Source organism: Streptomyces sp. NPDC048275, assembly GCF_040652275.1.
Taxonomy (GTDB): Bacteria; Actinomycetota; Actinomycetes; order Streptomycetales; family Streptomycetaceae; genus Streptomyces.
In genome coordinates, this window is record NZ_JBEZLR010000010.1 from 109,292 (window position 1) to 152,018 (window position 42,727).

The 42,727-nt window shown below is 70.7% G+C and carries 33 protein-coding genes and 2 pseudogenes (1 of these 35 only partly in view); 19 read left to right on the forward strand and 16 right to left on the reverse strand.

Annotated elements, in window-relative coordinates; all coding sequences use genetic code 11:
* The 6 genes from AB0D57_RS09340 to AB0D57_RS09365 all read right to left on the reverse strand — a co-directional run.
* Nucleotides 1-635, reverse strand: partial view of a Uma2 family endonuclease gene (locus tag AB0D57_RS09340; protein WP_362069245.1) — the 5' portion only. The gene continues 13 nt to the left of window position 1, outside the view; only the first 635 of its 648 coding nucleotides appear in the window; its start codon is at nt 633-635; the stop codon falls past the left edge of the window.
* Nucleotides 636-805: 170 nt separating this feature from the next.
* Nucleotides 806-1,456: a hypothetical protein gene (locus AB0D57_RS09345; RefSeq protein WP_362069248.1), complete on the reverse strand. Its 651-nt coding sequence runs from the start codon at nt 1,454-1,456 to the stop codon at nt 806-808.
* Nucleotides 1,457-1,584: 128 nt separating this feature from the next.
* On the reverse strand, nt 1,585-1,737 hold the full coding sequence (locus AB0D57_RS09350) for a PT domain-containing protein (protein WP_362069344.1): 153 nt from the start codon (nt 1,735-1,737) through the stop codon (nt 1,585-1,587).
* Nucleotides 1,718-4,180: a dolichyl-phosphate beta-glucosyltransferase gene (locus AB0D57_RS09355; protein ID WP_362069251.1), complete on the reverse strand. Its 2,463-nt coding sequence runs from the start codon at nt 4,178-4,180 to the stop codon at nt 1,718-1,720. Before AB0D57_RS09355 ends, AB0D57_RS09350 begins: the two co-directional genes overlap by 20 nt.
* Nucleotides 4,177-4,872 carry a GntR family transcriptional regulator gene (locus AB0D57_RS09360; RefSeq protein ID WP_362069347.1) on the reverse strand — a complete coding sequence of 232 codons (696 nt, stop codon included), beginning with the start codon at nt 4,870-4,872 and terminating at the stop codon, nt 4,177-4,179. The genes AB0D57_RS09355 and AB0D57_RS09360 overlap by 4 nt, the downstream gene beginning before the upstream one ends.
* Nucleotides 4,873-5,118: 246 nt before the next feature.
* Nucleotides 5,119-6,474 carry an aspartate aminotransferase family protein gene (locus tag AB0D57_RS09365; RefSeq protein ID WP_362069254.1) on the reverse strand — a complete coding sequence of 452 codons (1,356 nt, stop codon included), beginning with the start codon at nt 6,472-6,474 and terminating at the stop codon, nt 5,119-5,121.
* A gap of 290 nt (nt 6,475-6,764) precedes the next feature.
* Between AB0D57_RS09365 and AB0D57_RS09370 the strand changes: the two genes are divergently transcribed.
* Nucleotides 6,765-8,657, forward strand: coding sequence for a serine/threonine-protein kinase (locus AB0D57_RS09370; protein WP_362069257.1), 1,893 nt, complete (start codon nt 6,765-6,767; stop codon nt 8,655-8,657).
* A 182-nt stretch (nt 8,658-8,839) separates the two neighbouring features.
* Nucleotides 8,840-9,673, forward strand: a pseudogene (locus AB0D57_RS09375) (substrate-binding domain-containing protein); the annotation flags it as partial.
* 27 nt (nt 9,674-9,700) lie between these two features.
* Here AB0D57_RS09375 and AB0D57_RS09380 read toward each other — a convergent pair.
* Both AB0D57_RS09380 and AB0D57_RS09385 read right to left on the reverse strand, forming a co-directional pair.
* Nucleotides 9,701-12,385, reverse strand: coding sequence for an ABC transporter substrate-binding protein (locus tag AB0D57_RS09380; protein WP_362069260.1), 2,685 nt, complete (start codon nt 12,383-12,385; stop codon nt 9,701-9,703).
* A 166-nt stretch (nt 12,386-12,551) separates the two neighbouring features.
* Complete coding sequence (locus AB0D57_RS09385; protein ID WP_362069263.1) at nt 12,552-13,292, reverse strand: SLATT domain-containing protein; 741 nt, start codon at nt 13,290-13,292, stop codon at nt 12,552-12,554.
* Between the two features lie 326 nt (nt 13,293-13,618).
* Between AB0D57_RS09385 and AB0D57_RS09390 the strand changes: the two genes are divergently transcribed.
* The 5 genes from AB0D57_RS09390 to AB0D57_RS09410 all read left to right on the forward strand — a co-directional run bounded on the left by AB0D57_RS09390 (nt 13,619) and on the right by AB0D57_RS09410 (nt 16,704).
* Nucleotides 13,619-13,960: a YbaB/EbfC family nucleoid-associated protein gene (locus AB0D57_RS09390; protein ID WP_362069266.1), complete on the forward strand. Its 342-nt coding sequence runs from the start codon at nt 13,619-13,621 to the stop codon at nt 13,958-13,960.
* A gap of 103 nt (nt 13,961-14,063) precedes the next feature.
* Nucleotides 14,064-14,663, forward strand: coding sequence for a recombination mediator RecR (gene recR / locus AB0D57_RS09395; RefSeq protein WP_362069269.1), 600 nt, complete (start codon nt 14,064-14,066; stop codon nt 14,661-14,663).
* The gene (locus tag AB0D57_RS09400) at nt 14,656-15,315 is read left to right on the forward strand and encodes a DUF5063 domain-containing protein (protein ID WP_362069272.1); all 660 of its coding nucleotides are present in this window, start codon (nt 14,656-14,658) and stop codon (nt 15,313-15,315) included. The genes recR and AB0D57_RS09400 overlap by 8 nt, the downstream gene beginning before the upstream one ends.
* Before the next feature lie 45 nt (nt 15,316-15,360).
* Complete coding sequence (locus AB0D57_RS09405; protein WP_362069275.1) at nt 15,361-16,254, forward strand: GNAT family N-acetyltransferase; 894 nt, start codon at nt 15,361-15,363, stop codon at nt 16,252-16,254.
* Nucleotides 16,255-16,293: 39 nt separating this feature from the next.
* Nucleotides 16,294-16,704, forward strand: a complete 411-nt coding sequence (locus AB0D57_RS09410; RefSeq protein WP_362069278.1) for a Uma2 family endonuclease — start codon at nt 16,294-16,296, stop codon at nt 16,702-16,704.
* Nucleotides 16,705-16,714: 10 nt separating this feature from the next.
* Here the strand turns inward: AB0D57_RS09410 and AB0D57_RS09415 are convergent.
* From AB0D57_RS09415 to AB0D57_RS09425, 3 genes and pseudogenes are all read right to left on the reverse strand, one after another.
* Nucleotides 16,715-17,367, reverse strand: a pseudogene (locus AB0D57_RS09415) (sulfite exporter TauE/SafE family protein).
* A gap of 115 nt (nt 17,368-17,482) precedes the next feature.
* The gene (locus AB0D57_RS09420; protein WP_362069281.1) at nt 17,483-18,778 is read right to left on the reverse strand and encodes a HAMP domain-containing sensor histidine kinase; all 1,296 of its coding nucleotides are present in this window, start codon (nt 18,776-18,778) and stop codon (nt 17,483-17,485) included.
* Nucleotides 18,775-19,485 carry a response regulator transcription factor gene (locus AB0D57_RS09425; RefSeq protein ID WP_362069284.1) on the reverse strand — a complete coding sequence of 237 codons (711 nt, stop codon included), beginning with the start codon at nt 19,483-19,485 and terminating at the stop codon, nt 18,775-18,777. Before AB0D57_RS09425 ends, AB0D57_RS09420 begins: the two co-directional genes overlap by 4 nt.
* Before the next feature lie 458 nt (nt 19,486-19,943).
* On the opposite strand from AB0D57_RS09425, the gene AB0D57_RS09430 reads away from it, so the two are divergent.
* From AB0D57_RS09430 to AB0D57_RS09445, 4 genes are all read left to right on the forward strand, one after another.
* Complete coding sequence (locus AB0D57_RS09430) at nt 19,944-21,236, forward strand: aspartate kinase (RefSeq protein ID WP_362069287.1); 1,293 nt, start codon at nt 19,944-19,946, stop codon at nt 21,234-21,236.
* 5 nt (nt 21,237-21,241) lie between these two features.
* The gene (locus AB0D57_RS09435; protein ID WP_362069350.1) at nt 21,242-22,336 is read left to right on the forward strand and encodes an aspartate-semialdehyde dehydrogenase; all 1,095 of its coding nucleotides are present in this window, start codon (nt 21,242-21,244) and stop codon (nt 22,334-22,336) included.
* A gap of 600 nt (nt 22,337-22,936) precedes the next feature.
* Complete coding sequence (locus AB0D57_RS09440) at nt 22,937-23,512, forward strand: SigE family RNA polymerase sigma factor (protein WP_362069353.1); 576 nt, start codon at nt 22,937-22,939, stop codon at nt 23,510-23,512.
* The gene (locus tag AB0D57_RS09445) at nt 23,509-24,819 is read left to right on the forward strand and encodes a hypothetical protein (protein WP_362069290.1); all 1,311 of its coding nucleotides are present in this window, start codon (nt 23,509-23,511) and stop codon (nt 24,817-24,819) included. The genes AB0D57_RS09440 and AB0D57_RS09445 overlap by 4 nt, the downstream gene beginning before the upstream one ends.
* Before the next feature lie 40 nt (nt 24,820-24,859).
* On the opposite strand, the gene AB0D57_RS09450 is transcribed toward AB0D57_RS09445, so the two are convergent.
* Entirely contained in the window at nt 24,860-25,696 is an 837-nt protein-coding gene (locus AB0D57_RS09450; protein WP_362069293.1) for an SURF1 family protein, read from the reverse strand.
* Between the two features lie 160 nt (nt 25,697-25,856).
* On the opposite strand from AB0D57_RS09450, the gene AB0D57_RS09455 reads away from it, so the two are divergent.
* A complete protein-coding gene (locus AB0D57_RS09455; RefSeq protein ID WP_362069296.1) occupies nt 25,857-27,686 on the forward strand; it encodes a prolyl oligopeptidase family serine peptidase in 1,830 nt (609 codons plus the stop codon).
* A gap of 238 nt (nt 27,687-27,924) precedes the next feature.
* Here the strand turns inward: AB0D57_RS09455 and AB0D57_RS09460 are convergent, their stop codons facing one another.
* Nucleotides 27,925-29,895, reverse strand: coding sequence for an NAD-binding protein (locus AB0D57_RS09460; RefSeq protein ID WP_362069356.1), 1,971 nt, complete (start codon nt 29,893-29,895; stop codon nt 27,925-27,927).
* 161 nt (nt 29,896-30,056) lie between these two features.
* Complete coding sequence (locus AB0D57_RS09465) at nt 30,057-31,121, reverse strand: acyltransferase family protein (RefSeq protein WP_362069299.1); 1,065 nt, start codon at nt 31,119-31,121, stop codon at nt 30,057-30,059.
* Nucleotides 31,122-31,563: 442 nt separating this feature from the next.
* Between AB0D57_RS09465 and AB0D57_RS09470 the strand changes: the two genes are divergently transcribed.
* The 6 genes from AB0D57_RS09470 (at nt 31,564) to AB0D57_RS09495 (ending at nt 40,455) form a co-directional block, all read left to right on the forward strand.
* Nucleotides 31,564-32,649 (forward strand): LacI family DNA-binding transcriptional regulator, encoded by a 1,086-nt coding sequence (locus tag AB0D57_RS09470; protein ID WP_362069302.1) that lies wholly within the window; start codon nt 31,564-31,566, stop codon nt 32,647-32,649.
* 523 nt (nt 32,650-33,172) lie between these two features.
* Entirely contained in the window at nt 33,173-34,564 is a 1,392-nt protein-coding gene (locus tag AB0D57_RS09475) for an extracellular solute-binding protein (protein WP_362069305.1), read from the forward strand.
* Nucleotides 34,565-34,566: 2 nt separating this feature from the next.
* Nucleotides 34,567-35,487: a sugar ABC transporter permease gene (locus AB0D57_RS09480; protein ID WP_362069308.1), complete on the forward strand. Its 921-nt coding sequence runs from the start codon at nt 34,567-34,569 to the stop codon at nt 35,485-35,487.
* Nucleotides 35,484-36,461: a carbohydrate ABC transporter permease gene (locus AB0D57_RS09485; protein WP_362069311.1), complete on the forward strand. Its 978-nt coding sequence runs from the start codon at nt 35,484-35,486 to the stop codon at nt 36,459-36,461. Before AB0D57_RS09480 ends, AB0D57_RS09485 begins: the two co-directional genes overlap by 4 nt.
* A 38-nt stretch (nt 36,462-36,499) precedes the next feature.
* Nucleotides 36,500-38,647, forward strand: coding sequence for a beta-galactosidase (locus AB0D57_RS09490; protein WP_362069314.1), 2,148 nt, complete (start codon nt 36,500-36,502; stop codon nt 38,645-38,647).
* 56 nt (nt 38,648-38,703) lie between these two features.
* Complete coding sequence (locus AB0D57_RS09495; RefSeq protein WP_362069359.1) at nt 38,704-40,455, forward strand: RICIN domain-containing protein; 1,752 nt, start codon at nt 38,704-38,706, stop codon at nt 40,453-40,455.
* Nucleotides 40,456-40,470: 15 nt separating this feature from the next.
* Here the strand turns inward: AB0D57_RS09495 and AB0D57_RS09500 are convergent, their stop codons facing one another.
* Nucleotides 40,471-41,274: a sulfite exporter TauE/SafE family protein gene (locus tag AB0D57_RS09500; RefSeq protein ID WP_362069317.1), complete on the reverse strand. Its 804-nt coding sequence runs from the start codon at nt 41,272-41,274 to the stop codon at nt 40,471-40,473.
* Between the two features lie 85 nt (nt 41,275-41,359).
* On the opposite strand from AB0D57_RS09500, the gene AB0D57_RS09505 reads away from it, so the two are divergent.
* Complete coding sequence (locus AB0D57_RS09505; RefSeq protein ID WP_362069320.1) at nt 41,360-42,142, forward strand: helix-turn-helix transcriptional regulator; 783 nt, start codon at nt 41,360-41,362, stop codon at nt 42,140-42,142.
* Nucleotides 42,143-42,207: 65 nt separating this feature from the next.
* Here AB0D57_RS09505 and AB0D57_RS09510 read toward each other — a convergent pair.
* Nucleotides 42,208-42,727 (reverse strand): hypothetical protein (locus tag AB0D57_RS09510; protein WP_362069323.1); only part of this gene is annotated, 520 nt, incomplete at its 5' end.

Here is a 42,727-nt window from a genome sequence, read left to right on the forward strand (position 1 = left end):
GGCGTCTCGGTGCTCTCGTCGTCCGCCCAAGGCTCGCGCGGTGCCTGGAAGCCGCTGGTGTCGAGGGTGCAGTCGAACGGGGCGGGGATGTGGAGCTCCTCACCGAACGGCTTGGTGAAGCTGCCCTCGTATCCCTTGGGGGAAGGTCCCCACAGGACGGTGGCCTCCTCCTCCTGCATGTCGAGGATCAGGTACAGGGGGACGCCCGCCTTGCCGTAGGCGTCGACCTTGTCGGGCAGGTCGTCCTCGCGGGTGGGGGAGGAGGTCAGCTCGGCGACGAAGGAGAGGCCCGCGCCGTCCAGGAGGCTGGTGGTGGTCCGGCGGGTCTGCCGGGTCTGCCGGTGGGCGGAGTGGATGTCGGGGCCGTAAGCCCGCTCGACTCCGGGAAGCACGTACAACGCGGGCGATGAGCCGATGCGGTGCCCGTCCGGCAGGTGGGGGCGCAGCTGGTCGCAGACCAGGTCCATGACGTCCAGGTGGTACGCCTTCGACGACGGCGACACGACGATGTTCCCTCTGATGATCTCGGCCTTGTAGCCGTCCGGCACGCGCAGCTCGTCGAGGGCGTCGAGCAGGGCCTCGAAACTGTGGGGATCGGTGCCGCTTGTCGTCGACCGTTCCAGCATCAGTGACATCGTGCGTCCCCTTCATGGTCATGGTGCAGCACCGTCGGGAACGCATTGTAGTCGCACGCTTACTGAGGGGTATGTGGGTCTCGTCGGCGCCCGAACGAACCGCGAGGCGGACCCCGGCGGGCGGCGGCAGGGCTCCGTGCCGCCGCCCGCCGGGAGGGGACCGGCAGGTCCTAGCTGAAGATGATCATCGAGCCCTGGGCGAGGCTTCGGGTGGCCGCCGCGTGCAGGCCCAGCCAGACGTGGCGTTCGCGGGCGAAGGGGCTCGCGTCGTACGGGCCGGGGGCCGCCGGTTCCTCCAGGGAGGTGGGGGCGAGCGGGGCCTCCGGGGGCCCGGGCGGGTTCGCCGGGTCGATGCCGATCGACGGGGCCACGAACTCGAGTTCGCGCAGCAGCGTCTGGGAGGAGCCCAGGGGGCCGCCTCCCGCGAGGAGTTCGTCGTTGGCGAGCGGGTGCGGGAAGTCGACCGGCACGTACGCGCCCGCGTGGTCGTAGTGCCAGACGAGGTGCGACTGCTGGGCGTTCGTCTCGAACATCTCCAGCAGCTGCTCGTAGTCGCCGCCCAGTTCGTCCACCGGGGTCACCGCGAGGCCGCACATCTGGAGCAGATACGCGCGGCGCAGGAAGTGCAGCGCGTCGTAGTCGAAGCCCGCGACCGGGGCCACTTCGCCGGACAGTCCCGGCATGTACGCGTACACCGGGACCGGCGGGAGTCCGGCCTCGCCCAGCGCTTTGTCGTAGAGCGCCAGTTCCTCGGTGAAGGGGTTGTCGGGGGTGTGGCACAACACGTCGACGAGCGGGACCAGCCACAGATCACAGGCCAACAGACGGCTCCTCTAGCTCCTTGTGCGGCAGTGGCAGCGGCACCGGTACCGGCAGCGAGACCGGCACCGGCACGATGGTCAGGGAAGCGTAATGGGTGGGGGGCTCGCCCGGTCCCCCTCGGGTGTGTTCACTTCGGGTGCGATGTCGGGTGTGACGTCAGGTACGGCGTCGGGTGTGCGGTCGGGTACGGCGTCGGGTGTGCGGTCGGGTACGACGTCGGGTGTGATGCCGGGTAGGACGTGGGGCGCGATCCGGTGCGGTCACTTCCCGTCGTGCAGATCCCATACCCAGACCCCGTGCGTCCATTTGCCGGGCCGCCCCACCAGCTTGTCCACCGTCACCCGAAGCTCGTCCTGGTTGGTCCCCGGGGCCAGCACCAGCGCGCCCGCCTTCCAGAACGCGAAGTCCTTACGGGCCTGCGCCTGCCAGTTCTCGCCGATCACCGGGACGGTGCCCGAATACCGCACGTCGCGCAGAAGGTTGGAGGTGTGGCGGGGCGAGGCGCCGTAGATGCCGACGCGGTCCTCGCCGTACGGGCCGTTGAAGTAGCCCCCGGGGAGCTTGAAGGCCAGGTCCGCCGCGGTCTGCCAGTGCAGCGCCTCCGCGTTGCCCGGGTCCGGCAGCGGCACCGGCACGAGCGACTCGCCCTCGCCGACGTACGACTTCCACGTCCCGTCGGTGAAGAACGCGGGCACCGCGACGCGGTCCACCGTCTTCAGCGGGGCGGGGACGAGGGGGAGCAGCGCGGCGGCGACGGCCAGCGCGCCGAAGTACTGCGTGGCGGCGCCCCGTGCCCGCAGCAGCCGCTCGATGGCCAGCGCCACCAGCATTCCCAGCGCGGGCGCGCAGATCATCGCGACCCGCCCCTCGATGACGGACTCGAAGAGGGGCTTGTCGGACACCAGTGCCCAGGGCCCGGGCAGCACGGTGTCCGTCAGCGGGATACGGACCTTGGGGCCGAGGGAGAGGAGCGCCGCGGCCAGGACGGTGAACGCGAGCGCCTTCACCACGGCCCGCTCCCACAGCCGTATGACGACCGCGAAGATGAACGCGGCCAGCGGCCAGCCGTAGAAGGCGTTCTGCTCGGTGGGGTTCAGGGAGAGCGCGTTCGCGTTCTCCGCGTTCCCGGCGAGGAGTGAGCGCTCGGCGAAGGAGATCAGGGCCAGCGGACTGTTGCCGGCGTTGTCGCCGTGCAGGACGCTCTCGTAGCTCTGCGGCCCGGCGAACTGCCAGTACAGCGGAAAGGCGACGAGAGGCAGACACACGGCCCCCGCCACCGCCAGCCCCTTCAGCAGCGGACGCCGCGCCGCCTTCGCCACCTCGCGGCGTACGGCGGCGTAGCCGAGCGCGAACAGCACCATGCCCATCGCCGCGAGCAGCAGCGGTTCCTCGCCGAGGAAGATCTGGTACGTCGCCATCAGCCCGAGCACGATCCCGTCCCGGACGACCCGCGCGCCCGTGCACAGGCGCAGCGCACGGTCGATGATCAGCGGGACCATGAACAGGATCATGAAGTTCGGGTGCGCGTTGGCGTGGCTGATCATCGGGGGAGCGAAGGCGGCGAGTGCCGCGCCGACGAAGGCCGCGCCCCGGTGCCGTACGACGTGCTTGACGATCAGCCAGTACCAGGCGGCGCCGGTCGCGGCCAGGCCCAGGGTCATGACCAGGCTCAGGGCGATCGCCGGGCCGAAGAGCAGGGTGATCGGCGCAAAGGGGACGGACAGGCCCAGCATGACCGTGTTGGCCATGAGGTTCACGCCGTCCGGGAAGTTCTGGAAGGTGGTGAAGAGGGGGTTGTGGAGGTGGCGGACGTTGTCGGCCGTGACCGTGAAGAACCACTCCCACTGGTTCTGGTCCTGCAGTGAGTCCGGGAGGTAGCGGTTGTCCGGGTCCGCCCAGCGGCCGGAGTAGAGGACGACCGCCATGAGGAGGAAGAGGGTGGCCGCGAAGAGATCGGCGGGGCGTACGGCTCGCGCCTTCAGGAGGGTCAGTTCGGCGAGGACGCGGCCGTAGTCGAGGGGCCGTACCTTCGAGCCGGGCTGGTGGGACCAGCGGACCGGGACCTCGGCGACCGGCCAGCCGGACCGGCGGAAGTGCTGCAGTACCTCGACGTCGATGCCCCACCCATTGAGCCGGGACGCGCCGAACGCCTCGCGTGCCCGGTCCCCGTCGAACAGCTTGAAGCCGCACTGGGTGTCGCGTATGCCGGGCACCGCGACCCGGCGTATGAGGAAGTTGCCCGCGCGGCCGAGCAGCTCCCGCAGGAGGTGCTGATGCCTCTCGATCGTCGAGCCGGGCGTGGCGCGCGAGCCGATCGCGGCCGAGTGTCCCTCGCTGAGCGCCTTGTCGAGCTGCTCCAGCTCCTCGATCGGCGCGGCCAGGTCGGCGTCCGTGACCAGGATCCGGCGGCCGTACGAGGCGAGCACGCCCAGCCGCAGGGCGTGACCCTTGCCGCGGTTGCGGGGGCTGGTGACGAGCTGGACGCGGCGGTCGCGGGCGGTGACGGCGGCGACGACGTCCCTGGTCCCGTCCGTGGACCCGTCGTCCACGACGATGAGCTCCCACTCGCCGAGCCGGCTCTGGTTCTCGCTCAGGTGCGTGACGATCGCGTCGAGGGTCGGGGCGAGGCGGCGCTCTTCGTTGTACGCGGGTACGACGACCGTCAGGTCTATGGCAGTGGCCGACATGTCCTCTATGACGTCCGCGGCGTGGGTCGCGCTCATTCGGCGGCCAGGCGCTCGATGAGGGCTATGGAGTGGGCGTTGTACTCGGTGATGATCGCGTGCGCCGCGTCCGGATCGCGGCGCGCGAGCGCGTCCACGAACTCCGTGTGCCCCGACCACAGGCGGCCCTTCAGGTCGTCCACCCGGCTCAGGTGCTGCACCGTGCACACCCAGGACTGGACGCGCAGGCGGTGCAGGAAGTCGGTGAGGTAGGGGTTGCCGAAGAGGCCGCTGAGCTCACGCCAGAAGCGGAGGTCGTAGCCGATGAGGACGTTCAGGTCGCCGGCGCAGGCGGCGCGCCCTGCCTCCTCGCCGCGGCGGCGGACGGCCGCGAGGGCGGTGAGGGCGCCGGGATCGTCGAGCTGTTTCATTCCGGTGGCGGCGAGGCTGTGGAACATGGCGTCCGTGACCAGGCTGCGGGCCTCGATCATGTCGCGGTAGTCGGTCGACGAGTACTCGTGCACGCGGAAGCCGCGGTGCTGGTCCGCCTCCAGGAGGCCCTGCGCCGACAGGTCGACCAGTGCTTCCCTGACCGGGGTCGCGGAGACGCCGTACTGCTCGGCTATCTCCTTCACCGTGAACTCTTGCCCGGGCTGGAGGCGGCCGGCCAGCACCTCGTCGCGGAGGGCGTCCGCTATCTGCTGTCGCAGGGTGCTGCGGGTTACGGCGGCGTTGCCGCCGGGGCCGGGCATCGTCTCTTGCTCCCCATCCTTCGCGTACGGGTGCACGTGCGTGTGCTCCACCTATGAACACGTCACCTTACGGGGTGGGGTTCCCTCGGAGAGGTTTTCGCCCCCGCCGCCCCTACCCGTCCCATCCGTACCTGGGGGCTCCGCCCCCAGACCCCCGTTCGGCCTGAACGGCCTCGTCCTCAAACTCCCCCAAGCCGAGAGCTTGGGGGAGGGTAGGGGCGGCGGGGGCGAGAAACCCCCGTGGTGTCACACCGTGTGCTCGTCGGCCACCGTCAGCGCCACATCCAGGGCCGCGAGGCCCTCCTTCGCCTCGGCCTCGGTGACGTTGCACGGAGGCACGACATGGGTCCGGTTCATGTTGATGAACGGCCACAGACCGTTCGCCTTGGCGGCAGCCCCGAACGCGGCCATCGGCGCGTTCGCCTCCCCGGCAGCGTTGTAGGGCACGAGCGGCTCCCGCGTCGCCCGGTCCCTGACGAGCTCCAACGCCCAGAACACCCCCGTACCGCGGACCTCGCCCACGCTGGGATGCCGGGAGGCGAGCTCCCGCAGCCCGGGCCCGAGCACCGTCTCGCCGATACGGGCGGCCTGGTCGACGACGCCCTCCTCCTCCATCACGTTGATCGTGGCCACGGCGGCGGCACAGGCCAGCGGGTGCCCGGAGTAGGTGAGCCCACCGGGGTAGGGCCGGCGGGCGAAGGTCTCCGCGATCGCCGCCGAGATCGCCACGCCGCCCAGCGGCACGTAGCCGGAGTTCACGCCCTTCGCGAAGGTCATCAGGTCGGGCGTGACGTCGTAGTGGTCCGCCGCGAACCACTTGCCGGTGCGGCCGAACCCGGCCATGACCTCGTCCAGGACGAAGACGATCCCGTACCGGTCGCAGATCTCCCGCACCCCGGCGAGATAGCCGGGCGGCGGCGTCATGATGCCCGCCGTGCCCGGGATCGTCTCCAGGATCACCGCCGCGATCGTCCCCGGCCCCTCGAACACGATCGTGTCCTCGAGGTGCTGGAGGGCCCGCTCGGCCTCCTGTCGCTCACTGTCGGAGTGGAAGGGCGACCGGTACAGGAACGGCGCCCAGAAGTGGACGACACCGGCCGCGCCGCTGTCGCTGGGCCAGCGCCGCGGGTCACCGGTGAGGTTGATCGCGGCGGCGGTGGCACCGTGGTAGGAGCGGTACGCCGAAAGGACCTTCGGCCGGCCCGTGTGCAGCCGGGCCATCCGCGTGGCGTTCTCGACGGCCTCGGCCCCGCCGTTGGTGAAGAAGATCTTGTCCAGGTCGCCCGGGGTCCGCTCGGCGATCAACCGGGCCGCCTCCGACCGCGCCTCGATCGCGAAGGCGGGCGCGAACGTCGACAGGGTGGCCGCCTGCTCCTGGATCGCGGCGACGACCTTCGGGTGCTGGTAGCCGATGTTGGTGAAGACGAGCCCGCTGGTGAAGTCCAGATACCGGTTGCCTTCGTAGTCCCAGAAGTACGACCCCTCCGCGCCGGCGACGGCGAGCGGGTCGATGAGCTCCTGCGCGGACCAGGAGTGGAACACGTGCGCGCGGTCCGCGGCCTTCACGGCGGCGCCGACCTGGGGGTTGGGCTGAGGAGTCATGCGCCGAAGCGTAGGGGCGCGCGGGGCGGGCGCGACATCGGCGTCCTGTCTGCGGTCCGGGGCTTTCCACGACAGTGTGTCGGGCGTGGAGACGAGGAGAGCGACCATTGACAGGCGTCGCCGATGAGCCGGCCCGCCGCGCCGGACCGGCCGCCGCCTGCCCCACCAAAACGCCCACCGAAGCGGCGGCAACCACTGTTACGGAACCGTAGACACCGCTCAACCCGCCTCCCGATACGGCCGAACTATCCTCGGTCCGTTGCACACGTACGGGGGAGGGTGGCGCGGCGATGGAGAAGCTGGGGCCAGGGGATCCGCAGCGGATCGGGGCGTATCGGTTGCTCGCGCGCCTCGGCGCCGGCGGGATGGGGCACGTGTATCTCGCCCGGTCCGACCGGGGGCGTACGGTCGCCGTCAAACTGGTGCGGCGGCAGCTCGCCGAGCAGGAGGAGTTCCGGGCGCGCTTCCGGCAGGAGGTCGGGGCCGCGCGGCGGGTCGGCGGTCACTGGACCGCACCCGTGCTCGACGCGGACACGGAGGCCGAGATCCCGTGGCTGGCCACCGGCTACGTCGCCGGACCGTCGCTCCAGACCGTCGTCGGCCGCGACCACGGCGCGCTGCCCGAGCGCTCCGTCCGTATCCTCGCGGCCGGACTCGCCCACGCCCTCAAGGACATCCACGCCGCCGGGCTCATCCACCGCGACCTCAAGCCCTCCAACGTGCTGGTCACGATCGACGGTCCGCGCGTCATCGACTTCGGGATCGCGCGCGCTCTGGAGACCGTGACCGACGGCGGTCTCACCCGCACCGGCGCCCTCGTCGGGTCGCCCGGGTTCATGGCGCCCGAGCAGGTCCGCGGCGACCGCATCACGCCCGCGTGCGACGTCTTCTGTCTGGGCTCGGTCCTCGCGTACGCCGCCACGGGTGTGCTGCCCTTCGGGGCGGCGAGCAGCGGGGTGCACGCGATGATGTTCCGTATCGCGCAGGAGGATCCCGACCTGGAGGGTGTGCCGGAGGGCCTCGCCGACCTCGTACGCCGCTGTCTGCGCAAGGACCCGGCGGCCCGTCCCTCGCTGGACGAGATCCTGGAGTTCACCGGCGCGGACGACACCGTCGTGGACGGGCGGACCCGCGATCCGTGGCTGCCGGGCACACTGGTGGCCCAACTGGGGCGGCACGCCGTGCAGTTGCTGGACACCGAGAACCCGGACGAGGCACCGGCCCCGCCGCAGGCCGCTCCGGCGCCCACCCCGGCGCCGCCCGCGCCCGAGGTCGCCCCGGAGCACGCCGCCACCCCCGCCGAGGAAAGCCCCGCCCCGCCCGCGCCGGGGCAGCCGGTCTCCTCGGACCACCTCCCCACCCTGATCGCGGGCGTCCCCCAGCCGGCCGCACCGCCCACACCGCACCCCGCGTACGGCTATCCCCAGCAGCACCCTCAGCAGCACCCCAGCCCCTCCGGCCCGCCCGCGTACGGCTATCCGCAGAACGCTCCCCAGAACGGTCCCCACAACGGCTGGGGCGCCGCCGCCCCTCCGTACGGCTCGACCACGCCCTACGGACCGGGAGGGCCGTACGGTCCCGGGGCCGCCCCCGCCCCCCAGCCCCCGTCCAGAAGCGGCCGCTCCACCGTCGCCCTGATCGTCGTGGCCCTCGTCGTCGCGCTCGGCGCGGGCGGCTCCGTCTACGCGCTGATGCGGGGCGGCGGCGACAGCACCGACGACTCCAAGCCGTCCCCGGCCACCAGCGGGCCCACGACGCCGGGCCCGACCACGCCCGAGGCGTCGCCCACCGCCGACGAGTCGCCCTCCTCGCAGGCACCCCAGGACGGCACGGTCCCGGAGGCGTTCCTCGGCACCTGGGACTCCTCCATCGACAACGCGACCGGCCACAACACCCGCCGACTCACCATCCAGCAGGGCGAGGTCGGCGACACGGTCCTCTCCCTCACCGCGGACGGGCCGTCCGGCGACTCCACGTACCACTGTGTTTTCCAGGCCGAACTGACCGCCGACCCCGGCGCCGACGGCCCCCTGGCGATCGGCCCCTCCGAGGTCACCACCGGCGAACCGATCTCCTCCTGCACCCCGGGCGCCGCCTCCGAGGTCACCCTCCTGCCCGACGGCCGTCTGCGCCGGGTGAACACGGACTCGGGCGAGGCGCTGACCTACACCAAAAGCGGCTGACGACCCGTCAATTACCGTGACAGGCCGCTGAACTTCACCCGGCGTATCCCGGATGTTTCCGCCTCGAGCCGTACGGTGACCGCACCGTAGGGCTCGGGGGAGTGGCTCACGATGGAGTGGTTGAGCGCAGAGAACATTGTGGCCGTCGGGACCGCGGTGATCGGTGTCGTCTCCGCCGCGCGCTGACCGTCACCGGCTCGACCGCCTTCGCGCCCGTGATGAGCGAGCTGGCCAAGAAGTACGAGAAGGACTGCGAGGGCTCCGACATCACGGTCGACCCGCACGGCAGCACGGCCGGGGTGCGCGAACTCGCCGACGCGGGCGCCAAGTCCACGAAGGGCTCCCCGCCCGTCGTCGCCCTCTCCGACGGCCCCAAGCCGAACGGGTACCCGCAACTGCGCGAGAACCGGGTCGCCGTCTCGGTGTTCGCGCTGGTCGTCAACGACGACGTCCCCGTGAAGAACCTGTCGCTGAAGAACGTACGCCGCCTCTACCGTGGCGAGATCAAGAACTGGAAGCAGCTCGGCGGCCCCGACCGCCCCGTCCTGCTCGTCAGCCGGGACGCCAACTCCGGTACCCGGCAGGTATTCCAGCGGCGGGTGCTGGGGCGCGGCGAGATCGCCAACTCCTCGCTGGACTGCGTCAGCAAGGACGACGTGACGGCGCCCGTGGTGCGCTGCGAACTCGACTCCACCGACCAGGTGCTGAGCACCGTGGTCCGGCTCCCCGGCGCGAGCGGTTACAGCGAACTCAACCTCGCCACCGGATACAAGGGCCTGCGCCGGCTCACCCTCGACGGTCACCGCCCGTCCGTGGAGGAGCTGGAGCACGGCACCAGCGACTACCCGTACCGCGAGATCGAGTACGCCTACACCTACGGCCAGCCGCCCGCCGACTCCCTCGCCTCCAGTTTCCTCGCCTACATCAGCCGGGGCAGCGGCCAGGACGTGATCCGTACGCATGGACATCTGCCGTGCGGGACACCGGTGGGCCTGAAGATCTGCGGCGACGGCTGAGCCCCGGCCGATCGTCTGTTCAGTGCCTCATTGCCGGGCGCACGGCGCGCCCTGCGTACGGCTCGACTCGCCCTGCCGGTACGCCCCGCACACCACGACGGCCGCCGGACGCTCCGCCAACTGCCGCATCAGCACGAGGGTCTTGTCGAGGGGCGGGGCGTTGTTGCCCTGGTCGTAGGAGACGTAGCCGGTGGCGCCGTTGAAGGTGACGCCGCCGCCGAGGACGGACAGGACGGACGCCCGGGAGACGGACTCGTCGCGCAGCCGGGCCTGGTCCACCGCCTGCGACAGGACATGGAAGGCGTCGTAGGAGACCGCGGAGTGGCCGTCCTGGACCCAGGGGTCGGTGCCCTTCGTGGTGCGCCCGACGAACGCGTTGTAGTCGTCCACGAACTGGAGGGTCTTCTCGCTGGCCCGGGTGTCGGTGGCGGGCAGCCGGTGCGCCGAGTAGTAGAGGCGCAGCCAGTCCTTGTTGTTGTAGACGCCGGTCTGGGCGACGTTCGTGAGTTCGTTGCCGCCGAGGACCGTCACGTCGTCGTCGATGCAGGTGCCGCGGGTGTCCATGGCGGTGATGAACGCGGTGAAGTCACGGGCCCGCGCCGACCAGTACACGACCGACTCCGGGTCCGTCCGCAGCGCCTTGCACAGCTGCCGCGCCAGCTCGTCCGCGCTGGAGACGCTGATGGCGCCCGCCGGGGGCGGGGGATCGAAGTCGCCGTCCTGGTTGAAGTTGAAGACCTGGGACTCGCCGGGGAACGCGGCACGGAACTTGTCCGCGAGGCTGCGGCTGTAGAGGTCGGCGGAGCTTTCGATGACGATGGCCCGGTGGGCGGGGGAGCAGCTGTCCTCCTCCTGGGTCCCCGGCTTCGCCACGATGTTCTGCTGGCTCGCGAAGTCGGCCTCGATCCGGGCCTCGGTCGAGTTGGCCGGGGTGAAGGGCCAGAAGCTGAGGCTCGCCGAGCCGGCCAGCATCTCGTCGGCGGTGGCGGTGGTGCCGATGGCGGGGATCCGCGCGTTGCCCAGCACCTGGAGCGCGGCCCGGGTCTCGTCCCGGCTCTGCGCGTATCCGAGGACGCCGACGATCTTCTCGTACGCCTTGGCGGCACGCTCGTCCCGTACCTCGGCGACGAGCTTCTCCGCCTCGGCCACGGCGTTGGTGAACGCCCGCCCGGTGGGCCGCACCTCGACCCGCAGCCGGACGGCGGAGTCGTTGGACACGGCGTCGTCGAGCAGCTTGCGCTGCCACATCGCGATGCCGCGCAGCTCCGGGATGGTCCCGTCGAACCGGGTCTCGTTCTCGTTGGTCGGCACGCTGGAGACGAAGGCGACCACGGTCCGTACGGTCCTGCCCTGGGCGGCGGCCTGCTCGGCCCGCGTGTTCTGCTCGGCGATCTCCTTGACGGCCGCGTCGTACCAGCCCTTGGAGTCCACCGGGATAGGTGTGGCGCGGGCCGACTCGGCGACGGACTCGGCGCCGCCGACGCAGGAACGGTCCACGTCGGGGACGAGGGCCTGCCGCGTCGTCAGCCCCGCGGCGGTCAGGGCGAGCACGGCGACCCCGGTCACCAGCCAGGTGGGCACGGTCCAGTCGAACTTGAAGGTCCGCGGATCGACCGGGCGGACGGGCAGCCCCCGCCGGGCGAGGGACTCCTCGGCGAAGGTCACCAGAACGGGCGACCCGTCCCGCTGACCGAGCCGCAGACTCGCCTCCGACAGGCTCATCTCGTCCGGATCGCCGAGTTCCTCCAGCAGCGCGGCGGAGGGCAGGCCCACGGCCACGACGAGCGGGCCGGGCGGCCGGGCGGTGGTGCGCGCCCGGTGCAGTGAGCGCAGCAAACGCTCGGCGGCCAGGGCGCCCCGGCTGCCCTCCGGAGGCAGTTCCACGAGAAGTACGGGCCGGCCGGTTCTTCTTCGCCGCGCGGGCAGGATTCTCCCTGTCGGGGGCGCGCTCAGATCCTCCAGCAGGGCCCGCACCAACAGCCAGTCGAGCTCCTGGAGCGCTTCCTGGTGGCCCGGGTCGCCGCTCAGCTGCGTCCCGCGCACGCTGCCGAGGTTGTCGATCACCCGGAACAGCTTCTTGCTGCCCCCGGCCACGGCTTCCGCGCCGAGCCAGCCGCGCATCACCTTGCGGGACATCGCGCGGGCCCACAACCACCGGGGCAACGTCTGCACGAACGACAGCCAGCCGACCCTCATCAGAAAGCCCGCGACGCCGCCGTCCTCCGGCCCCTGCATCCTGCTGAAGCCCAACAAGCCGCCCCGCTTGGCTCGTTGCTCGCACGCGTAGGCCTGCAACTCCTTCGCCTGCGAGCCGTGCTCCGTCCACGCCTGCGGGTGCGCGCGGATGTACGCGACGAGGTCCCGGATGATCAGGGTGTGCGGGAACCGGTCGGGGGTCATGTTCTCCGGCGCCCCGGTCTGCAACTGCACCCCCGCGCCCCCGGCGAGCAGTGCGGTGTCCTCCGCGGCGGGCATATACGCGTACGGCACCAGCTTCCCGTTGTGGTCGAGCGACCCGATCAGGGCCCTGACCACGCGGTCCACGCCGGTCGTGTACGCCGATTCCGGCACCCGCAGCAAGAACAGCGGCGGCATGGTCGCGAGGTTCGCCCGATTGCGATATTCGGGCGCCACGGTCGTCGGGAAGTCCCGTACGAAATCACCGGCCCGGTCGTCCGGAAAGCCTTCTAGTCCACCTTGATTCGCTGGCACGCAGAACTCCCCCACCGCTCAACTGCGCTGGCTGGAAAGGAACTTGAGGACCAACAAGGCTACTCGGTCTTGTGGTGCCGGGGGCAGTCTTCAGCCCGTCCGGCGTCTGAGGACGAGCCCTTCGGGCGATGGGGGCGAAAACCCACCCCTACCCCCACCCGGAGGGCTACCGCGGCTCAGGCGGCCGCTGCCGAGGCATGTTCGGCCGAGCCCCCGGCGGCAGCGGCGCCCGACCGGGCGGACCGCTCTCCGCCTGCGGCGCCCCGGCCGGCGAGGGCTGCATCCCCAACGGCGCCGGCCCGGTCCGGAACTCCATCATCCAGTCCGCCGTCTCGGCCCGGACCAGCTCCGTCACGTCCTCCGAGAACCGCCGCAGCACACCGAGGCACCGCTCCGCCGCTTCACCGGCGGTGCCCTCCGTCGGCCCCAGCACCTCCCGCACGCTCTCGGACGCCCAGTCGAACTGCAACACCTGAAGCCGCCGCTGCACGGCCTGAGCGGTGGCCACGTCCCTTATCCATCCGGAGGTCACCCCGAAGAACCGGTCACCCGCCACACACGCGACCCCGAGCAACAGCGCGAGACACCCCCAGGGGGCGATCCCCCCGACCACCCCGGTGAGATCGAGCAGCAGCAGCGCGGCCCCGGCCACCGCCCCCAGCGCCGCCCCGCCCCGCAGCACCCGCGCCCCCCACCGCTTCCCCGCGCGGTCCGTGAGATACCAGGAAGCCGTGTCGAGCGCGCCCCGCTCGACCCACCGGTACATCTCATGGAGCCGCTCAGCCGGCTCCCCCCAGTCCCCGAGCGGGAGCGGCCGGCCGGTCAGGTCGCCCGGCCGGGGCCCGATCGCCCCGTCGGCCGGCCCGTCCTGGGGCGGCCCCTCGGGCTGCATCTCCGGCTGGCTCACCCGGCACTCCCTACTGACGACGGCGGTGACGACTCCGACGAAACCAGCGACGTTCGAAACTAGTGACGTTGCGTGATGTCGCGTGACGCGTGGTGCTGAAGCGCCCTCTCCTTCCTAGCGCCCAATGGGTGGCGATGGCACGGGTTTCACCGGTTTTCCGCCCGGAAGTGGGTCTTGGTCAGGTATAGGCCTTCGTGCGGTCTCACTCGAAAGAGTGCTTGGGCGACCGACCCGCCGACCACGTAGGCTCATGCTGAACGGGAAAATCCCGTTCGGACAGCGGTACTCACAGCGGTATACACAGCCGTACGAACCAGGAGCTGATCGTGATTCCCGGTGGTGGCCAGCCCAATATGCAGCAGCTGCTCCAGCAGGCCCAGAAGATGCAGCAGGACCTCGCGAACGCGCAGGAGGAGCTGGCGCGGACGGAGGTCGACGGCCAGGCGGGCGGCGGCCTGGTGAAGGCGACGGTGACGGGCTCCGGCGAGCTGCGCGCCCTGGTCATCGACCCGAAGGCGGTGGACCCGCAGGACACCGAGACCCTCGCCGACCTGATCGTCGCGGCCGTCCAGGCGGCGAACGAGAACGCGCAGGCGCTCCAGAAGCAGAAGCTCGGCCCGCTCGCCCAGGGCCTCGGCGGCGGCGGCATCCCCGGTCTGCCCTTCTAAGACCGGCGCACGCCAACTACCGTACGCATAAAGACAACGACAAAGACGAAGACGAAGCAGTGCCCAGGAGCAGTACCGAGCGGTACCCAGGAAAGGCAGTCCGTTGTACGAAGGCGTGGTCCAGGACCTCATCGACGAGCTGGGGCGGCTGCCCGGCGTCGGTCCCAAGAGCGCGCAGCGGATCGCCTTCCACATCCTGCAGGCCGAGCCGACGGACGTCCGCCGACTCGCGCAGGCCCTCATGGAGGTCAAGGCGAAGGTCCGCTTCTGCGCGACCTGCGGCAATGTCGCACAGGAAGAGCTGTGCAACATCTGCCGCGACCCGCGCCGCGACCTGTCGGTGATCTGCGTGGTGGAGGAGCCGAAGGACGTGGTCGCGGTCGAGCGGACGCGTGAGTTCCGGGGCAAGTACCACGTCCTGGGCGGCGCGATCAGCCCGATCGAGGGCGTGGGCCCGGACGACCTGCGCATAAGGGAACTCCTGGCCCGCCTGGCGGACGGCACGGTCACGGAGCTGATCCTGGCCACGGACCCGAACCTGGAGGGCGAGGCCACGGCCACGTACCTCGCCCGCATGATCAAACCCATGGGCCTCAAGGTCACCCGCCTGGCCAGCGGCCTCCCTGTGGGTGGCGACCTGGAATACGCGGACGAGGTCACACTCGGCCGCGCCTTCGAGGGGAGACGACTCCTAGATGTCTGACGCCACGCTGCATGCGACCAGCCAGGATCCCGACGATTTCGTCGTCCAGATCGCGGACCAGGTAGCGAGCTTCCTGGTCGCCGTCACCGAGGTGGCCAAGGGTGACGAGCCGGACTCGGCCGTGCCCTTCCTCCTCCTGGAGGTTTCCCAGCTGCTGCTGGCCGGCGGCCGACTCGGCGCGCACGAGGACATCGTCCCCGACGAGCGCTACGAGCCGGACCTCGGCCCGGAGGCGGACGTGGACGAACTCCGCGAGCGCCTGGCGGTGATGCTGGAGCCGATCGACGTCTACTCGGAGGTCTTCGACCCCTACGAGCCGCGCAAGGCCCCGGTCCCCGCCCGTATCTCCGACGACCTCGCCGACGTCATCGCCGACCTCCGCCACGGCATGGCCCACTACCGGGCCGGCCGCACCACGGAAGCCCTCTGGTGGTGGCAGTTCTCCTACTTCTCCAACTGGGGCTCCACCGCTTCCGCAACCCTGCGCGCCCTCCAGTCCGTAGTGGCCCACGTCCGCCTCAACCAGCCCCTGGAGGAACTGGACGGCCTCGACACCGACCAGGACCTCGGCGACGACGCCCTCGCGGAGGAGGCGGGCAAGGTCATGGCGGAGGAGCTCGCGGGGCCGTTGGGGATGCGGACGGTCAAGTAACGGGAAACCACGGGCGCATGCCTACAGGTTGAGAAACCATGCGGCATGCGCCCGGATGACTGGCACCTCACCGAAGACGTCGACGACTTTCTCGCCCGAGCCGGAGACTTCCTGCGCTCGCGGCCCGGCCTGCACGTCATGCCGCTGACGTGGACCGCGAGACTGCGAGCACGTGGGGCGGAGGCCTTCGGCACCGAAGCCCCCGTCTTCGGCCTGCTGGAGCGAGCGGACGAGGTCCGCGCCACCTTCTACCGTCTCCCGCCCCGCGGTCTGGGCCTCACCCCGCTCACGCCTGAGCAGGCCGACAGCCTCGCCGCCCACCTGGCCGCCCTCGGGCACTCCCTTCCCTCCGTCAGCGCGGACCACAGCACGGCCACCGCTTTCGCCGAGGCCTGGCAGCGGCACACCGGCGCGACGCCGAAACTCCGCGACACGCGACTTTGTCTGTACCGCCTCGGCACGCTCACCCCACCGGAGCCGCTGCCGGCGGGCCGAGGCCGCGTCCTGGGCGAGCAGGATCTCGAGCAAGTCATGTTCTGGTGCGGCGAGTTCGCCAAGGCGGTCGGGGAAGACGTCTCCATCGACGCCGAGACGTGGGCCCACACCCGCTTCGCCGACAAGCGCTACACGCTCTGGGAGACCCCGGACGGCACCCCCGTCTCCATCGCGGGCATGAACCCGTTGATCGGCGGCCAGATCCAGGTGGACATCGTCTACACCCCGGCCCACCTGCGCGGTCGCGGCTATGCGGGCGCCGTGGCGGCGGAGGTGAGCCGGGCCGCGCTGGCCCTCGGCGCGAGGGATGTCGTCCTGTTCGCGGACCTGTCCAACCCCACCAGTAACGCCCTCTACCAGCGCCTCGGCTACCGCCCGCTCACCAACTGGGCGGCATACGACTTCTCATGTGCCGCACCGGAAGTCAGTCAGGCTCCGAGATAGCCGAGCACCGCGCACAGCCGACCCGGGTCCACGTACGGCGTGGTCGGCGCCGGCAGGAACCTGTGGCTGCATGCGGAGAGCGGCCTGAAGACGGAGCGCTACCGCAAAGGGCGCGCCCGTGCTGATGGAGTGCTCGTCCCGGTGGGCGGCCTCAAGGGGCGGGGCGAGTGGTCCGACGCCGATGGTGACCTGATGGCGGTGGAGGTCACGTCGTACGACGCCGACACCCACCAGCGCGACCGGGTCGAGAAGCCCGACGGATACGCGGCAGCGGGCATCCCCGTCCACCTCCTCATCGACCGTGACGACTGCTCGGTCGTCGTCTTCGATCAGCCCGAGGACGGCCGCTACCGGCACGCAGAGAAGGTGCCCTTCGGCGCCGCCGTCAAGCTCCCCGACCCGGTGAACATCACCCTGGACACCGAGCCCCTCAAGGAGTTCGTGGACTGAGAGGAGGAAGTCAAAGCCCCCACACCCCCTTCGTCAAAGTCGTCACCCCGCCGGTCAGCGCCAGCCCCAGCACCAGCATCCGCACCCGCTCCTCCGGCACCCGCCGAGCCAGCGCCCGGCCGATCATGCCGCCCACCGCCATCCCCGCTCCCGCGACGCCCCAGCGCCCCGCGCCAAGGTGTGGAACCCCGTTCGCGGCCACCGAGAAGGCGTTCACCACCACTCCGTAGAACTGTGCGTTCGGCACGAACTCCCGTACGGTCCAACCGGCGTTGACCGCGTACAGGGACATCGGCGGACCGCCCACCCCGGCCGCGGAGTTCATGAAGCCGCCCGCGGCGCCGGCGGCGACCGCCCCCTTCGTGCCGCGCAGGGCGGGGACCCGGGCGCCCCGCATGACCAGCAGCACGGCCACCGTCACCAATGCGCCCATGAAGACCAGCAGCACGGGCTCGGGCAGCCGCCGGGCCAGCCAGGTGCCGGTCGGTACCGTGCATGCCCCGCGACGCACAGGGGCACCATCGCGGTCGGCCGTACGCGCCGCCAGCCGCTCGCGAGGCCGACCACGCTGATGGCCCCGGCCGCGCAGTTGGCGAGTACGACTCCCTGGGCCGGCCCGAGCAGCAGCACCAGCGCCGGTACGGCGACCAGCGCGAACCCCATCCCCGTGAGCCACTGCACAGAGGAGCCCAGCAGCACGATTCCGCCCAGCAGCAGACTGTCCGCCCACTCGACGCCTCCCACCACCGACAACCTCCTCCCTTTGGGTGGCTGATCGTCAGCCACCACTCCTCTGTGCTGCCGACCGCAGACCGACCGCCACGCACAGTCCGCCCCCGGGCGCGTCCTCGAGCGTCACGGTCCCGCCGTCGTCCGTCAGCAGCTGCTTGACGATGGCGAGGCCGAGACCGGAGCCGGAGTGCCCGGTCAGGCCCTGGCCGCGCCAGAAGCGGTCGAAGGCGCGGGACTTCTCGGTGTCCGACATGCCGGGGCCCTGGTCCAGCACCGACAGCACCACCTCGTGGGCGCGGACCGTCACCCGCACGGTGATCGTCGAATCGTCCGGGGAGACCTCCAGGGCATTCGACAGGACGTTGTCCAGCACCTGGTCGAGGTGACCGGGACTGGCCAGCACATGCGACCGGTCGCTGAGTTCCCCCTCCTGCGCGATGGTGACTCCGCGCTCCTCGGCGGCCGGCCGCCACACCGCCAGCCGGTTCTCCAGCAGCTCCCGCAGTGGCAGCGTCTCCGCCGCCGGCACCTTCGCCTCCGCGCGGGCGAGCATCAGCAGTCCGTTCACCAGGCGGCTCATCCGGATCACCTCCGCGGTGGCCTGGTCCACGTCCTCGCGGACGGAGTCGTCCTCGACCCCGTCCGCGATGTTGTCCAGGGACAGGCGCAAGGCCGTGAGGGGCGTACGGAGTTGGTGCGAGGCGTCGGCGACGAAGATCCGCTGGGAGTCGATGAGGGTGTCGAGGCGTTCCGTGACCGAGTTGAGGGTGCGGGCGAGGCGCCGTGTCTCCGGCGGGCCCGTGACCGGCGAGCGCGCGCTCAGGTCGCCGTCGCTGAACTTGCTCGCCATGTCGCTGAGCCGGCGCAGCGGCCGGGTCAGCCGGCGGGCCAGCAGCGCGCCGAGCCCGGCGGCCACCGCCAGCACGCCGGCCGCGAGGACGGCGCTGAAGGCCCAGATCCGCCACAGCCGGGCGGTGAGATCGGAGGTCGGGTACGTGACGCGCACGGCCCCCACGGTTTCGTCGTCGCGTATCGCCGGGACCGTCACCCTGAGCGCGCCGTCGCCCCACCGGGCTGTGGTCGTGTCGGCGGCGGACTTCGGAAGCACGGCCACGGTGCCGGGCGTCCGGTCGGCGTACGCGGTCGCCAGCCGGTCCAGTGCCTCCCGCGAGGCGGGATCGCCCTGCGCCAGCATCAGCGACATGGTCGTCGCCTCCCGGCGTACGGACTCCTCCGTGTCCCCGCGCAGCTGCGAGGTCAGCGTGAACGCCACCGGCACGGTGAACGCGGTCAGCGCGACGGCCACCAACAGGACGTAACTGACGATGAGTTGCCGGATCACGCGCCGGACCCGTCCTGCTCCGGGGCGGATGCCGAAGACTCCCGTACGACCTCCAGGCGGAAGCCGACCTCCCGTACCGCCTCGATCGTGATCGCCCCCGTCAGCTTCCGCCGCAGTGCCGCGACATGGACGTCGAGTGTCTTCGCCGGCCCGAACCGGTTCCCGTCCCGGACCGCTTCCATGATCTGCTCGCGCGACATCAGCGCGCCGGGCTCCTCGGTGAGGAAGGCGAGCAGGTCGTACTCCTCGGGGGCGAGGGCCACCTCGACGCCGTCGAGGCGTACCCGGGCGGCCTCGCGGTCGACGGTGAGGCGCGGCCCGTAGCGGTCGGGGCCGCTGTCCACCGCCGTACGCGGCTGCACACGGCGCATCACCGTCCTTATTCGGGCGATGACCTCGCGTACGCCGAAGGGTTTGGAGACGTAGTCGTCCGCGCCGGTCTCCAGGCCCACCACCCGGTCGGTCTCGTCGCCGCGCGCGCTGATCACGATGATCGGAACCTCGCCGCGTGCCCGCAGGGCCTTGCAGACGTCGAGGCCGTCGGTGTCGGGCAGCCCGAGATCGAGGAGGACGACGTCGTACGGGTCCTCGTGGGCCAGGGCCGCGTGGCCGGTGCTCACCCACTCGACCGCGAAGCGGTAGCGCTGCAGGCCGCGCCGAAGCGACTCGGCGACCGGCTCGTCGTCTTCCACCAGAAGTACGCGCACAGGCGCACCTTAGACCGACCGGCAATGGGAGGGCGGCGTCGCGGGGTCTGGCACGCACATCTGCCGCGTTGTCGTCGGTCGCGATGGCTCCGCCATCACTCCCTCCTCCGCCTTGCAGCTGCACGCACCAGACCCCGCTCCTTCTCCCGCCCTCCCATTGCCGGTCGGTCTTAGTGGTTGAGAGTTAAGCCACACTCGCCGTTTGTGACACGGCACACTTTCCCTGCTTTTCCGAGTGTGCGCGGCGGTCAGGGGCAGATGCGGTCCTGGAGCGGCACGTCGTCCTGGCGGAGGCAGGCCCTCCTGGAGCGGCCGGGAATTCCCGAAGAAAAGCCGCGGTATCGCGTCATGAGCGGGACATCTCACGATGCGATACCGAGGCGGGGGATTCCGGCCGCTCGTTAGACTGAGCCGACCGCAGTTGTGCGGTGCAGAGACGGATTGAGCGAGGAGCGCACGTGGGCCTTGTCGTGCAGAAGTACGGAGGCTCCTCCGTAGCCGATGCCGAGGGCATCAAGCGCGTCGCCAAGCGAATCGTGGAAGCGAAGAAGAACGGCCACCAGGTGGTCGTGGTCGTTTCCGCGATGGGCGACACGACGGACGAGCTGATCGATCTCGCCGAGCAGGTATCTCCGATGCCCAGCGGACGAGAGTTCGACATGCTGCTGACCGCCGGAGAGCGGATCTCCATGGCCCTGCTGGCGATGGCGATCAAAAACCTGGGCCACAGCGCCCAGAGCTTCACCGGTAGCCAGGCAGGCGTCATCACCGACTCGGTCCACAACAAAGCGCGGATCATCGATGTCACGCCCGGCCGCATCCGGACGGCCCTCGACGAGGGCAACATCGCCATCGTCGCCGGGTTCCAGGGCGTCTCGCAGGACAAGAAGGACATCACCACGCTCGGCCGCGGTGGCTCCGACACGACGGCGGTCGCGCTCGCGGCCGCCCTCGACGCCGAGGTCTGCGAGATCTACACCGACGTGGACGGCGTGTTCACCGCCGACCCGCGAGTGGTGAAGAAGGCCCGGAAGATCGACTGGATCGCCTTCGAGGACATGCTGGAGCTCGCCGCCTCCGGCTCCAAGGTGCTGCTCCACCGCTGTGTGGAGTACGCCCGCCGTTACAACATCCCGATCCATGTACGGTCCAGCTTCAGCGGACTTCAGGGCACGTGGGTCAGCAGCACGCCACTCGTGCAAAAGACACAGCAGCAAGGGGACCAGAAGGTGGAGCAGGCCATCATCTCGGGTGTCGCTCACGACACCTCCGAGGCCAAGATCACGGTCGTCGGCGTCCCGGACAAGCCGGGCGAGGCCGCGTCGATCTTCCGCGCCATCGCCGATGCCGCGATCAACCTCGACATGATCGTGCAGAACGTGTCCGCGGCCTCCACCGGCCTGACGGACATCTCCTTCACCCTCCCCAAGACCGATGGCCGCAAGGCCATCGACGCCCTGGAGAAGGCGAAGGCCGTCATCGGCTTCGACTCGCTGCGCTACGACGACCAGATCGGCAAGATCTCGCTCGTCGGCGCCGGCATGAAGACGAACCCGGGTGTCACGGCCGGCTTCTTCGAGGCGCTGACCCAGGCCAACGTGAACATCGAGCTGATCTCGACCTCCGAGATCCGCATCTCGGTCGTCACCCGCGCCGACGACGTCCCCGAGGCCGTGCGCGCCGTGCACAGCGCGTTCGGACTGGACTCCGACAGCGACGAGGCCGTCGTCTACGGGGGCACTGGCCGCTGATGACCATGGGGACCGGGCGACCGGCTGAACACGCTGGACGCCCTGGACGCCCTGGACGTCCGACGCTCGCGGTCGTGGGAGCGACCGGGGCCGTCGGTGCGGTCATGCTCCAGATCCTGTCCCAGCACGCGGACATCTGGGGCGAGATCCGTCTGCTCGCCTCCCCGCGCTCGGCCGGCCGCAAGCTGGCCGTGCGCGGCGAGGAGGTCGAGGTGATGGCGCTGAGCGAGGCCGCCTTCGACGGGGTCGACGTCGCGATGTTCGACGTACCCGACGAGGTGGCCGCGCAGTGGGCGCCGATCGCCGCGGCCAAGGGCGTGATCGTGGTGGACAACTCGGGCGCCTTCCGGATGGATCCGGACGTGCCGCTTGTCGTCCCCGAGGTCAACCCGCACGCCGCGCGCGTGCGCCCGCGCGGGATCATCTCCAACCCGAACTGCACGACCCTCTCCATGATCGTGGCGCTCGGCGCGCTGCACGCCGAGTTCGGCCTGCGCGAGCTGGTGGTGTCCTCGTACCAGGCGGTGAGCGGTGCCGGGCACGCCGGCGTCGACACCCTGCGCCGCCAGCTGTCCCTCGTCGCCGGTACGGAACTGGGGACCAAACCCGGTGACGTACGACGTGCCGTGGGCGACGACACGGGCCCGTTCCCGGAGCCGGTGGCGCTGAACGTCGTACCGTGGGCCGGATCGCTGCGCGAGGACGGCTGGTCCTCGGAGGAGATGAAGATCCGCGACGAGTCCCGCAAGATCCTCGGCCTGCCGCACCTGCGCGTCGCCGTGACCTGCGTACGCGTCCCGGTCGTCACCACGCACTCCCTCACCGTCCACGCCCGCTTCGAGGGCGAGGTGACGGTCGCCAAGGCCACCGAGATCCTGGCCACCGCGCCCGGAGTCGTCCTCTTCGACAACCCGGCCGCGGGCGAGTTCCCCACCCCCGCCGACGTGGTCGGCACCGACCCCACCTGGGTCGGCCGCGTCCGCCGCGCCCTCGACGACCCGACCGCCCTCGAACTCTTTGTCTGCGGTGACAACCTCCGCAAGGGAGCCGCCCTCAACACGGCCCAGATCGCGGAGCTGGTGGCGGCGGAGAGCTTCTAGTCCGTAGCCATGAGTCGTGGGTCGTGGGTCGTGGGCCCTGAGCCCTGGGCCGGGGAGGTGTGGCCCAGATCTCGCGACGGATGCGCCGACCTGGGCGTTTCACAGGAAAAATCTTCCTGGTCATCGGCGGAATCGTTTGTAGGATCTGTGTCAGTCGTGTGGCCGGAGATAATGGTCCGGACCACTTGAACAGAACCCGCTTGGCGTTCGAAGATTTCTCTCCCCGTTCTCCGCAACCGCGCGGAGGGCGGGGAGCGTCTTTGCGGTCGCCCTAAACGGGTGCCCGGGGGTGGCACGGCATATGGGCATAGGGGATGAGCGGGTACGCATGAGGGCATTCAATGCACTGCCAGGCGCGCGGCCGGGCGCGTCGGCAGGCGTTCCGGCAACCGTGCCGAGGGGCGTTCCGACGGATGCGGAGGCGTATGTTCCAGCCGATGTGCGGCCCGACACGAATGTGACGCCTGTCGCGTACAACCCTGTCGGGGGGAAGCGTGTCCAACAGGCGTGGCAGAGGTACTCGAATTCACCGCGGTACAGACGAGGGGCGCAGCCCTGCGTCCACCCCGCCGACTCCGCAGCCCCGGCGCGCCCGGTGGCATGCCGGTGATCGCGCCCATGCCCGCAGCGCGGCCCGCCCGCATACCGAACCAGCGTGACGGCGCTGAGGACAGCACGGCTGCCGGAACCACCGTCGACCATCTGACCGAGACCTACCGCGCCCACTACCGGTCGCTCCTGGGCCTCGCGGCGCTCCTGCTCGACGACACCGCGTCCTGTGAGGACGTCGTTCAGGAGGCCTTCATCCGGGTGCACTCGGCGCGCAAACGCGTCCGTGACCCTGAGAAGACGCTCGCGTATCTGCGTCAGACCGTCGTCAACCTGTCGCGCTCCGCCCTGCGTCGGCGCATCCTGGGCCTCAAGCTCCTCTCGAAGCCGATGCCCGACATGGCGAGCGCCGAGGAAGGCGCGTACGACCAGCTGGAGCGCGACGCCCTCATCAAGGCGATGAAGGGCCTCCAGCGCCGCCAGCGCGAGGTCCTGGTGCTGCGCTACTTCGCGGACATGACCGAGGCCCAGGTCGCCGAGACCCTCGGCGTATCGCTCGGGTCGGTCAAGGCGTACGGCTCGCGCGGCATAGCGGCGCTCCGTGTCGCGATGGAGGCCCCGGCATGAGCGAGCACGAGGAACGGCGGGGCCCCGAGGACCAGGGGCGCCCCGAGCACGAGCACAAGCAATCGCACGCTGGGAACGAATCTGTGAACCACGGCCCTGACGGACAGCCCGACGAACAGGGTCTGGGTGGACTGGGCCCGGATGGACAGGGCTCGGGCGAACAGGGCTCGGGCGGTCAGAGTCTGGACGGACAGGGTTCGGACGGGCAGGGCTCGGACGGACAAGCTCTGGACGGACCGGGCTCGGGTGATCACGGACCCGGTGATCACGGGCCTGGTGATCACGAGCCCGGCGGACCCGGCCCCGAAGGGTTCGGTTCGGACGAGCTGGCGTTGCGGCGGCTGCTGCACCAGGCCGTCCAGGAGATCGAACCCACCGACGGCACGTTGGAGCATCTGCGCCGCGCGGTGCCCGCCCGGCGGGCCCGCAAGCGCCAGGCACTCGTCGGCATGGCCGCCGCCGCGCTGTTCATCGGCACGGCCGTCCCGGCCCTCGTGCACGTCTCGAACGCCTCCGGTTCGAACCCCGACCCCTCCATCGCGGGCAACAGCTCGCAGGTGCAGGGCGGCACGAGCCAGGGCAAGGGCCCGGACGGCGGCGGGAGCGTCACGGACGGCGGCTCCAGCGCTTCCCACGAGCAGGGCAAGCCGGGCAGCAAGACCAGTACGCCCGACAAGGGCAAGGGGACGAGCACCGGGGCGGCGACCGGCGGCCCCGCTCCGTCGGCCTCGGCGGAGAGCGCGCCCGCGTGTACGGCGATACAGCTCGGCGGGGTCACCAGCACCGTCGGCGCCCCGGACGCCACCGGTGCGGTCTACGGCTCGTTCACCATCTCGAACGTGTCCACCACCAGCTGTACCGTCAGCGGCTCGGGCGCGGTGAGTACCGCCGTGCAGGGCGCGGCGGACCCGGCCAAGATCACCGTGGTGAGCCATGTGGCGGGCGATGTGGCCACCGGCCTGCCGGACCCCTCCACGGAGGTCGCCTCCCTGGTGTTGCCGCCGAGTGCCTCGTACGCCGTGGAGTTCGCCTGGGTGCCCTCGGAGACCTGTCCGACCACCGGCACGGAGCCCTCACCGGACCCGACCACCCCCACTGACGACAGCACTACGAGCGGCGGCACCGGTACGGACACCGGCGGCACCGGCACCTCGACCCAGCTCCTCACGGACGAGGGGGTGGCCGACGGCAGCGTCACCGTCTCGCACACGGACGCGACGGGCGCGGTGACGGCCTCGACGACCGTGTCCAACGCCTGCGCCGGGACGGTCTACCGGACGGGGATGCTGTCGGCGTCGTCGTCCTGAGCCCGGCCGGAGTCGGGGGCGAGCGTCCCGGAACGGGGGGTTACGGGACCGGCGCCCCGGCGGTGTCCCGCGCCGGGTCCTCGTCCGGAGCCTGGTGGGGACCCTGGTCGAGGTTCTCGTCCGGGACCAGGCCCAGCTCCGCGTCCCGCGCGAACTCCACCTCGCGGCGCAGCAGCCGGAACCACATGAAGAGCACGAAGCCCGCGAAGACGAACCACTCACCGGTGTAGCCGAGGTTTTGGAACGCCTTCAGGTCCAGACCGGTGCCCTGCGCCGCGGTCGCCGGCACGGCCTTCATCCCGCTGTCGGCCTTCGCGAGGGTGATCCACGCGTCGTGCACCTTGTACGGCACCAGGTTCACCAGCGACGCCGAGCTGATCGCACCGGTCTGCCCGGCGGGGAGCCCACCGGCGGCGCGCACCCCGTTCGACCCCGGGCTCTCGGACGCCTGGAGGGCACCCGTGACGGTGACCTCGCCGGTCGGCGCGGCGGGCGCCTCGGCCGGGTCCGCGTCGCCGGGCAGCCAGCCCCGGACGACGGGCAACGCCCGGCCGTCGTCGGTGCGCAGCAGCGTCAGCACGTAGTACCCGCGCTTGTCGTCCAGCTCGCGGTCCGGCACGAGGAGTTGCTTGCCGTACCGGCCGGTCGCGGTGGCCTGCTTGCCGGAGGTGTTCTTGTCCACGGGCAGCAGGTCGTCCAGCGGACGTGCCGCCTGCGTCTTGGCCACCACGGCCTGCTCCTCGGCGTCCCGCTGGCCCTGCACCCGGTCCTCGAACCGCCCCAACTGCCACGACCCCATGAAGATGCAGAACGGGATGGCCAACAGCACGAAGACGTTGATCCCCCACCAGCGGGGCGTCAGCAGAAACCGGTACACGTCGTCCAAGGTACGGTGCCGCCGCGGAGGGCTGGGCTTCGGGGGCCCTTGCCCGACGCTCGGGGCTTGCCCGAAACTCGGGCGACTGCGCGGCGCAAAGTTATCCACAGGCTGGGGACCTCACTGACGCATTGTCGGGCGGGCCAGGCACTATGGGGCCATGACTGAGAGCAACGGGACCATCGAGCAGCAGTACGCGGCCATGCCCGACTGGGAGAAGCGCTTCCGGGCGCCGCGGGTGTCGCTCCCCGACTGGGCGGAGGACGCCCCGCACCGCTCGCTGTTCGTCTCCAACGCGACGGGGACGTACGAGCTGTACGCATGGGACCGCGAGACGGGAAAGCAGCGCCAGGTCACGAACCGGGCGAACGGCACGACGGACGGCGTGCTCTCTCCGGACGGCGAGTGGATCTGGTGGTTCGACGACAAGGACGGCGACGAGTTCGGCATCTGGCGTCGGCAGAGGTTCGCCGGAACCGAGGGCTCGCTCGAGGTGGACGAGCCCGCGGCCCCGGGCCTGGAGCCCTCGTACCCCGGAGGCCTCGCCCTCGGCCGGGACGGGCGGACGGCTGTCGTGGGCCGCTCGACGGACGAGGACGGCTCGACGATCCACGTGGCCCGGCAGGGCGAGGCCCCCGTCGAGATCTACCGCCACCGTGAGTCGGCCGGAGTCGGTGACCTCTCGCACGACGGCTCCCTGATCGCCGTGGAGCACACGGAGCACGGAGACGCGATGCACTCGGCGCTGCGGGTGCTGCGCCCGGACGGCTCGACGGTCGCCGAGCTCGATGACACCAAGGGCGGCACGGTCGAGCTGGGCCTGGAGGTGCTGGGCTTCGCCCCGGTCGACGGCGACACCCGGCTGCTCATCGGTCACCAGCGGCGCGGCCGCTGGGAGCCCCTGGTGTGGGACGTGGCGACCGGCGAGGAGACGGACCTGCCCCTGGACTTCCCCGGCGACGTGGCCGCGGAGTGGTATCCCGACGGTTCCGCGCTCCTGATCGCACACAGCTTCGAGGCCCGCAGCGACCTGTGGCGCTACGACCTGGCATCCGGCGAGCTGGTGCGGGTGCCGACCCCCGCGGGCACGGTGTCCGGGGCGACGGCCCGCCCCGACGGAACCGTGGAGTACCTGTGGTCGTCGGCGGCCGAGCCTTCGGTGGTCCGCTCGACGACCGGTGAGATCGTCCTCGATCCCCCCGGCCTGAAGTCACCGGGCTCGGTCCCGGTGGAGGACGTCTGGGTCGAAGGCCCCGGCGGCCGTATCCACGCCCTGGTCCAGAAGCCGGCGGGCACAACCGGCCCCCTCCCCACCGTCTTCGACATCCACGGCGGCCCCACCTGGCACGACAGCGACTCCTTCGCGGCCGGCCCGGCGGCCTGGGTCGACCACGGATACGCGGTCGTCCGGGTCAACTACCGCGGCTCCACTGGGTACGGACGCGAGTGGACGGACGCGCTCAGGCACCGCGTCGGCCTCATCGAGCTGGAGGACATCGCGGCGGTCCGGGAGTGGGCGATCACCTCCGGCCTCGCGGACCCCTCCCGCCTCATCCTCACCGGCGGCTCCTGGGGCGGCTACCTCACCCTCCTCGGCCTCGGCACCCAACCGGACGCGTGGACACTGGGCATCGCCGCCGTCCCGGTCGCCGACTACGTCACGGCGTACCACGACGAGATGGAAGCCCTGAAGTCCATGGACCGCACGCTGCTGGGCGGCACCCCGGAGGAGGTCCCCCAGCGCTTCGAGGCGTCCTCCCCCCTGACCTACGTCGACGCCGTCAAGGCCCCCGTCTACATCTCCGCGGGCGTCAACGACCCACGCTGCCCCATCCGCCAGGTCGAGAACTACGTAGACCGCCTCACCGCCCGCGAAGCCATCCACGAGGTCTACCGCTACGACGCAGGCCACGGCTCCCTGGTCGTGGACGAACGCATCAAGCAGGTCCGCCTGGAACTCGACTTCGCAGAGAGGCACTTGAGCGACTGAACGAGAGACCACCCATCCAGCCCTGGCGGCGACCCTTCAGCTCCGGCCGGGGTATCCAGCCCGTCCGGCGTTTGAGGACGAGCCCTTCGGGCGAAGGCGGGGGTCCAGGGGCGCAGCGCCCCTGGCGGGGGGCTGGAGGCGGAGCCCCCAGGGACGGGACGGGTAGGGGCGGCGGGGGCGAGGAAAACCGCCCCCGCAACAACGGACGGCGCCCGCTCAACCGCGCCCCCCGGAGGGCCTACGCCCGAGCCCGAGGCCGCCGCCCCAACAACTCCGCCAGCCCCCGCCGGGTAGCAGCCAACACCACCCGATCCCCCGCACGAAGCACATACGTGGAAGGAAGATCCCAAACCAGCCCAGAGCGCGCCCGCCCGCCCCCGGCACCCCCCACCGCGGACGCCGCGGACGTCCCGGACGCCACCCCGCCACCCCGCCGCTCACCCGGATCCGCCGTGTCCAGCGCAAGCACCCGCCACGCCCCCGCGCGAAACGCCTCACCCACAGTCCGCCCCTCCAACTGCGCATACCCGCCCACATCGATGGCGGCGAACAGCAGCACCCGCCGCTCGACCGGAATCGCCCCGAGGATCTGCCGCCCCATCATGGCCCCGGCAAAGGCGGGCGCAGCCAGATGCGACACGCTACGACTCCGTGTGAGCGCCTGCGGATGCGCGGCCCGCAGGGTCCGGTACACGGCGGTCGCGAAGTCGTCGTCGTACAGCCGAAGCACAACCCGTAGATCGGGCCGCACAGTACGGGCGTACAACGCGGCCTCCAGATTCGTCGTATCCGCACTGGTCAACGCCAGCAACGCATGCGCCCGATGAATCTTCGCGGCCTCCAGCACCCCTTCCTGCGTCACATCCCCCAGCACCACCGGCACCCGCAACCGCCGAGCCAGCGCCAGCCCTCGCGCCTCGGGGTCGGCCTCGACGCACACCACGGGAATGTGCAGCTCACGCAGGCGCGCCAGCACCCGCGTACCGATCTTGCCGACCCCGAGCAGCACCACATGCCCGGACAGTCCCCGTGGCGGTTTGCGCAACGCGGACCCGCTCCGGAACGTACCCAGCGCCTCCAGAACGGCGGCGAGCAGCACGGGCAGCAACAACAACCCGACAAGCCCGGAGAAGAGCTGCAGAATCTGCTGTCCGACCGGCTTCCCGATGGCGGGATCGTTGATCGCGAAGAGGTCGAGCAGCGTCAGATACGTGGCGTGCAGCGGATGCTCTCCGTTGACCACCACGGACGCGACCGCCAGCCCGACCACACACCCCACCAGCCCGGCGAACGACCAACGCAGCCGCCGGGACAGCAGTGAGGCGAAGGGCATGACACTGCGCCGGGCGGACAGTGCGGGGCCGGTGTACGACACCGTCTCCAGGACGACGGTCCCGCGCCCGGTGGCCGCCGCCACCGCCCGTTCGTCGGGCAGCAGTTGGGGCCCCTGAGGGCCGCTGCTCTCGGAACCATCGGCCCCGGCGGGGTCGTTGGTCGTGGCGGACAGCAGCGCCAATGTGCACAGCCCGGGGTCGGCGACCTGCCCCGGCCCCGGCGGCGGCCGTTCCACCGCCCTGAGCATCAACCCGTCCGTCTGGACGACCTTGCTGGTGCCGGCGACGGCGGTGGCGGCCAGCGCGGGCGCGGCCGTGTCGGCGTCGGACAGAACGGTGGTGGAAGCATCACCTGCGCCGGCCCCCTGCCTTCCCCCGGCCGTCCCCTCGCCATCCCCACCGCTGTCGATGTCCACCGTGGCCAACGCCGAGGCTTGATCGAGGAGTTCCTCGATGTGCTGACCGAGGCGCCGGTTGTAGAGCCGGATGACGAGCCGCAGTCGCGGATTGAGGCGGCGTGCGGTGAGCGCGGCCCGGATGTTGGTCTCGTCGTCGTCATAAACGAGCGCGAGGGCGGCGGCCCGTTCGACGCCTGCCTCGGCGAGCACGGCCTCGCTGAGTTCGGCGGCCTCCAACACCCGCTCGGAGCGGGGTGGTTCGGCCGTGCGGCCGGGCGTCCCCTCACCGTTCCCGGCGGCCCGGTTCACCGCCGCGGACACCCGGTCGAACAGGTTCGAGCCCCGGGCGCGTCCCACGACCGGCGGCCGCACGCTCCGCTGGGCAGGCGGCACGACGAGGGTCACCTGCTCGCCGTACACCCCGCGCAGTTCGGCGGCCAGCCGGTGGGCCAGGGCGTCGTCCCCGGCCACCACCATGTGCGCGGAGTCATCGGTCGACGGGCTCTGATACGGAAGGGTCCCCACAAGGGAGAAGAGTGCCTCACGGGGACGCGTGGTTCCACGTCAAGGCACTGCCGGTCAGGAGAACGGCCCCCGGCTTCGGGTGGCCGGGCGGCCTCTTCCCACCGTGCCTCGCCTCAAGATCGTCGTACGGGGGTCCGGGTGTTCTTGAACGCCCAGGGCATCTTCGGTTCCATGGCGAAGCGGAAGAGCCGCTGGACGGGCGGGGTGCACAGCACGGTCACGACGGCCGCGGCGACGAGGGTGACGACGATCTCGCCGACGGGCTGATAAATCCAGTCGTGCTCGTACCAGCCCCAGACGCTCTTGCTCTGGACGACGAAGCCGTGCAGCAGATAGCCGTACAGCGTGCCCGCCCCCAGCGCGGTGAACCACATCCGGCGTCCCGGCACCCAGGCGAGGAAGCAGGCGACCAGGACCAGCGAGCAGCCGAACAGGACCAGGGTCATCAGGGGCCCGTACCAGCCGGGCGCGCCGAGTTCCTCGGCGGCGGCGCGGTGCATGAACCAGGCGGAGTTCATCCGCGGGACCGCCCAGTACGCCACGACGAGCGCACAGGCGAACACCGGCACGGCCAGGATGCGAGCCGCGCGGCGGCGCACCAGCCGGAAGTGCTCCGGCCGCAGGCACAGGCCGAGCACGAAGTAGGGCAGGAACTGCAGGGCGCGCTGCAGATCGAGGTCGTTGCCGATCTCCGGCGAGAGGGTCGCCAGCATCGCGATGACGAGCGCGACCGGCAGGGGCCATCGCACGGTGTTCCAGATGGGCGTGGTCAGCCGCCAGATGAACAGGGCCGCCAGGAACCATGTCAGGTACAGGGGCTCCAGCAGGCTGAAGGGGCGGTCCGGAACGTGGTCGGTCCACCTTGTGAAGACGGTGTACGCGGTCTCGAACACGATGTACGGGACGGCGACGCCGGTGATCAGACGCTTGATCCGCTCCGGGCTCGCGTCGAAGTTACGGGAGAAATAGCCGGAGATGATGATGAACGCCGGCATGTGGAACGCGTAGACGGTCACGTAGAGCGCGGTGACGGTCCGGCTGCTGTGGCGCAGCGGCTCCCATGCGTGCCCGATCGCCACCAGCACGATCGCGAGGTACTTGGCGTTGTCGAAGAAGGCGTCACGCGACTTCGTCCGCTCGGGCGCGGTCCGCGCCGCGGATGCCGTCGCTGTGGTCACACTCACCACGCACCATCCCATGCATCGCCAAGTGAACCTGCGTCGACGATTACGCGTCTTGGCAATGATGTGGGTGTGAAGTGACTGTGTGACATCTGAGCTACCCCACCATTCCCGCGAGGGCGCTGTAAACCCATCCATGTGTTGATGTTGTGTGGCTCACAGTCGCCGAGCGTGATCCGCGGGATGTGGGCCGCTCCGGCACCGAAACAGCGTCCTGCGTCAGGTCCGGGCTCGCCTCGACATCGACAGGCCCTGGCCCCGCCGTACGCGTGACGGCACGCACGTGAGCGCGGCTCCTCCAGCGAGGCCGGATTACAGAGATGTTGCGCGGAGTCTTGACGCGCCCCTCCCCGTTGCGTAGATATGACTGCGCAGTCATGACAGCGCAGTCATATCCCGGATCGGGAATAGGATTCGGCTGCCGGAGACGGGAGACACCATGACACCAGTGGCGGGACGCGGCGCAGGGGCCGCGCCGCGCAGCGTGGATGTGGCGCGCCTGGCGGGCGTGTCGCAGAAGACGGTGTCCCGGGTCATGAACGACGAGCCGTACGTCTCCGAGGACGTGCGCCGTCGCGTCCTGGCGGCGGCCGAGGAGCTCGGCTACCGCTCGAACAACGCGGCCCGCGCGCTCGCTTCCGGACGCACCCGGTCCATCGGCGTCGTGACGCTCGGTACCGCCCTGTACGGCCCGGCCTCGCTGCTCATGGGCGTCGAGCGTGCCGTGCGGGACACCGGCTACGCACTCCGTGTCGTCAACACCATGGAGGGCGAGACGGCGGGCATCGCCGGGGCCGTGGACTCGCTCCTGGACCAGGGCGTGGACGGCATCGTCATCTCCGAGCCGATCGACGAGGAGGACGGCGCGGATCTCTCCGCGCGGGTCGACGTGCCGGTCCTCGTCCTCGGCGCGCCCCCGCCCTTCACCGCCCCTCATGTGGTGACGGCCGGGATCGTCTCCAGCCAGATGGCGCGGGCGGCCACCGAGCACCTGCTGGAGCTGGGCCACACCACCGTCCACCATCTGGCGGGTCCGCAGCGTTGGTACTCGGCACGGGACCGTCTCGACGGATGGCGCGCGGCGCTCGGTGCGCACGGCCGGGGGGAACCGCCGGTCATCGTGTGCGACTGGTCGGCCGCATCCGGCTACGCGGCCGGCCGCGAACTGGTCGCCGACCCCGGCGTGACCGCGGTGTTCGCCGCCAACGACGACATGGCCATCGGTCTGATCCGCGCGCTGACGGAAGCCGGGCGGCGTGTGCCGGAGGACGTCAGCGTGGTCGGCTTCGACGACATCCCGGTCGCCGCCTACGTGACGCCGCCGCTGACCACGGTGCGTCAGCCGTTCGACGCCATCGCGCAGGACGGCCTGAAACTCCTGGTGCACGCCATCGAGAACCCGCAGGCGCACCCGCTGCCGATGACCGACCCACCGGTCGAACTCGTCGTCCGCTCCTCGTCCGCGCCCCCGCCGCCCCACCAGGCCCCGGGCCACACACGAACCGCACGCTCCCCCCGCACCTGACGACACGCACCCGCGCACCCGACCGCACCAAACAGCACCACCCGCACCACACAGCACCCCCCGCACCACACAGCACGCACCCCCCGCACCAGACCGCGCAGGATCCCACTCCCGAACGGAGATCCACCCACACCCCAGCCACCACCCCCCTCGGCACTGCCGCCGGCGCTCGACCGCCACCCTCGCCCCGCCCCGCCCCGCGGCGCCCGCGCCCCACCGCTTCCGGCGTCGCCCCGGCTCCTCAGCAGCGTGCACGGCAGATCTCCGGGCCCTCGAACGGGTCCCGCACCGGCCGCCGCTCCCTCCCCCGTCCTCACCGGCGTGACCCTCCTCAGCACAGGTGCACCGCACGGATGACGCGTGCGGGCCAGAGCCGGCAGGGAGGGAGCGCCCCCTGACAGGCCCGCCCTCCCCGCCCCGCCCGTCACACCGCACACACCGCACACACCGCCTCACACCACCCGAATTCAGCACGCCGTCGCCCGGTGTGCCGGTCCCTCACACCCTTCTGCGGGAGTTCACCATGTCCGGACCCTTCTCCAAGCCCTCCGCGTCCCGCCTGAGCCGTCGGGGCTTCCTCGCCGCCACGGGCGCGCTGTCGCTGACCGCCACCCTGGCCGCCTGCGGCGGCGACGGCGGCGGTACCACCGGTTCCTCCGCCGAGCCGGTAGGCCAGGCAGACATCGACAAGGCCATGACGACCCCGACCGAGCTGACGTTCTGGACCTGGGTCCCGAACATCGACAAGGAGGTCGCGCTCTTCGAGAAGAAGTACCCGGCCGTCAAGGTCAAGGTCGTCAACGCCGGTCAGGGCACGCCCCAGTACACCAAGCTGCGCACCGCTCTGAAGGCGGGCAGCGGTGCTCCGGACATGGTGCAGCTCGAGTTCCAGGCCATCCCGACCTTCACCGTCACCGACAGCCTGCTGGACCTGCGCCCGTACGGTGCCTCGGCGCTGAAGGACGCGTTCGTCGACTGGACCTGGACGCAGGTCTCCGGCAGCGGCGGCGAGGTCTGGGCGATCCCCCAGGACACCGGCCCGATGGGCATGCTGTACCGCAAGGACATCTTCGACCGGCACGGCATCGAAGTCCCCGGGACCTGGGACGAGTTCGCCGCCGCGGCCCGCAAGCTGCACAAGGCAGACCCGGACGTCTACCTCACCAACCTCGCCGCGAACCAGCCCGCCGCCTGGCACGGCCTGCTCTGGCAGGCGGGGGGCAAGCCGTACGTGACCTCCGGCAAGAGCGACATCACCGTCAGCGTCGACGACGCGGCCTCCAGGAAGCTCGGAGAGTTCTGGGGCGGGCTCGCGCGGGAGGGCGTGATCGGCGTCGAGCCGGACTTCACCGACGGCTGGTACGCCGCGCTCAACAAGGGCAAGTACGCCACCTGGATCACCGGGGCCTGGGGTCCCGCCTTCCTCTCCGGCTCCGCCAAGGCCACCGCGGGCAAGTGGCGGGCGGCCCCGATGCCGCAGTGGGACGCCGCCAAGCCCAGCGCCGGCAACTGGGGCGGCTCGACCACCGCGGTCATCCGCTCCACCAAGAACCCGATCGCGGCCGCGATGTTCGCGCAGTTCCTCAACAGCGACCCCGCGAGCACCAAGATGTTCGCCACCGAGCAGTTCTTCTTCCCGGCGACCAAGGCACTGCTCGCCGACGCAGCCTTCCTCGGGGACACGCCCGACTTCTACGGCGGCCAGAAGGTCAACCAGGTCTTCGCGGACATCAGCGCCCAGGTCGACCCCTCCTTCCAGTGGCCGCCGTTCCTCGACCGGGTGGCCACGGACTGGACCGAGACCGTCGGCAAGTCCCTCGCCGACAAGGCCGACACCGCCCGCGCGCTCGGTTCGTGGCAGTCGCGCATCACGACCTTCGCCAAGAGCCAGGGCTTCACGGTCAAGGGAGGATGACGATGGCCACCACCACGGCGATCGCCCGTACGAACCGCACGAAGTCCCCACCCCGCCTGCGTCACGGCACGGCAGGCGCCCTGTTCATCGCCCCCTTCATGGCGTTGTTCGTCCTCCTCTTCCTCGCCCCGCTCGGCTACGCCGCCTACCTCAGCCTCTTCCAGGAGAAGCTCATCGGCGGCTCGACGTTCGTCGGCCTGGACAACTACGTGACGGCCCTGAAAGACCCGCTCCTCCTCAAGGGCATCGGCCGCGTCGCACTGTTCTTCCTGATCCAGGTGCCCGTGATGCTGCTGCTGGCCCTGGTCTTCGCGCTCGCGCTGGACAGCGGCCTGCTGCGGCTGTCCGGGGTGATCCGGCTCGGCATCTTCGTCCCGTACGCCGTCCCGGGCGTGATCGCCACTCTCATGTGGGGTTACCTCTACGGCCCCGACTTCGGCCCCTTCGCCCAGATCAGCCGCGATCTCGGCCTGCCGGCCCCGCACTTCCTCAGCAACAGCTGGATGCTCGGCAGCCTCGCGAACATCGTGACCTGGGAGTTCGTCGGCTACAACATGATCATCCTGTACGCCGCCCTGCGCACCGTCCCCGCCGAGCTCTACGAGGCGGCCGCCATGGACGGCGCCGGAGCCTGGCGGATCGCCTGGTCCATCAAACTCCCCGCACTGCGCCCGGCGTTGACCCTCACCCTGCTGTTCTCGGTGATCGGCAGCTTCCAGCTGTTCAACGAACCGAACCTGCTGATGAAGGTCGCACCGGACGTCATCGACAGCTCCTACACCGCCAACCTCTACGCCTACTCCGTCGCCTTCATCAGCCAGCAGACCAACTACGCGGCCACGGTGTCCTTCATCCTCGGGCTGGTCATCGTGATCGTGTCGTACGCCTTCCTGCTCACCGCGAACCGCAGGAGGGCCTCATGACCTCCCCCAAGTTCTCGACTTCGCTCGAACAGGGGGGACCCCCATTGACCCCCGCCGCGGCCTCCACCCCCTCGAAGACTCAGCGGCTTCCCGCCGAGGCCCGGTCCCGGCGCCGGCCGTCGGCCCACCGTCGCAGCACACCGCTCACCATCGTCATGCTGGCCGTCCTGGCGTACTTCCTGCTGCCGCTGTTCTGGTTGCTGGTCGCCTCGACGAAGAGCACCCAGGACCTGTTCAACAGCTTCGGCCTGTGGTTCTCGGACGCCCCGCAACTGCTGTCGAACGTCAAGGCCACCTTCACCCAGGACGACGGCGTCTTCGGCCGCTGGCTGCTCAACACCGTCCTGTACGCCGGTGTCAGCGCGGTCGGCGCCGCGCTGCTCGCGGCCGCCGCCGGGTACGGGTTCGCCAAGTACCGCTTCCGTGGCCACGGCGCCGCCTTCAACCTCGTACTCGGCGCCATCATGATCCCGACCACCGCGCTGGCGATCCCCACCTACCTGCTCTTCGCGAAGGCGGAGCTGGTCAACACCCCCTGGGCCGTCATCCTGCCCTCGCTCGTCAGCCCCTTCGGCCTCTACCTCATGCGCATCTACGCCGAGGACGCCGTCCCCGACAGCCTCATCGAGGCCGCCCGCATGGACGGCGCCGGAGAGCTCCGGATCTTCCTCACCATCGCGCTGCGGCTGCTGGCACCCGGTCTGGTGACCGTCGTGCTGTTCACCCTCGTCGCCACCTGGAACAACTACTTCCTGCCGCTGATCATGCTCAACGACCCGAACCTGTACCCCATCACGGTCGGGCTCTCCTCCTGGGCCGCCCAGGCCCACAACGGCGGGGCCGGAGCCAGCAGCGACATGCTCGCCCTCGTCGTGACCGGCTCCCTGATCTCGATCGTCCCGCTCGTCCTGGCCTTCCTGATGCTCCAGCGGTACTGGCAGAGCGGCCTGGCCACCGGCGGCGTCAAGCAGTGACTCCCCTTGTCTCCCCTTGTCTCTATGGAGGTTTGTCCATGGCGGATCTGCCCGCCCGCGTTCTGTTCGGCGCTGCCTACTACCACGAGTACCAGCCCGCGTACGGCCCCGACGTACGGCCCGACGAGCAGCTGAAGACCGACCTCGACCTGATGGCCGACGCCCGCTTCACCGTGATCCGGGTCGGCGAGTCGGTCTGGTCGACCTGGGAGCCGGAGAACGGCCGCTTCGACCTCGACTGGCTCCAGCCGGTGCTGGACGGCGCACACGAGCGCGGCATCTCCGTCATCCTCGGCACCCCGACGTACGCCGTACCGCCGTGGCTGGCCCGCCAGTACCCGGAGATCACGGGGGAGCGGCGCACCGGTGAGCGCATCGGCTGGGGCGCCCGCCAGGAGGTCGACTTCACCCACCCCGCCTTCCGCTTCCACGCCGAGCGGATCATCCGGAAGATCGTCGCCCGGTACGCCGACCACCCGGCCGTCATCGGCTTCCAGGTCGACAACGAACCGGGCCTGGAGCTCTTCCACAACCACGGCGTCTTCCAGCGCTTCGTCGACCACCTACGCGCCAAGTACGGCGACGTCGAGACCCTCAACCGCGAATGGGGCCTCGTCTACTGGTCCCACCGCCTGTCCACCTGGGCCGACCTGTGGACCCCGGACGGCAACGCGCAGCCGCAGTACGACGTCGCCTGGCGGGAGTTCCAGGCCCGCCAGTGCACCGAGTTCATCGGCTGGCAGGCGGACATCGTCCGCGAGTACGCCCGCCCCGAGCAGTTCGTCACCACCTGCATCTCCTACACCCGCCCCGCCGTGGAGGACGACGAGCTCACCGACCGCCTCGACATCGCCACCGGCAACCCGTACTACGCCATGCAGGACGGCCTGCTGCTGCCCGACCCCACGCCCGACGACCACGAGCAGAAGTGGCGGACCACCGGCGTCTGGTCGCTGTACCAGAGTGCCGACTGGATGTTCTCCTCACGCCAGGAACCGTTCCTGGTCACCGAGACCAACGCCGGCTCCATCGGTGAGCCGTGGCACAACCTCCCCGCCTACGACGGTCAGTGGCGGCAGGCCGCCTGGGCGCTCGTCGCGCGCGGCGCCCGGATGATCGAGTACTGGCACTGGCACACACTGCACTTCGGCGCCGAGACCTACTGGGGCGGCATCCTGCCCCACACCGGACAGCCCGGTCGCATCTATGCCGAACTCGCCCGTCTGGGCGCGGAGTTCGAGGCCACGGGCCCCCTGGTCGCGGGGCTCGAACCGGACGCCGACATCACGATGGTCTACTCGACGCCCAGCAAGTGGCTCATGCAGAAGTACCCGCCGCTCGCCAAGCCGGACGGCGAACCGGACCCGGCCGCCTACCACCGCATCCTCGACCCCTTCTACCGCGGCGCCTTCGACGCCGGCCGCCAGGTGCGCATCGTCCACGCCCGCCAGCTGCACGACCCGCGCGGGGAGCGGGAGGGCCTGACGCCGGAAGAGGCCGTGCTCCGCCATCCCGTCCTCGTCGTACCGGCGTTGTACCTCGCCGCCGACTCGACGCTCGACTGGTTCGCGGCCTACGCCCACGCCGGAGGCCACCTGGTCCTCGGCCCGCGCACCGGCTACGCCGACCACGAGGCCCGCGCCCGGCACGAACCAGCCCCCGGACGCCTCACGGACGCCGCGGGCGTCTCCTACGACGAATTCAGCAACCTCCGCCAAGACGTCCCCGTGCGCACCGCGCCCGACAGCCCGCTGCAACTGCCGCCGACCGCGACGGCGACGCACTGGGCCGACGGCCTCACCGTCACCGACGCCGACGTTCTCGCCGCCTACGACCACCCGCACTTCGGCCGCTGGCCCGCGGTCACCACCCGCCGCCACGGCGCCGGCCGGGTCACCTGCGTCGGCACCGTCCCCGGCCGCGACCTCGCCCGCGCCCTGGCCCAGTGGCTGGCGCCGACCGCCCGCAGCGGCTGGGGCGACCTGCCGGCCTCCGTCACGACGACCACCGGCACAGCGCCCGACGGACGCCGTGTGCACATCGTCCACAACTGGAGCTGGGAGCCCGCCCGCGTTCAGGCGCCGGCCGACCTCTCCGACGCCCTGAACGGCACGTCCCTCCCCACGGGCACAGCGCTGGACCTCGGCCCGTGGGACGTACGCGTACTCGTCTCCCCGAAGGAGTAGCTGTGCAAAGAAGAAGAGCAGCGAAGGCGCTGGGTACGTTCGTCGCGGCATCCGCGATGCTGGCGATACCCATGACCAGTGCGCAGGCGTACAACCCGACGGGCGGGATCCTCTACCAGCTCGGCAGCGAACCGTGCCTCAAGGGGCGGGGCAACTGCGCCGTCTACCCGAAGTCGGCGCAACTGCCCGGTGGACGCCTTGTCGCGTCGTTCGAGAAGTCCACCGTCGTGCCGGCGACGGGCAGCGCCGACAGGCAGACGCTCCCGGTGTACAAGAGCGACGACCACGGAACGACATGGCAGCCGCTGTCGGAGGTCAAGGCTCCGGCGTACCTCTCCAGCGACCCGCAGTACGCGAAGTACACGAGCAACTGGACGAACCCGTACCTCTACACGCTTCCGCAGGACGTCGGGAACCTGAAGCAGGGCACGCTGCTCCTCGCGAGCGTCGTGTCGGGCGACGACGCCTATTACAAGGAGCACAAGGCGGCTGACCCGAACTGGACGCCGTCGAACGACGGAGACCGCAAGGACCTGGCGATCGCCCTGTACTCCAGCACCGACGAGGGCGCGTCGTGGAAGGTCCTCAACGTCGTCGCAACGGGCGGCTGGCAGGGCGGCAGCGCGGGCGCCATCGGCCAGAACGTCGCCACCGCCAACACGAACAAGCAGGTGGACCCCCTCTGGGAGCCGTACCTGATGGTCTACAACGGCAAGCTCGTCTGCTACTACTCGGACGAGAACGACTACACCGGCTTCAACGCGACCACCGGCGTTCCGACCCTGGACCCCGCGAACGGCAGCGCCACGGATTCGCACGGCCAGATCCTCGCCCACAAGACCTGGGACGGCAGCAGTGCGCAGTGGAGCGCGCCCGTCGTCGACATCGCGGGATTGACCCAGAACATGGGAGGCGGCAAGACGGAGATCGGCGGCGGGCGGCCGGGCATGACGAACGTCGTCCGGAGCACGGACGGCAAGTGGCTCCTCACCTACGAGTACTGGGGCGGCGGGGCCAACACCAGGTACGTGATCGCCGACAACCCGCTGGAGTTCTACCGCGGTTCCCCAACCGGCACCGGCGTTACCTGGCTGCCCGTCGACACTGGTTCCCGTGCGCTCGCGGCAGGCGGCAGCCCGGTCCTCATCAGGCTTCCCGGCGGAAGCCTGGTCTACAACGCGGCCGGCAGCGGCAACGTCTGGGTCAACGAGAGCGGACGCAGCAACGGCGTCTGGAAGGAGTACCAGACGACCTCGAGAGCCGGCTACAGCCGCAACCTGCAGTACGTCGAGGGCACCGGCCGCATCTCCATACTCAACAACCAGGGCACCTCGACGCTCGCCTACGCCGAGGTCGACCTCGGCCATTCGGGCGGCGCCTACTACCAGTTGGTGAACCGCAGGACCGACCAGGTGATCGGCACCGGGAACCACACCAACGACGCGAACATCGGCAACGGGGACGTTCCCGACGTCGTCCTGGAGGCCGCCGGCTCAGCGGCGAATCCGGACACCCAGTACTGGCACGTGGTGACCGAGCCGCAGGGTGGCGTGACTCTGCTGAACAAGTCGGGCGGCCGCGCGGCAGCCGTCTGGACAGGGAACGCGACGGTCGGCCAGAGGATCGGCCAGTGGGTCGACAACAGCGCCACGGGCAGCTGGAACCTCATCAGGACCGGCGACGGGTTCTACAAGCTGCAGTCGGTCAGAAACACGAACCTCTACTTGACCGGTGCGTCCGCCGGAGCGCTACTGACCCTGCAGAACGCGCTGGCGGACGGCTCACAGGACTGGGAGCTCGTCCCGTAGGCTCCGTTCCCCGAGCTAGGCCGAGAGCAGCATCGCGACCGCCACCGCGGCAAGCAGTCCGATGTACGCCCAGGCGTAGGTGCGGTCGGGGAGCCGCAGCGGGCGCCGCCGCAGCACCGCGATGACCGGAAGAGCTCCGAGGAGCAGCGCCGAGGCGGCACGGAGGTCGATGAGGCCCACCAGGTGCACCGGTGCGTCCGTGGCGGCGGGGACCGCTGCCACGCCCAGGGACACCGCGGTGGCCGGGAGCGCGATGGCGAGGGTGAGGGGGTTGGCCAGCGCGGTCGCCACATGCATCGTGTGCCCGGCCCGCCGCATCGTGGGGACGGTCATCACACTGCCGCCCACGCCGAGGAAGGCAGCGATCGCACCGATCGGTGCGCCAAGGACGGCGGGCAGCGGACGCGGAGTATCGGAAGTCCCCCCGGCCCGGGTGGGCGGGCGCAGGAAGCCGGGGCGCAGCAGCAGGTCGGCGATGGTGAGAGCGACATACGCGACGAATGCCCAGCGGGCCGGATCGGCCGGGGCCAGGCGCGTGGCGAGCGCACCGGCCGAGGCGCCGGCCGCCAGCAGGAGGAGCAGCCTGCCGCTGCCGCGGAGCGCGAGGAGCACCCGCCGCGGTGTGACGGCCGTCGCGAACCCCGCGTTCACCACCATCACCAGGGCCGAGGTGGCCGTCGCCACCCGCATCGCGTCCGCGCCGAGTGCTGCGTCGGCCCACACCACGACCGGTACCGCGACGAACCCGCCACCGAAACCGAACAACACGGTCGTCACCCCGGTGAGGAGCCCGACCGCGATCAACATCACGACGTCCATGGGCCCCACCCCACCAGCTCCGGCGGCCTTCCGGCATGCGATGGTCGGCACAGTTCCTTCGCGTCTCGGCCACTAGGGTGGACGGGTGAAGAACGTCCCGCTGACCGAGGTCGACCATGTCGACCGGGCCGTGCTGCCGATCGGCACCGACTACCCGCCCGGCCTCGTACTGGACTGGCACGAACACCGGCGCGCGCAGTTCCTCTACGGTGCCACCGGCGTCATGGTCGTCGACACCGCAGAGGGGGCCTGGACCGTTCCGCCCGAGCGTGCCGTACTGATCCCGCCCGCTACCCGGCACCGGGTCCGCATGCTGGGGGTGAGCACCCGCAGCCTGTACATCGAGCCGCACGCCGTCCCCTGGTGGCCCGCCACCTGCACGGTCGTGGACGTTCCCCCGCTATTGCGCGAACTGCTGCTGGCCGCTGTCGAGTTCGACGCCGACTACAGCCTGTCCGGGCGCGAGGGAAGCATTGCCGCGCTCCTCCTGCACGAGATCGCCGAGCGCGCCCCGCTCCCGTTCCACGTGGGGATCCCCGCCGCCGCCGACCTGGCGAGACTCTGCCGCGCGTACCTGGCAGCCCCGGACACCGGCGTCACCAACGCGGCATGGGCCGCAAGCACGGCCATGAGCGAGAGGGCCTTCACCCGGCGCTTCCGCTCCGAGACCGGTGACAGTCCCGCCGTCTGGCGGGCCCGCGCCCGCCTGCTCGCGGCCGTCCCGCTGCTGCGCACCGCGTCGGTCAGCGAGGTCGGCGGCCGTATCGGCTACGCCTCTCCCGCAGCGTTCACCGCCGCCTTCACCCGCGCCTTCGGCACGCCCCCGTCCCGCTTCACCGCGAGCCACCAGCGCGGCGGCCGGCTCTGACTGCTCCACGCAGGGGGAGCGGACAGAGGATCGCGCGCAGAAGGGCCTGTTCGACCGCCGGCCCGTCAGGGCCACGTGCGCTCGACGCGGTCGTACCGCACGGCGTAAGCCGCCGGACCGCCCTTCTCGAGGGCCCGGTGGATCGCATCACGGCGCGCGACGAGGCGTTCGACCATCTCGACGCTGCGCAACTGCTGGTTGTCGAGGTAGAACAGCACCGCCTCGCGCTCCAGGACAGGCCGGATCTCCAGGTCCCGCGTCTTGATCCGCCCGTCCTTCGAGAGCGGGACCCAGGAACGGTCGAGACCGTGAGTGATCCACTCCTCGTCGGGGACGCTCTGCCCGTCGTCCGGGAAGACGTCTCCGATGCGGTGAACCTTCCACCCGCAGGCTCTCAGCCCCTCGGCGACACGGCGGCCGAGATTCCGGTCGAGGAAGAACTCAGGCGGCTCTACCGTCTTGATCGGGTTGATCGAGCCATTCGTAGGGTTGGGTCGCCCAGGGGTGCTGGGTGTGGCTATCAGGCGGCTGCCGTCTCGTGGCTTCCCTTGCTTCGCCGCCCGGCGCCCCACGACGACTCGGCCG

Bases quoted from the DNA above. Each gene is read 5' to 3' on its own strand.
- AB0D57_RS09355 (WP_362069251.1), bottom strand. From the start codon at position 4,180: ATGAGCGCGACCCACGCCGCGGACGTCATAGAGGACATGTCGGCCACT.
- AB0D57_RS09360 (WP_362069347.1), bottom strand. From the start codon at position 4,872: ATGCCCGGCCCCGGCGGCAACGCCGCCGTAACCCGCAGCACCCTGCGA.
- AB0D57_RS09365 (WP_362069254.1), bottom strand. From the start codon at position 6,474: ATGACTCCTCAGCCCAACCCCCAGGTCGGCGCCGCCGTGAAGGCCGCG.
- AB0D57_RS09370 (WP_362069257.1), top strand. From the start codon at position 6,765: ATGGAGAAGCTGGGGCCAGGGGATCCGCAGCGGATCGGGGCGTATCGG.
- AB0D57_RS09400 (WP_362069272.1), top strand. From the start codon at position 14,656: ATGTCTGACGCCACGCTGCATGCGACCAGCCAGGATCCCGACGATTTC.
- AB0D57_RS09405 (WP_362069275.1), top strand. From the start codon at position 15,361: ATGCGCCCGGATGACTGGCACCTCACCGAAGACGTCGACGACTTTCTC.
- AB0D57_RS09435 (WP_362069350.1), top strand. From the start codon at position 21,242: ATGGGGACCGGGCGACCGGCTGAACACGCTGGACGCCCTGGACGCCCT.
- AB0D57_RS09440 (WP_362069353.1), top strand. From the start codon at position 22,937: ATGCCGGTGATCGCGCCCATGCCCGCAGCGCGGCCCGCCCGCATACCG.
- AB0D57_RS09445 (WP_362069290.1), top strand. From the start codon at position 23,509: ATGAGCGAGCACGAGGAACGGCGGGGCCCCGAGGACCAGGGGCGCCCC.
- AB0D57_RS09455 (WP_362069296.1), top strand. From the start codon at position 25,857: ATGACTGAGAGCAACGGGACCATCGAGCAGCAGTACGCGGCCATGCCC.
- AB0D57_RS09460 (WP_362069356.1), bottom strand. From the start codon at position 29,895: ATGGTGGTGGCCGGGGACGACGCCCTGGCCCACCGGCTGGCCGCCGAA.
- AB0D57_RS09470 (WP_362069302.1), top strand. From the start codon at position 31,564: ATGACACCAGTGGCGGGACGCGGCGCAGGGGCCGCGCCGCGCAGCGTG.
- AB0D57_RS09475 (WP_362069305.1), top strand. From the start codon at position 33,173: ATGTCCGGACCCTTCTCCAAGCCCTCCGCGTCCCGCCTGAGCCGTCGG.
- AB0D57_RS09480 (WP_362069308.1), top strand. From the start codon at position 34,567: ATGGCCACCACCACGGCGATCGCCCGTACGAACCGCACGAAGTCCCCA.
- AB0D57_RS09485 (WP_362069311.1), top strand. From the start codon at position 35,484: ATGACCTCCCCCAAGTTCTCGACTTCGCTCGAACAGGGGGGACCCCCA.
- AB0D57_RS09490 (WP_362069314.1), top strand. From the start codon at position 36,500: ATGGCGGATCTGCCCGCCCGCGTTCTGTTCGGCGCTGCCTACTACCAC.
- AB0D57_RS09495 (WP_362069359.1), top strand. From the start codon at position 38,704: ATGCTGGCGATACCCATGACCAGTGCGCAGGCGTACAACCCGACGGGC.
- AB0D57_RS09500 (WP_362069317.1), bottom strand. From the start codon at position 41,274: ATGGACGTCGTGATGTTGATCGCGGTCGGGCTCCTCACCGGGGTGACG.